We start from the raw sequence: 52,442 nt of genomic DNA on the forward strand, positions 1-52,442 counted from the left end.
GCGCGCAGATGGGCGTGCTGGATATCAGCCATCCGGACGTGGAAGACTTCATCCACGCCAAGGACCAGGGCGACCTGCGCAACTTCAATATCTCGGTCGGCGTGTCCGACGACTTCATGCGCGCGGTGGAAGCGGACGGCGACTGGCAGCTGACCCACGCGGTGCCGCCGAACTCCGACGCCTTCCCGGGCAGCTTCCAGCGCGAAGACGGCCTGTGGGTGTACCGCACCGTGCGCGCCCGCGAGCTTTGGCGGCAGATCATGGCCTCCACTTACGACCATGCCGAGCCGGGCGTGCTGTTCATGACCCGCATCAACCAGGACAACAATCTGTCCTACTGCGAAGTCATCGAATCCACCAACCCCTGCGGCGAACAGCCGTTGCCGGACTACGGCTGCTGCGACCTCGGCTCGATCAACCTCACCCGCCACGTGCGTGCGCCGTTCGGCGAGCAGGCCAGCTTCGACTTCAAGTCGTTCGAGAAAGTGGTGCGGATGGCCATCCGCATGCTGGACAACGTGCTGGACCTGACGGTCTGGCCCTTGCCGGAACAGCAGCGCGAGGCGATGAACAAGCGCCGCGTCGGCCTGGGCTTCACCGGCCTGGGCGACGCGCTGATCATGCTGAAGATACGCTACGACAGCGAGGAGGGCCGCCGCTTCGCCGCCCGCATCGCCGAAACCATGCGCGACGCGGCCTATGACGCGTCGGTGGACCTGGCCATCGAGAAAGGCGCCTTCCCGCTGTTCGACGCCGAGAAGTACCTGGCCGCGCCACACTGCGCCAGCCGGCTGCCGGAGAAGATCCAGGCGCGCATCCGCAAGCACGGCATCCGCAACTCACACCTGTTGTCCATCGCGCCCACCGGCACCATCTCGCTGGCCTTCGCCGACAATGCCTCCAACGGCATCGAGCCGCCGTTCTCGTGGTTCTACACCCGCAAAAAGCGGATGGCGGACAACACGCAGCAGGAATACCTGGTGGAAGACCACGCCTACCGCGTGTGGCGCATGCAGGGCGGCGACACCGCCAAACTGCCGGATTACTTCGTCTCCGCGCTGGAGATGAGCGCGCTGGACCATATGCGCATGGTGGCCGCCGTGGCCCCGTATGTGGACACCGCCATCTCCAAGACCGTCAACGTGCCGGCCGACTATCCGTTCGAGGACTTCGAGAGCCTGTACCTGGAAGCCTGGCGCGCGGGCCTGAAGGGCATCACCACCTACCGGCCCAACAATGTGCTGGGTTCGGTGCTGTCGGTGGAGCCGGCGCAATCCGCCGCCGCGCCGCAGGACCTGTCCGGCGCCGCCAGCGACCCGGACCGCCGCGTCACGCTGAACACCGCGCCGACGCCGGCGCTGTCCAGCCTGAAATGGCCGAACCGCCCCAAGCTGAAGGAAGGCAACCCGTCCTGGACCTTCATGGTGGAAGGTGATGCCGGCGATTTCGCCGTGGTGGTGGGCCATATGGAAAACGGCCGCGCCACGCCATTTGAATGCTGGGTCAACGCCACGGACGAACAGCGCGGCCTGTCCGCCATCGCCAAGACCCTGTCGATGGACATGCGCTGCCGCGACCGCGCCTGGCTGGCCGCCAAGCTGGACGCGCTGTCGCGCACCAATGGCGACAAGCGCTACCGCTTCGCGCTGGGCGACAAGACCATACACGCCACCTCGGCCGCCGCCGCGCTGGGCCAGGTGGTGCGCCACCGCGTGGAGCAATTGGGCGCGCTGACGCTGGAAGCCGGCGAAGCCACGCCGGTGATGGACGCCCTGTTCGCGCGCAAGGAGCCGAAGTCCGGCAGCGACGGCACCATGAGCTGGTCGGTGGATGTGGTGAACCCGCAAACCGGCGACGACTTCGTGCTGTTCGTCAAAGAGCTGGTGCTGCCCAATGGCAAGCGCCGCCCGTACTCGGTATGGCTGGCGGGCGCGTATCCGCGCGAACTGGACGGCCTGTGCAAGATGCTGTCGCTCGACATGCGGGTGATCGACCCGGCCTGGATCGGCCTGAAGCTGCGCAAGCTATTGAACTACGCCGAGCCGCAAGGCGACTTCTTCGCCCGCATCCCGGGCATGGAAAAATCGCAAAGCTGGCCGTCCACCGTCGCCTACCTGGCGCGGCTGATCATCCACCGCTACGCCATGCTGGGCGTGCTGACCGAAGAAGGCGTGCCGGTGGAGGAAATGGGCGTGATGGTGCCGGAACAGAGCGACCTGTTCGCCCTGGAAGCGCCATCCATGCTCAAGCCGCTGGCCGGCAAGGCCTGCCCGGAATGCGGCAACCACGCCTTGATCAAGAAGGACGGCTGCGAGTTCTGCACCGCCTGCGGCCATGTGGGGGCCTGCGGCTAAGTCAGGCTCCATCTTTCAAGCAGGCCCCGCGTCGATATGGCCCGGGGCCTTTTTGCCGCCCGCTCGCGCCGGCTGCCGCGCCGCCTCGGCGACCAGGCCGCGCAGCCATTGCAGCGCCGGGTCCCTATCCTTGACCGCGTGCCAGAACATCGATAATTCAAACTCCGGCGACGGCAGCGGCAAGGGATGGGCATGCAGATTCTGGCAATCGGCCCAATGATGGGCCAATGCCGAAGGCACGCTGGCCAGCGCCTCCACTTCGCGCAGCAGGCTGGGCAAGGCGCTGAATTGCTGGGTGGTGTACTGTACCCGCCGCTGCAGTCCTTGTTCCGCCAGCAATTGATCGATGCCGCTCTGGAAGACGCCGCGGTAGGTGACCAATAGGTGGGGATGCGCGATGTAGTCTGACAGCGACAGCCCACCCTCAAACCGCAGCCGCGCGGCGTGGTGCACGCAACTGAAACCCATCTTTGCCAGCGGCTGGCTGCGCATCCATCCCGGCTCCGCCCGCAGCGTGGCGATGCCCAGCTCCATTTCATGCCGCTCCAGCATGGCCGCGGCCTGAAAGGGGTCGGTAGCCTTGACCGCAATCCGCATCCCCGGCGCCTGGCGGCGCAATTCGGCGAACACCCGCGGCATCAGCCAGACTTCCACCCAATCCGGCATCGCCAGCGTGAAAGTGCGCTCGGCGCGGGCCGGATCGAAACGTTCGGCCTGGAACAACGCCGCCTGCACCCCTTGCAGCGCCGGCAGCAGCTCGGCCTCCAGCCGCAAGGCGCGCGGTGTCGGCTCCATGCCGGCCGCGGTGCGCACCAGCAGCTCGTCGTCGAACAGGCTGCGCAGCCGCGCCAGCGCGCCGCTCATTGCCGGCTGCCCCAGGTAAAGCTGCTCGGCAGCGCGCGAGACGCTGCGCTCGCGCATCAACACCAGAAAAGCCACCAACAGATTGAGATCGACGCCCCTGAAATCTCTTTCGCTGATAGTCATTATCTTTCCAATCGATTTGAACGATATGACTGCGTATTGGAACATGCAGGCAAGCCCAACGGCAAATCGCCGCGGACATACCAAACAGGAGCCATCATGAAAGTCAGCCGAAAAATGCAAACCCTCGCCGCCAGCCTGGCGCTCGCTACCGCCGCCACCGCGCTGCTGCCCGTCTCCCCCAGCTACGCGGCGGCGCCGCAAGTTCGCGCCCAAGCGCCCGGCTATTACCGGATGATGCTGGGCCAGTTCGAGGTCACCGCCGTCTCGGACGGCACGGTGAAAGTCCCGCTGGACAAGCTGCTCAACGGAGAGGAACCGCAACAGATCCGCCGCCTGCTGGAAGACGGCTTCCAGAAGCCGGACCAGGCGGAAACCTCGATCAACACCTTCCTGATCAATACCGGCGGCAAACTGCTGCTGGTGGACAGCGGCGCCGGCAAGCTGTTCGGCGCCAATGTAGCCGGCCGTCTGCAGCAAAACCTGCGCGCCGCCGGCTACCGTCCCGAAGACATAGACGCGGTGCTGCTCACCCATGTCCACCTCGACCACTCCGGCGGCCTCTCCATGGCTGGCAAGCGCTTATTCCCCAACGCCGACATTTATCTGAGCCAGAAAGAAGCCGATTTTTGGCTGAATCCAGCCAACAAGGCCAAGGTGGAGGGGCCGCGCCCGTCCGGTTTCGACCAGCGCAAGGGGTTCGACCAAGCGCAGGCTTCGCTGGTGCCCTATCTGGCGGCCGGAAAAGTGAAAACCTTCGAACCCGGCGTCGAACTGTTCCCGGGCATCCGCGCCATCGCCACCCCCGGCCACACCCCGGGCCATGTCTTCTACGAAGCGAGCAGCGACGGCGCCCGCATGCAGTTCTGGGGTGACGCCGTGCACGCCCAGCAGGCGCAATTCGCGCACCCGGAGATCGCCATCGATTTCGACGTCGACTCGGCAAGCGCCATCGAACAGCGGCACAAGGCCTTTGCCGATGCCGCTGCCCACGGCTACTGGGTGGCCGCCGCGCACATCTCCTTCCCTGGCATTGGCCATGTGCGCAACGACACTCGCGCTTTTGCCTGGGAACCGGCCAATTACAGCCTGGAACGACTCAACTGAAGCCTGGCGGCGAAAAGGCCCTGGAAACTTTCCAGGGCCTTTCGTCGGGAGCAAGGCCGGGTTCAACGGCTAGAGCAAATGCAGTTGATGTAGGAGCCGCCCTGCAGCATATTGATCAGGCCCACGCTGTATTGCGGGTCGAGCGCCAGGCTGCCGTCTGAGCATCCGGGCATGCCATGTTCGCGGACATAGTCCTGCGCGACGTAATCCGCGCCGTGCATGGCCAGATTGCGCTCGCGCATATGGATGTTGCGGGTTCCCATGCCATCCAGCCGCAGCGACAGGCCGTGGCTCCCGAAAAAGGTATCGGAGGCGCGGCATACGCCCAGGCACGTCGCATTGGAGCCGGGCTCGTCGGAAAACTCGCTGACAAGCAGCCGATTGGCGTCGGGATTGCTGCCGCCTCCATGCGCCACCAGAAAACGCTGGACGGACCCCTCCAGCGTATCGAAGACAAAAAAACGAGGCTCAGTCGACGGCAGACCATAGTCCACCACCGCCCAATACAAGAGGCTGGCGCGCGGATAGCGTTCCCGCTGCACCGCCAGCATATCCAGCACCGCGGCATCGGGCAGCGCCTCCTGGCGGCATAGCCGCAACAATGTTGCCTCCAGTTCGTCCACCCTCGTCCCCCGCGGTTTCGTCGTTGCGGCCTGTCTGATGATTCGCCTGTCCATTCGTTTTTCATTCTAGCCCCAGGCCTACACCTGGCAAGCGCAGGGACGATAGTAAAAACCGCAAACTCCGCCAGCCGCGAACAGTCCAAGCTCGACGCCGCCGGCATGCTTGTCTACAGTAGGCGGCAGGCTCAGGATGGGCCGCCATTGAACGATGAGGATTGCGATGAAAGCTTTTGGCAAGAAACCGGACGGCGCGCGGCTGGAGCGGATGCGCGCCTCGCCCATGTGGGCTGGCGACGGCTTCCGCAACATCTATCCCATAGCGCCCGGCCTGCGCGATCCGAATGTGAAAATGCCGTCGCTGAAGGACTTTCTGTGCGGCGGCGAGCGGCGCGTGCCGACCGGGCCGCTGCCCACGCTGGACCCGAGGCATGCCTGGCGCAAACCGCCTGAATCCGGCCTGCGCGCCACCTGGCTGGGCCACTCCAGCGTGCTGATCGAAATCGACGGGCTGCGCCTGCTGACCGACCCGGTATGGGGACCGCGCGCCTCGCCCACCCGCCTGGCCGGACCCAAGCGCTTCCAGCCGGCGCCGGTGAAATTGAAGGAACTGCCGCCGCTGGATTTGGTCCTGGTCTCGCACGACCATTACGATCATCTGGACTATCCCACGATACGCGAGCTGGCCAAAACGCCGGCGCCTTTCGTCACCTCGCTGGGCGTCGGCGCCCATCTGGAAGCCTTCGGCGTGCCGCGCGAGCGCATCACCGAACTGGACTGGTGGGAGAGCTACCAGCACCCCGGCTCGGAGCTCGTCGTCACCGCCACGCCGTCGCAGCACTTCTCCGGCCGCGGCCTGAAAGACCGCAACGCCACGCTGTGGTCCTCGCTGTCGATGCGCACCTCGCGCCATTCCGTCTTCTTCAGCGGCGATACCGGCTTGACCGGCCAGTTCGAGGAGATTCGGGACAGGCTGGGCGCCTTCGATCTGGTGATGCTGGAAGTAGGCGCCCATCATCCCGCCTGGGGCGACATCCACCTGGGCCCCGACAACGCGCTCAAAGCGCTGGAGCTGCTGGGCGGCGGTGCCTTCCTGCCGGTGCACTGGGGCACTTTCAACCTGGCGATGCATGCCTGGGATGACCCGGCCGAAACGCTGCTGGCCAGCGCCGAGCGGCACAATGTCCGGCTATTGATGCCGCGCCAAGGCGAGGCTGTGGAGCCGGCCCATGCCGAACGCGCCGCGCCATGGTGGCGCGGGGTGGATAGCGTCGCCCTGCCCCAGGAGTCCAGCGCGGCAGAGGCCGATGCCGCGGTGCCCAAGTCCATGCCCTGGCCGCTGGACTGATCTACGCCACAGCCCTAGGGGCTGTTGACGTTTGGTGAGCGGTCGCGCCGGCATGCGTTTTGCGGCGAATCGAGGCGTTTCGCGCGCCGCATAGTCATTCTCTGCCAGCGCGGAACAACGAAGAGTCGGCGCGAAAGGCGCCCGGCCCTGCGGGTTTGGCCGCTTTGGTCCGGAAGCCGCGTTGCCCAGTCCTTGCATAGAATGACTATGCGTCGGACTGTGCGCCTTGCTTCCGGTCCAAATCGGCGCAAACGCGATCCACTCACCAAATGTCAACAGCCCCTAGACCAAAATGTAAAAATCAAAAGTCCGTGCACTTTTCCCATTGAGCATTGACTCCAAGCGCGTATATTGCATATTGCTGATAAGTGATGGCTTCTTTTTAAACCATTTACTTTCCAGCAAGCTGCCGCACCCAATTCGACGCGCATTAAGGAGAAAATGCATGAAGAAGACGCTTACCGCAGTTTCCGCGCTGGCCGTAACGGCGGCCTGCCTGAGCAGCCCTGCCGTTCAGGCCCGCGCCTTTGCGCCGTATGTGGACATGACGCTATGGCCAACACCGCAAATCGACAAGATCGGCGTCAACCAAGGCATTCAGCAGTTCACGCTCGCCTTCGTCGTCGCTCAGAATGGCTGCAACCCGTCTTGGGGCGGCGTGCTGCCGATTCCCGGCTCCAGCAGCGATCAGCAATCCAGCGCCATCAGCGCCGGCATCACCAATTTCCGCGCCAAGGGCGGCGAGGTGATGGTGTCCTTCGGCGGCGCCAACGGCACGCCGCTGCAGCAGGCCTGCACCAACAATGCCAGCTTGCAGGCGGCCTACCAGAAGGTGCTGGACACTTACAATCTGAACCGCATCGATTTCGACATCGAAGGCGCGGCGCAAACCGACGCGGCCGCCAATAGCCGCAATTTCGCCGTGGTGGCGGCGCTGCAGAAAAGTTATAAAGCCAAGGGCAAAACGCTGCATGTGTCGCTGACGCTGCCGGTGATGCCCTTCGGTCTGACCCAGGACGGGCAGAACGTGCTCAACTCGGCCTTGAGCAATGGCGTGGCGCTGGACACCGTCAACATCATGGCCATGGACTACGGCCAGCACACCGCCGACATGGGCACAGCCGCCAAGCAGGCGGCGCAGGCGCTGTACGGCCAACTGGACACCGCCTACAAGGCGCATGGCCAGACGCTGACCGACGCCCAACTGTGGCAAAAGGTGGGCGTGACGCCGATGATAGGCCTGAACGATACCCAGCCGGAAACCTTCACCGTAGCCAACGCCACCAGTCTGTACGGCATGGCCAACAGCAATAACTTCGGCGTGCTGTCCATGTGGTCGGTCAGCCGCGACAAATCCTGCCCGGGCAACGGCAGCTATGTGGACTCGCAATGCTCCGGCATCGTGCAGGCGCCTTACGCCTTCAGCAATGTGTTCAAAGGCTTCAAAGACCACTGGGGCAGCGGCGTCACCCAGGACCCTAACTATGGCGGCGGCAGCGACGGCGGGCCGGTGAACGGCCAGCCGTGGTCGGCCGGGCAAACGTACAACACCGGCAATACCGTGACCTATGCCGGCGCCACCTGGACGGCGCAATACTGGACCCAGGGCAATACGCCGGGCCAATCCGCGCCCTGGCGGCAAACCGCCGGACCGCTGCAGCCATGGAACGTCAATGTGGCGTATCAGGGCGGCGACTGCGCCAGCTATCAGGGCGCCAAATACTGCGCCAAATGGTACGCGCAAGGCATCGTGCCAACCGCAGGCGATCCGTGGTACCGCGCCAACTGATCCCCAACGGCTTGATCAGCAAGGCCGGGCCTATGCCCGGCCTTTTTGCATGATGGCTGCGCCTGGGTCCCTACAAAAACGGCTTACAGGCTTGGAAACGCGAACTGCGAGGCCTCGTGGCTGGCGCGTTGCGGCCAGCGCTGGGTCACCGCCTTGCGCCGGGTATAGAAGCGCACGCCGTCGGGGCCGTAGGCGTGCAGATCGCCGAACAGCGACCGCTTCCAGCCGCCGAAGCTGTGGTAGGCCACCGGCACCGGCAGCGGCACGTTGATGCCGACCATGCCCACCTCCACCGTGTCGGCGAACAGGCGCGCTGCTTCGCCGTCGCGGGTGAAGATGCAGGTGCCGTTGCCGTATTCGTGGGCATTGATCAGCGCGATCGCCTCTTCCAGGCTGTTTACGCGGACCACGCACAGCACCGGACCGAAGATTTCTTCCTGATAAATGCGCATCTGCGGCGTCACGCGGTCAAACAGGCAGCCTCCGAGGAAGAAACCGCCCTCGTGGCCCGGCACCGCGATGCCGCGCCCATCCACCACCAGTTCCGCGCCGGCCGCCACGCCGTCGGCGATGTAGCCGCTGACCTTGTCCAGATGCGCGCGCGTGACCAGCGGCCCCATGTCCAGGCCCGGCGACGTGCCCGGCCCCACTTTCAAAGCTTTGATCTGCGGCGTGAGTTTCGCGATCAGCGCGTCGGCGGCTTGATCGCCGACGCAGACGGCGACCGAGATGGCCATGCAGCGCTCGCCGCAGGAACCGTAGGCCGCGCCCATCAAGGCGTTGACGGTGTTGTCGAGGTCGGCGTCCGGCAGCACCACCGCGTGGTTCTTGGCCCCGCCCAGCGCCTGCACCCGCTTGCCGCGGCGGCTGCCCTCGGCGTAGATGTATTCGGCGATGGGCGTGGAGCCGACGAAGCTGACGGCCTTGACCTCAGGCGCGGCCAGCAGCGCGTCCACCGCCTCCTTGTCGCCATGCACCACGTTAAGCACGCCACGGGGCAAACCGGCCTCGTGCAGCAGGCGGGCGATCAGCAGGGTGGAGCTGGGGTCGCGCTCGGACGGCTTGAGGATGAAGGCATTGCCGCAAGCGATGGCCAGCGGATACATCCACAGCGGCACCATGGCCGGGAAGTTGAACGGCGTGATGCCGGCCACCACGCCCAGCGGCTGGAAATCGCTCCAGGCGTCGATGGCGGGGCCCACGTTGCGGCTGTACTCGCCCTTCAGCAACTCCGGCGCGGCGCAGGCGTATTCCACGTTCTCGATGCCGCGCTTCAGTTCGCCGGCGGCGTCTTCCAGGGTCTTGCCATGCTCTCGGCTGATCTGCGCCACGATCTCGGCTTCGTGCTGCTCCAGCAGCTGCTTGAAGCGGAACAGTATCTGCGCGCGCTTGCCCGGCGGCGTATCGCGCCAGGCAGGAAACGCCGCCTGGGCGGCGGCCACCGCCTGCGCCACGGTAGCCGCATCGGCCAGCGGCACTTCATGAATGGCCTCGCCGGTGGACGGGTTGAAAACCGGGGCGCGGCGGCTGCCGCCGTCGCAGGCCTCGCCGTGGATTAGATGCTGCAAAGTGCTCATGTTCGGAATCTCTTGCTGAATGAAAATCGTCGGGTCAGGGCAGCTGGGACAGGGTCTCGCCGACTGCGTCGAACAAGCTGTCCAGCTCTGGCGGCGTGGCGGTGAACGGCGGGCCGAACTGCAGCGCGTCCCCGCCGTAACGGACGTAAAAGCCCTTGCGCCATAGCTTCATCGCCGCTTCAAATGGCCGGACAATCATGTCGCCATCGCGCGGAGCCAGTTGCACCGCGCCGGCCAGGCCGCAATTGCGGACGTCCGCCACATGCGGCAGGCCCTTCAGGCCATGGATGCCGCGCTCAAAGTGCGGAGCCAGTTCCGCCGCGCGCGCTACCAGCTGTTCGTTTTCCAGCACATCCAGCGCGGCCATGGCGGCGGCGCAGGCCACCGGATGGGCCGAATAGGTGTAGCCGTGCGGAAACTCGACCGCGTATTCCGGCGTGGTCTGCGCCATGAAGGCTTCGTAGATGTCCGTAGCTGCGATCACCGCGCCCATCGGCACTGCGCCATTGGTCAGCTGCTTGGCCACATTCATGATGTCGGGCGTCACACCGAAATATTCCGCGCCGAACATCGCTCCCATGCGCCCAAAGCCGGTGATCACCTCATCGAAAATCAGCAGAATGTTGTGCTGGGTGCAAATGTCTCGCAGCCGTTGCAGATAGCCCTGCGGCGGCACGATGACGCCGGCGGAGCCGGCCATGGGCTCGACAATCACTGCGGCGATATTCGATGCGTCGTGCAGCTCGATCAGTCGCAGCAAATCGTCTGCCAGCTCCACGCCGTGGACCGGCATGCCGCGGCTGAAAGCGTTGGCCGGCAGCAAGGTGTGCGGCAAATGGTCCACATCCAACAGCGGGCCGTACAACTTGCGGTTGCCGTTCATGCCGCCCAGGCTGGTGCCGGCGATGTTGACGCCATGGTAGCCGCGGGCGCGGCCGATCAGCTTGGTCTTGGACGCCTGGCCTTTCAAGCGCCAGTAAGCGCGCGCCATTTTCACCGCGGTATCGGCGCACTCGGAACCGGAGTTGGTGAAGAACACATGGTTCAGCGCGCCTGGCGCCATCGCCGCCAAGCGCTCGGCCAGCTTGAACGACAGCCGGTGGCCAAACTGGAAGCCAGGCGAATAGTCCAGCGTGGACAGCTGGCGGTAGGCCGCCTCGGCGATTTCCTTGCGGCTATGGCCGGCGCCGCAGCACCACAGGCCGGACAGACTATCAAAAATGCGGCGGCCGTCGGCGTCGGTCAGATAATTGCCCTCGCCGGCGACGATCAATCGCGGATCGCGCTGGAAATTGCGATTGGCGCTGAACGGCATCCAGTGCGCGCGCAAGTCGAGGTGGTCGAGTTCGGAACGGGTGGTGAGCGGATGCATCGCAGGCCTCGCTGGCAGGAGTATGGCCACAGCATGCACCGGACATTGGGTGAGTTAAATGCTATCTTTCTTATGTTCAGATTAGATAAAACTCAACCAATGAACCGCAAGCCCGCGCTGGGACAAGTCAGCGATTTCGATATCCGCCTGCTGCGGCTGTTCCGTACCGTGGCGGAATGCGGCGGCTTCTCCGCCGCCGAAGGCGTATTGGGCATCAGCCGCTCCGCCATCAGCCTGCAAATGGGCGATCTGGAAAAACGGCTGGGCATCCGGCTATGCCAGCGCGGCCGCGCCGGCTTCGCCCTCACCGACGAGGGCCGTGAAGTGCTGCGCGCCAGCCAGACCGTGCTGGCGGCGCTGGAAGACTTCCGCAGCGAGGTCAACTTGCTGCACCGCCAGCTGCGCGGCGAGCTGAACATCGGCATCGTCAACAATCTGGTGACCTTGCCGAAGATGCGCATCACCCGCGCGCTGCAGGCGCTGAGCGAACAAGGCCCTGAAGTGCGGATCAATATCGGCATGATGACGCCCAGCGATATCGAAACCGGGCTGCTGGACGGCCAGCTGCACGCCGGCGTGGTGCCGCTGATCCAGCCGCTGTCCGGGCTGGACTACCTGCCGCTGTACGAAGAGCGCTCCCAGCTGTATTGCAGCCGCGAGCATCCGCTGTTTCCGCAGCCAGACGGCGCCATCGGCGAGGCGGACCTCGCCCGCGCCGACGCCATCGTCCCCGGCTACCGGCTGCCGCCGCAAGCGCAGGCCCTGCAGCAGCGGCTGAAGCCGGCCGCCACCGCATCGGACCGCGAAGGCATCGCCTTCCTGATCCTCACCGGCCGCTACATCGGCTATCTGCCGGACCATTTCGCCGCCGGTTGGGTGACGCAAGGCCTGATGCGGCCGCTGCTGCCGAACGTCTGCTTCTACGACGCGCCGCTGGCGCTGGCGGTGCGCAAGGGCCGCCGCGCCAATCTGGTGCTGGAGCGTTTCCTGCAGGAACTGGAGCGAACCAGCTGATCCTGAGAAATCAGGGGATGAACTGACAGATTCGCGCAACCAAGCGCTCAAGGTCGTCATTCTTGAATTCCAGGCCGGATTGGGCATGGCATGCGCCGCCGCGAGACTCCACCACCAGCCATCGGCCGAGGGGAAACAAGCCGAACAGACGTCGCCCCCGCATCAAACGAACGGAGGCGATCTCCTCCAGCGGCACGCGCCACCGCACGACATCGCCACGTAGCACGGACACGCCATGCTCATCGAACACGATGCGCGCCGGCTTGAGCCTTCTGCCTGAAAACCGCTCCAGAATGCTCATTTCAGGAACCATCCGTACTCCCCGCGACACACCCGCCGCTCAAGCCAGCCCCAACAACGCGATGCCCAGCGCCGCCGGCAGACCCTGCACGAACAGAATGCGCCGGTTGACGGTGGCGGCGCCGAACAACCCCGCTACCAGGACGCAGCCGAGGAAAAACAGCTTGATCTCGAAACCGGCCGGCCCAAGCCACAGCCCCCACAGTAGACCAGCGGCGAGGAAACCGTTGTACAGGCCCTGGTTGGCGGCTAGCACCTTGGTTTCCCTTGCTTTCTCGGGCGTCAGCCGGAAGGTCTTCATCCCCAGCGGCTTGTCCCACAGAAACATTTCCAGCGCCAGGAAATACAGATGCAACAAGGCCACCACGGTGATCGCCAGATTTGCAGCCATGCTCATAGGTCTGCCTCCATATCGTTCCTCTCCGGCGGCGCCATGCACGCCCGCCTCCATTCATTTAGAATGAACAATACACTCCTTACCTCATCTTGACGATGCCACCACACCCCTGCACTTGCCACGGTCTGATCGATACCCGCTTCGGCCTGGTCGCCGCCTGGCTGAACCGCGACGGCGCGCTGATCCGGCTGATTTTCCATCCCAGGCCGGAGCAAGTGGCCGCACACGCCTGCCGGCGCGACGACGCGGCGCTGGCCGAGGTGGCCCGCCAACTGGCGGAGTACCAATCCGGCGCGCGGCGCGACTTCGACCTGCCGCTAGACCCGCAAGGCACGCCGTTCCAGCAACAGGTGTGGGCGGCGCTGCGCGGCATCCCGTATGGCCACACCGTCAGCTATGGCGAGCTGGCCAAGGCGCTGGGCCATCCGGACGGCGCTCGCGCCATCGGCCGCGCCAACGCCACCAACCCCATCGCGCTGATCGTGCCCTGCCACCGGGTGCTGGGCACCGACGGCAGCCTCACCGGCTACGCCGGCGGCCTGCCGCTGAAAGCCGCGCTGCTGCGCTTTGAGCTGGAGCGCACCGCGCCGCCCGGACTGTTCAGCGCTTGAAGCCGCCGCCATCGGCGGCCGTCTCCGCTCCTGCGATTTCGCTCCGCACCTTGCATTTCATACGCGCCAAACACGGTTCATCCCTCTGATTGCGCAGTCCGTCGCATGTCGATGTCGCCCCACGATCCGCTCTCCTACAGTCACATCACACACCAACCAGGAGAGCATCATGACTTACCTCGACATCGCCTCAGCCTTGGACGCCCTCAACCAGTTCTGCCATCATATGCCTCTGTACTTCGCACAGGCGCTAAACGGATTAGCCGCCATCGAATGGGGACATGCCGTCTCGTCCTTGCTGCTGACCATTCTGGCCTGCAACGCCCTGATCGTGCCCCTGGTATTGATCTGGCTGGCGGTGGACCTGTCCCTGCCCAAGCTGAAGCGGTACCGCCAACGTCTGACCCTGCCGGCACCGCGCAAAGAGGTGAAAATTGGATAATCAAAACCACACGACGCCTTGGCGTGAGGATTTCAGCATGATCCTGAAAACCGTAGAAAAGGGCTGGTGGGGCTTCGTCGACATGGTGGCGCGGCTGGGCTGGGGACGGCTGATGTTGACGCTGCTGCTGATCATGATGCTGGGCGGCATTCTGAATATCGAACACATGACGCTGCTGCTGTCCCTGGTCGCCATCCTGGTGAAGGTGCTGGCCATCGGCAAGCACCGGGCAGAGCAAGAGGCGGACCGCGCCATCGCCCGCAGCGAAAAAGCGGAGCAGCAGGCCGAGCTGGAAGCGCTGCAGCGCCAGCTGGCGGAAACGCGGATGAGCGCGCTGCAGGCGCAGATCGAACCGCACTTTCTGTTCAACACCCTGTCCTCGGTGTGCCAGTTGATGGAAACCGCGCCGGACAAGGCGGTGGTCATGCAAAAGGCGCTGATCCGCTATCTGCGCTCTTCGCTGCCGGAATGGCGCGATTCGCCGGGCGAAACCCGCCTGGGACAGCAAGTGGAATTGTCGCGCGCCTATCTGGAAATCATGCAGTTGCGGATGGAGGACAGGCTAAAGGTTTGCATCAAGGTGCCGCCGTCGCTGCAAAGCGCCCGTTTCCCGGTGATGATGCTGCAAACCCTGGTGGAGAACGCCATCAAGCACGGCCTGGAACCCAAGGCAGAAGGCGGAGCCATCGAGGTGGACGCCAAGGTGCTGGACGGCAAGCTAAGGCTGACGGTGCGCGACGACGGCGTCGGTTTCCCGGACCAGCCCGGCCAGGGCATGGGCCTGGCCAATATCCGCGAGCGGCTGTCCCTGCTGTACGGAACCGAGGCCGAGCTGGTGTTGGAAGCGCCGGAGGACGGCGGCACGCTCGCCACCATCGCCATGCCGTTTGCCCTGGTTTAACGAGGAAAAACCATGAACACGCTTAGCGCCTTGATCGCCGACGACGAAAGATTGATGCGGGAACAGCTGCGAATGGCGCTAGGCCGGGTCTGGCCGGAGCTCGATATCGTCGCCGAAGCCCAGGACGGGAAACAAGCGGAGGAGCTGGCCCGCCAGCACCAACCGGACCTGATTTTCCTGGACATCACCATGCCGGCGCAAAGCGGCATCGAGGCGGCGATCGCGCTAAACGGGCAGTATCCCATCGTGTTCGTTACCGCCTACGATCAGTACGCGGTCCAGGCGTTTGAGGAAGGCGCCATCGACTACTTGCTCAAGCCGGTGGAAGACGCCCGGCTGCTGCGCACGCGCCAGCGCTGGGAGCAGAAGCAGCCGCCGCTGCCGCAGGATTGGCAAAGCACCTTGTTGAAGCTCAGCCGCCAATTGGACAAGCCGGAATACCTGCGCTGGATACGCGCCTCGGTGGGCAACAGCCTGCGCCTGATCAGCATCGATGAGGTGCTGCTGTTCCAGTCGGACGAGAAATACACCCTGGTGCAAACCGCCAATTGCGAAGCGCTGATCCGCACCCCGCTGAAGGAATTGCTGCCGCAACTCGATCCCGAGCAGTTCTGGCAAGTGCACCGCGCCACCCTGGTGCGGGTGGCTGCGATAGAAGAAGTGCGCCGCGGCGAACGCGGCCTGCTGCTGAAACTGCGCGCTTACGGCCCGCTGGTGGAAGTGAGCCGCAGCTACGCGCATCTGTTTCAGCGGATGTAAGGCTTGGGACTGTTGACGTCCCAAACGTCAACAGCCCCTACTCCAGCCTGAACGCCAGCGTGGTCTGCTGCAGCCGCTCCGCCACCACAGCCAGCTCGCGCGTGGCTTGCGAGAACACATCCACGGCCAAGCCGTTTTCCTTGGACATCTCGGCGATGGACTCCACCCGGCCGGCCAGCTCGGTGCTGGCCTGGCGCTGCTCGCCCACCGCCATGGCGATCTCGCCGATGGCGGCCACCACTTCCGCCGCCCGCTCCTCCACCGTGCTGATGGTGGCGGACGCGCTTTCCGCCGCCACCACCACGTCGGACACGATCTGCCGGCTGCCGCGCATGCCGTCCACCGCCACCCGCGCGCCGTCCTGGATCTTGCCTATCATATTGGTGATTTCCTGGGCCGAGGTGGTGGTGCGCTCGGCCAGCTTGCGCACCTCGTCCGCCACCACCGCGAAGCCGCGCCCCTGCTCTCCGGCGCGCGCCGCCTCGATCGCTGCGTTCAAGGCCAGCAGATTGGTCTGATCGGCCACGTCCTTGATCACGGTGGCGATGCTGCCGATCTGCTGCGCCTGATCGGACAGCGACTCCAGGCTCTCCGCGGAATGCGTCACGCTGTCGTTGACCTTGCGCACCCGCACCGTGGATTCCTGCACTTCCTTGTTGCCGGCCTTGGCTTGCTGGCCGGCGTCCGCCGCCTGTTGGTTGGCCTGGGCGGCATTGCTGGCGCACAGGTCTATGCTGACCGTCAATTGCTCGATAGACGCCGCCGCGCTGGAAGTGGCGTTGACCTGCTGGCCTATGCTGGCGCTGACCTGTTCGGTCGACGCCGCCAGTTGCTCCGAGGTGGCCGCCACGCTGCCGGCGGAGCGGATGATCTCGCCCACGGTCTTGCGCAGCCGCTCCTGGGTATCGGCCAGCGATTGCATCATCTTGGCGATTTCATCCTTGCCTTTGGGAACAATCCTGCCGGTCAGATCGCCCTCGCCCATCTTTTCCATCGCCCTGGAGGCTTCCTCCAGGCTGCCCACGATGCCTCTCTGCACCAGCAGCCCCAATGCAACCAGAATGATCAAGCCCACCAGCAGCACGCTGATGGCCAGCGTCCGCACCGACTGGTAGTTGCTTTGCGCATCCTCCAGCCCCTTGTCGGCCAGCTTGATATTGATGTCGGACAGCTCGCGCAGGATGTCGGCTGCAGCGGTAAACAAGGGCCGGCACTGCTTGGCCATGATCTGCAGAGCCTTCTTGTTGTTCTCGCCATTGCCGGTATCGTTGTAACTCAGCTCCCGCACCTGCTTGCACGGCCCCTCCATCGCCTCCCAGGCCGCGTCGAAACGCTTGAGTCCGTCTACTTCTGGCGGCGTCAATTGAGTCTTGCGGTACTGGTCGAGAAAACCCTTCATCGCCGCTTCGTACTTGTCGCGATTGGCTTGTATCTGATCCATCACCGGCTTCTCGCTTTCCGCGATATAACGGTAATCGCCGCGATTCACATAAAGCGCCTGAATCGAAGCCTGCCCCAGCAGGTAAACCGGCTTCAACATATTGTCGTGCATGTCGGTGGTGAGATCGAACATCTTCGAGGCGCCGTTCATGCCGTTGACGCCGATGATCAGCGCGGACAGGATGCCAAGCAGGATCAAACCGAAAATCTTCAGCCGAATGCTGAATTGGGCAAGTAAATGGTTCACGCTACGCTCCCAACCAGTTAGGTGGATACACATAGCGTTTTAGTTGCAATCAGAACCAATCACCAGTCATGATTTGCGCCGCAAAACCATGCGGCGCGACAGCCCGGGCCGGTTGACGCTTGCCGAGGGGTCGCGAAAGGCGCCCGGCCCTAGGGGCTGTTGACGTTTGCTGAGCGGTCGCGCCGGAGCGCATTTCGCGACGAATCGAGGCGTTTCGCACGCCGCATAGCATTCTCTGCCAGTGCGGAACAACGAAGATTCGGCGCGAAAGGCGCCCGGCCCTGCGGGTTTGGCCGCTTTTGGCCGGATCCTGCGTTGCGCAGTCCTGGCATAGAATGACTATGCGGCGGACTACGCGCCTTGCCTCCGGCCAAAATCGGCGCAAACGCGATCCACGCAGCAAACGTCAACAGCCCCTAGCGGTTTGGCGAAGCGCGAACGCGATCCGCGCGGCAGACGTCAACGGCCCCGAGGCTCAACCCTCCCGCAAACGCTTGCGGTAGAAGATGCGGCTATGTCCTGGCGGGTAGTCTTCCAGCTCGCCGAAGCGTTGATAACCCAGGCTTTCGTAGAACTTGGGCGCCTGGAAGCTGTGGGTATCCACCCACGCGCCAATGCAGCCGCGGGCGCGGGCCTCGGCTTCGGCCTGTTCCATCATTCGCCGTCCCAAACCCAGGCCGCGCGCGCCGGTCGGCGCGGACAGCAGTTCGGTATACAGCCAGCCGTAACGAGTATAGCCCCACAACCCGCCCACAACCTGGCCGGCTTCATCCTCAATCCGGATCACCAGCGGCCTATGGTCGCCAGGACCGATTTGCCCTTCGTTGTAGGCGATCAAGGGCGCCACAATGGCGGCCCGGGTTTCGGCTTCTGCCACATCGCTCAACACGGTTTGGTACTGCATGCTTCACTCGCTTTATTGTCATTGTTGAAAAACTGGGATCGTCGCCGCGCGCAAGGTGGCAGGTCCGGCATCCGCCGCCTCAATCGCCGACGACGATGCCCATGCCGCGGCCGCGCGGGTCGGAGGCGGTTTCCGTCACCGCGCCGTCCACCCGCACCGCCTGGATGTCGCCCATGCGCCAGCCCTGATCCTGCAGCGTGTAGCCCAGCGACCGCAACTGGTCCGCCACCGGGCCGGTCAAGGGCGCGTACTCGTCGTAATAAATGGTGTCCTTGGGCAGCAACTGGTGATGCACGCGCTGCGCCGCCACCGCCAGCTGCAGCGGCATGTCGAAGTCATATAGATTGTTCAGCACCTGGAAGATGGAAGTGAAGATGCGCGAACCGCCCGGCGTGCCGATCACCAGCGTCACCTTGCCGTCGCGGGTGACGATGGTGGGCGTCATCGACGACAGCATTCGCTTGCCCGGCGCGATGGCGTTGGCGTCCTTGCCCACCACGCCAAAGGCGTTGGCCACGCCGGGCTTGGCGCTGAAATCGTCCATCTCGTCGTTGAGCAGGAAGCCGGCGCCCTTCACCACCACGCCGCTGCCGAAATCGAAATTCAGCGTATAGGTATTGGCCACCGCATTGCCCCAGCGGTCCACGACGGAGAAGTGCGTGGTCTGGTGCGGCTCCAGCCCCGGCTGGATGTCCGGCGTGGCGGAGATCGCTCGCGGATTGATCTCCGCCGCGCGGCGCTTCAAGTAGCCCGGGTCGACCAGCGCGGCCGCCGGCGCGTCCACGAAGTCCGGATCGCCCAAGTAGTCGGCGCGGTCGGCGAACACGCGCTTTTCGATCTCCGCCAGCAAATGGATGTAGCGAGGGGAATTCAGCGTGACGCCGGCGAAGTCCGCCGCGCGGTTCTCCTTGATGCCCAAGAGCTGCGCCAAGGCCACGCCGCCGGAGCTGGGCGGCGGCGCGGTATAAATGACGTTGCCGCGCCAATCGATGCGGATGGGATCGCGCCAGCGCGCGCGGTAGTCTTTCAGATCCTCGGCCGAGATCAGGCCATGATCGCGCTTCATCTGCGCCACCAGCAACTGGGCGGTCTGGCCCTGATAGAAATCAGCCGCGCCGTAGCGGGCGATGCGCTTCAAGGTAGCGGCCAGCTCCGGCTGGCGGAAGGTCTCGCCCGCCTTCATCTTGCCAAAGTACTGCGCGAAATTGGTCTTGCCGGCAAACAGTTGCACCGCTTCGCCGCGGTACTGGAACTGGCGGTCGGCCACGGTGAAGCCGCGCTCGGCGTAGCGGATGGCCGGCTCCACCAGCTGGCGCCACTTGAGCTTGCCGAAACGCTGATGCGCCTGCCACAGCCCCATCACTGTGCCCGCCACGCCGGCGGCGCGGGCGCCGACCAGGCTCATATGCGGCACCACCTTGCCGTCCGCGTCCAGATACATGTCGCGGCTGGCCGCCTTGGGCGCTGTTTCGCGGTAGTCGAGGAAATAAGGCTTGCCATCCTGGTAGATGGTCATGAAGCCGCCGCCGCCGATATTGCCGGCTTCCGGATAGGTGACGGCCAAGGCGAAGGCCGTGGCGACCGCCGCATCCACCGCGTTGCCGCCAGCCTTCAGCACATGCGCCGCCACTTCGGCGCCGTAGCGGTCCGGCGACGCCACCGCGCCCTGGCCAGCATGAGCCGGCAGGCCGCACAGCAGCAGACAGCCAACAGTGAGCAGACGAGTCAAGACTTCCGGGCGCATGCGATTCCTCCACAATGGTTTGCCGATAACATGCTTATGCCATCAATCGCCGCCATCCGACAAATGTTTTTCATACTGCGGCCACGCGCCGGCAAGCGTGGCAAACGGATGCGGCAAGGCTCGCCGGCGTGCCCTCAGCAAGCGTCAACCACCTCGCAACGGTTTATAAAGACTGGAGGAGAGCCCTTTTCTTTGCCCACGGCCGCAAATGGAAACGCCATCATGATCAAGCCGATTGCCAGCGGCTGCCTGCTGCTATTGCTGTATGGATTGAGTCCACATGCTTGCGGGCAGTTGCCCGAAACCGTGCGCATCTGCGTGGACGCGGAGGAGTGGCCGCCGTTCTTCTATTTCGAGCGCGAGGGCACACGCGTCACTCAGCGCAATATCGGTTACACCGTTGACTATTTGCAGGCCATCTTTGAGCAAGCGCGGCAAAAGTACACGGTGACGCGGATGAGCTGGATTCGCTGCCAAGCGGAAGTGAAGAGCGGCAATCTGGACATGACGGTGGATGCGGTCAGTTCGCCGGAACGGGAGCAAGCCTACTTGCTCAGCAAGACCTATTACTACACCACCGGCATCTACTTCTTTTCGCGCGCCCGGCCTATGCCCAAGATACATAGCCAAGCCGACCTGAAAACCCTGCATGTCTGCGGCCAGCACGGCTACGCCTACCAGCCGTTCGGCTTGGGACCGCAGGACGTGGACACCACACCGTACACGCTGTCCGCCGCGATGATGCAACTCAAAGCCGGCCATTGCGACGCGGTGCTGGAAGAAAAGGAAGTGGCGATTGGCATGGCGGCAATCGGCCTGACCAATTATCTGAAGCACCCGGACTTCGGCTACCGCGAGGTGCCGGGCATGGCCGGCTCCGACTACCACATGCTGATCAGCCGCCAGGTGCCCTACGCCAGCCAGCTGCTACGGCTGGTTGATGCCGGCATCAACGATGAACTGTCCGCCCGGCTGCGCCGGAAAGATGTGGACCCCATATTGGATCTGCGCCAATAGCACCCGCTCGCCTTGCGTAAGGAGGGTCAGGCCGCCGCGCCGTCCAGCGCCGCGCGCAATGCCCTCACCTCGTCCACCGCCGTTTCCTTGCGCAGGTATTCATCGGCGCCCGGCGCGCCCATGCTCAAGCCCGGCTGGCGATAGCGCATGCCGCTGGCCACCGCGGCGCGCGCCGAGGCGTGGAATTCATGGCAGCCGGTGCGGCGCGCCAGCTCGGCGATATTGGCCGCGCGTACCCCTGCGCCCGGCATCACGATCAACCGTTGGCCAGCCTGCTGGCGCAACAGGGCCAGCAAGTCTGCGCCGTCCAGCGCCGTAGTGGCCTGGCCGGAGCTGAGCAGCCGGGCGCAGCCGGTGGCGATCACCTCTTCCAATGCGCGGATCGGATCGCGCGCCATGTCGAAGGCGCGGTGGAAGGTCACGCTCATCGTCCCGGCCAGGCCGACCAGCTCGCGCGTGCCCGGCCCGTCGATGTCGCCATCGGCCGTCAACATGCCCAGCACCACGCCGTTTACGCCCAGCTTGCGGCAGAGTTCGATGTCGCGGGCCATGGTTTCGAATTCCAGCGCGGTGTACAGAAAATCGCCGCCGCGCGGGCGGATCAAGACATTGAGGTCTATGCCCAGGCTATCCCGCGCCAGCGCCACCGTGCCGTAGGACGGCGTGGTGCCGCCTTCCAGCAGGTTGTCGCACAGTTCGACGCGCTGCGCGCCGCCCTGCTGCGCCGCCAGACAGGACGCCAGCGAACCGGCGCAGATTTCCAGAATCGATTGCATGGCTTTCTCCTTTGCTTACCCTATCTGACTGACTCTCCATGCGCGGCAAAGGTGCCGCCCAAAGGCAAAAAAAACGCCGACACGCAGTGCCGGCGGCGGTCAGGGAGAATGACGCGATGAAAAAAATCAGGTGACTTTCAGCCCGCGGCTGGCGAACAGCGCGCGCGCATGGGCGGCCTGGGCCGCCGTGGGAATCGGCGTATCGTTCAGCTGGTATTCCATGCCCAGCTGCGCCCATTTGTCCTTGCCCAATTGATGGAAAGGCAGCACTTCCACCCGCTCCACCAGATCGCCCAGTTCGGCCACGTAGTCGGCCAGGCGCTCGATATCGGCGTCGCCGTCGGTCAGGCCCGGCACCAGCACGTAGCGTATCCACATTTTCTTGCCAAGCCGCTTCAGGCGCTGGGCGAAGTCCAGCGTCGGCTGCAAGGGCTGGCCGGTGAGCGCCAGGTATTTGTCGGGGTCGGAATGCTTGATGTCCAGCATCACCAGGTCGACATCGTCGAACCATTCGTCCGACACCCGCTCGTGCAGAAAACCCTGGGTGTCCAGCGCGGTGTGCAGGCCATAGCGTTGCTTGATCTGATGGAACAGCTCGCCTACAAACTCGTGCTGCATCAGCGGCTCGCCGCCGGAAATGGTGACGCCGCCGGCAAACTTCAAAAAGCGCGCGTAGGTGGCCACTTCGGACAGCGCCTGCTCCACGGTCACCTGGCGGCCGTTGTGCAGCTTCCAGGTATCCGGGTTGTGGCAGTACAGGCAGCGGAACTGACAGCCCGAAACGAAAAACACGAAGCGCATGCCGGGGCCGTCCACGCCGGCGCCGCTCTCGGTGGAATGCAGATAGCCTATGGTTTCGGCCTTGACGGATGCTTCGGTGTGGTCAGCGGCAATAGGTGGGGTCATGCCGTATCTCCGGTGAATCTTGTGAAAAAGCGGGGCTTTCCTTCCGGACCGCCCCGCCATTGATGCAATGGTGTTTCCGCGCGGGCAAGCCCTGCGGCCTGCCCGCCCTACGGCGTCTTACATCTTGCCGTGGAAGGTGCGGTTGATCACGTCCAGCTGCTGCTCGCGCGTCAGCTTGACGAAATTCACCGCGTAACCGGACACACGGATGGTCAGCTGCGGGTACAGCTCCGGGTGCTCCATGGCGTCGAGCAGGGTTTCGCGCTTGAACACGTTGACGTTCACGTGGAAACCGCCGCCGGCGATGTTGCGCTCGCCGTCGCACTCGAACGGGGTGCAGTTGGCGCTGCTGAACTCAGTCGGGTGAGCCGAGCAGAAGCCGTCCAGGCAGTTGGCCAGGTTGACGATACGCTCTTCAGCAGTATGGCCCAACGCGTCCGGCGTCGCCGAAGCGGTCCAGCTGATGCCGTCCAGCGCGGAGTCGTACGGCAGCTTGGCCACGGAGGCGCCTGCCGCCACAAAGCCCTTCACGTCGCGGCCGTTCATCGGGTTGGCGCCCGGGGAGAACGGTTCGCCGGCGCGGCGGCCGTCCGGGGTGTTGCCGGTCTTCTTGCCGTACACCACGTTGGAGGTGATGGTCAGCACCGACTGGGTCGGCTTGGAGTCGCGGTAGAAGTACGGCTGGGCCTTGATCTTGTCCATGAAGGACTGGGTCAGCCACACAGCGATCTCGTCAACGCGGTCGTCGTTGTTGCCGAATGCCGGGTATTCGCCTTCGATCTTGTAGTCAACCGCCAGGCCATCTTCATTGCGGATGATGTGAACCTTGGCGAACTTGACGGCGGACAGCGAGTCGGCGGCCACGGACAGGCCGGCGATGCCGCAAGCCATGGTGCGGACGATGTCGCGGTCGTGCAGCGCCATTTCGATGCGTTCGTAGGCGTACTTGTCGTGCATGTAGTGGATGCAGTTCAGCGCCTTGACGTAGGTGGCGGCCAGCCAGTCCATCATCTTCTCGAACTTCGGCATCAGTTCTTCGTAAGTCAGCACGTCGCCGGTGATCGGCTCAAAGCCGTGGGCCACCAGCGCGCCGGACTTCTCGTCGCGGCCGCCGTTGATCGCGTACAGCATGGCCTTGGCCAGGTTGGCGCGGGCGCCAAAGAACTGCATCTGCTTGCCGATCTTCATCGCCGACACGCAGCAGGCGATGCCGTAGTCGTCGCCCCAGTACGGCAGCATCAGATCGTCGTTTTCGTACTGGATGGCGCTGGTGTCGATGGACACCTTGGCGCAGAAGTTCTTGAAGCCTTGCGGGAAGCGGGTAGACCACAGCACGGTCAGGTTCGGTTCCGGCGCCGGGCCCAGATTGTACAGGGTGTTCAGGAAGCGGAAGCTGTTCTTGGTCACCAGGGTGCGGCCGTCTTCGCCCATGCCGCCGATGGATTCGGTCACCCAGGTCGGGTCGCCGGAGAACAGTTGATCGTATTCCGGCGTGCGCAGGAAGCGGACGATGCGCAGCTTGATCACCAGATCGTCGATCATTTCCTGAGCTTGCTCTTCGGTCAGCACGCCGGCGGCGATGTCGCGCTCGATGTACACGTCCAAGAAGGTGGAGACGCGGCCGAAGGACATGGCGGCGCCGTTCTGCTCCTTAACCGCGGCCAGGTAGGCGAAGTAAACCCACTGGATGGCTTCGCGGGCGGTGGCGGCCGGACGGCTGATGTCATAGCCGTACTTGGCGGCCATCTGGCGCAGTTCGTCCAGGGCGCGGAACTGTTCGGACAGTTCTTCGCGTTGACGCATCACTTCGTCGGTGAAGGCCACGTCATTCAGTTCGGCGAACAGCTGCTGGCGTTCCTTGCGCAGGAAGTCGGTGCCGTACAGGGCCACGCGGCGATAGTCGCCGATGATGCGGCCGCGGCCGTAAGCATCCGGCAGGCCGGTGATCACGCCGGACTTGCGGCAAGCCATGATTTCCGGGGTGTAGACATCGAACACGCCCTGGTTGTGGCTCTTGCGATACTTTTCCCAGATTTCCTTGATCACCGGATCCAGCTTGAAGCCGAAGGCTTCCAGGCCGTTCTCCACCATGCGCAGGCCGCCGTTCGGCATGATGGCGCGCTTCAGCGGAGCGTCGGTTTGCAGGCCGACGATCACTTCATTCGCTTGATCGATGTAGCCCGCGTCGTGAGCGGTAATGGAAGAGGCGCGGTCGGCCGAGACATCCAGCACGCCCTTGGCGCGTTCTTCTTTCAGCAACACACCCAGGGTGTCCCACAGCTTCTTGGTACGCTCGGTGGCGCCAGCCAGGAAGCTGTCGTCGCCTTCGTACGGTTTGTAGTTCAGCTGGATGAAGTTGCGTACATCGACCTTGCTCTGCCACTCGCCAGCGACGAAATCGCGCCACGGGTTGGCTTGAGCTGCATTTTGAGTGATGGCGTCCATCTGGGGCCTCCTTACTTGGCTTGGTCCGGTAACGTGTTAGATATTGAACACATGGTACATTCGGAATCGAAAATTTCGTTTGATCTTGATCAAGTAGCGCCCCGCTTGCGGCGCGATTTCGATCCTGCAGCGCAACATGCCAACTGCCTTCAATACCATTGATTTATCAGTGATTTATAGCAAAATCGGCGCAGCACTAGCTGTACTGCGCCGACTACATTCGAAAACGAACATTCACATGCCGTTTACAGGCCAAATGCCTGCCTTAATGTTCAGACCGCTTTCAGCGTGTGGCGTTCCAGCAAATACACCACCAGGCCGACGCCAAACGCGCCGCCAACGATATTGCCCAGCGTAGCCGGCACCAGATTATGCGCGATATCCGCCCACTCCAGCCCCGCCATGCCCTGCAGCTTGGCCAGCGCGAAGAAAGCCATGTTGGCGATGCTGTGCTCAAAACCGGAGAAGAAGAACACGAACACCAGCAGCATGATGATCAGCAGCCGCGCCGCTTCGTTGCTCAGACGCATCGGCACCCATACCGCCAAGCAGATCACCCAGTTGCACAGCACGCCCTTCCAGAAGATCTCCATGCTCGAGGCGTGCACCTTATGCTCCACCACGTTGAACAGCAGGTGATCGGCAGGCAGTACGCCCATGCCGCCGGCGCCGGCCAGCACGGCGACGAACAGCAGCACGCCCAACAGATTGCCCAGATACACCATCGTCCAACTGCGCAACATATTGCAGGTGCGGCAGCGGCCGCTCAGCCGGCCGACGGTGAAGTACATCACATTGCTGGTGAACAATTCCACCTTGCACACGATGATGCTGACCAGCGCGACGCCAAAGAAGCCGGAAGTGGCGATGTAATAACCGGGAGCGCCGCTGGCGAAGAATACCTGGCCGAGCTTCAGGCTGACGGCCAGCACTACGGCGATCAGCGCGCCGGCCATGGCCGCGCTGAGCAGATAGCGCCCTGGTTCGGACAGCAGCACCTGCTGTTTGCTGGCGGCCTCGTCGACCACGTAGGCGAGAGTTGAAGAGTGGCTCATGATGTAACGTCTCTATAAGGATATGGGTAAGGCGGCGTCGCGCGATGCGGCCGGAGGCGATTCGCATCCGATGCGACTTTGCGAAAATTTTATGTTCGTTTTAGTAAATTCGTGTTTGATACCGATCAAGCCATAGCGCACCACCGCTCAAGCCACTCCCACACGGCCAGACTGCAGCACAATCCTTCCACATTTGCACGAATGCCGGCACAAAACACCAAGGAAATGTTGCCGCATCCCGCCAACGCAATGCAGGCAAACCACCCCGGCCGGCCCGCTTCGCATCAGCCATGCCTGTTGTAGCGCTGGCATTTCGCTATCTCCGAGCCAAGAAACGCGCCCTTGTCATTTCACAGAATGCGAAAGAAAAGATGTTCATTTTTGTAACTTTATTTTCACATTCGAAAATATTTTAGCAATTTCACGCTCGCATATCATGTGCACCGTCACCCAAATCATCACAAGTGAACAATACAAATTAGAACAATTCAGATACAAGATCATGCTATTCCACCCGGCAGCCCATGCCAATAAATCCATTTCCATCAAAGGCTTGCGCAAACCAAGCACGGAAACGAACGCCATCGCCAGGCTCCCGGCATCTTTGCGTCAACAGGCAATGTCAGACCCAAGAAAGGCAAAACCACGCAATAAATTGCGCAGAGCAATCACTCAAATTTCAAACTTGTGGCAAGGATAAAAAATGACCATGGCAAAATTACCCATGCGCAATCATTTTATAAAATAGAAAATTTATTGAAATTTAATTGCACCAAAAATGACTTTAAAGGATATAAAACCAATAAAAAAATATTGTCATTTAGAATTTAGGAGGGGAATCATTCCTCAGCCATGTTCATTTGTTCATTTGGTGACAAATTTATCTTGATTAGAATCAACTGATGTTCTTAAATGTGTACCTTGCAAACTACAAATGCCCTTACGATGGGCAGCAATTAAGCAAGACGCGGTTCACAAACAACGACATACAGAGAACCCGTCGGCAACAGTTCGATCCGCCCCCCGCCACAAGCCGTCAACGCCGGCGGCGGAGGATGGAAACCCGGAATTTGCGAAATATCGTTTGAAAAGGCACCTCATCATGTCACAAGCAATCGCCTCAACCGCCTCCCGCTCCGGTTCGTCCGGCTGGACCAAGCACGACACCACCTGGATGCTCGGCCTCTATGGCACCGCCATCGGCGCCGGCGTCCTGTTCCTTCCCATCAACGCCGGCATCGGCGGCCTGTGGCCCCTGATGCTGATGGCCATCCTGGCCCTGCCGCTGACCTTCTTCGCCCACCGCGGCCTGACCCGCTTCGTGCTGTCCGGCAGCAAGGAAGGCGCCGACATCACGGAAGTGGTGGAAGAACACTTCGGCGTAGGCGCCGGCAAGATCATCACCTTGCTGTACTTCTTCGCCATCTACCCGATTCTGTTGATGTACAGCGTGGCCATCACCAACACGGTGCTGTCCTTCCTCAATAACCAGCTGCACATCGACGTGGGCACCGGCATCGCCACCCGCGCCGTGTTCTCGCTGGCGCTGATCCTGGGCCTGATGTCCATCGTCCGCCTGGGCGGCCAGATGATCGTCAAGGCGATGAGCATCCTGGTCTACCCGTTTGTGGTGGTGCTGATGCTGCTGGCCCTGTACCTGATCCCGCAATGGAGCGACGCCGCCATCCGCCACGCCGGCAGCCTGGGCGACGCCGTATCCAGCGGCGCCTTCTACAAGACGCTGTGGCTGGCCATTCCGGTGATGGTGTTCTCGTTCAACCACTCGCCCATCATCTCTTCCTTCTCCGTTGACCAGCGCAAGCTGCACGGCGACGAAGCTGAGCCGGCCTCCAGCCGCGTGCTGATCCGCGCCCACACCATGATGGTGCTGACCGTGATGTTCTTCGTGTTCAGCTGCGTATTCAGCCTGAGCCCGGCCGACCTGGCCGCCGCCAAGGCCCAGAACATCTCCATCCTGTCCTACCTGGCCAACCACTTCCAGAACCCGGTGATGGAATGGGTTGCCCCGATCATCGCCATGGTTGCCATCAGCAAGTCCTTCCTGGGCCACTACCTGGGCGCCAAGGAAGGCTTCAACGGCCTGGTGGTCAAGCAACTGCGCCAAAGCGGCAAGACCATCGAAACCTCGAAGCTGGACCGCTACACCGCCATCTTCATGATCGTGACCTGCTGGATCATCGCCACCATCAACCCGTCCATCCTGGGCATGATTGAAACCCTGGGCGGCCCGGTCATCGCGATGCTGCTGTTCCTGATGCCGATGTACGCCATCCACAAGGTACCGGCGATGAAGAAGTACTCCGGCGCCGCCAGCAACATCTTCGTGGTACTGATCGGCCTGATCGCCATCTCCGCCATCTTCTACGATCTGTTCGTCTGATCGTAATCAGGCAGGCCGCCCAGCGGCCTGCTCTCCCCTCCGTACTAGCTTCAAAGAGGTAGCATCATGTTCAGCATGAGTGATATCTACAAAATCGGCGTTGGTCCCTCCAGTTCCCACACCGTCGGCCCGATGAAGGCCGGTCACCAGTTCCTGGGCGCGCTCAAGGAAACCGGCAGATTCAACCAAGTCACCCGCATCCACGTGGACTGCTACGGCTCGCTGGCCCTCACCGGCAAGGGCCACTGCACCGATCAAGCCATCATCCTGGGCCTGGCCGGCAACCTGCCGGACACCGTGGACCCGGACAACTCCGCCAGCCTGATCGCCGACGTGGAGCAAACCGGCCAGCTGACGCTGGGCCGCACCCACCAGCGCGTGATCTTCGGCATGGACTTCCATACCGCCAACCTGCCGCTGCACGAAAACGGCATGCAGATCCATGCCTTCGTCGGCGACGAAAAAGTCCTGACCAAGACCTATTACTCGATCGGCGGCGGCTTCATCGTCGACGAAGAGCACTTCAACCAGTCCAGCTGCAGCGACACCCCGGTGCCGTACCACTTCGTCACCGCCCAGCAGCTGATCGACATGTGTGAAGAAACCGGCCTGTCCATCGCCGCCCTGGTGCTGGAAAACGAAAAAGCTTTCCACGACGTCAAGGACACCGAGGCGCACTTCCGCCGCGTGTGGGAAGTCATGAAGGGCAGCATCGAGCGCGGGATGCGCACCGAAGGCAACCTGCCCGGCCCGATGCGCATCCCGCGCCGCGCCCCGGCGCTGCATCGCATGCTGACCAGTTCCCTCACCGTGGCCAAAGACCCGATGAGCGTGATGGACTGGGTCAATATGTACGCCATGGCCATGTCCGAGGAAAACGCCGCCGGCGGCCGCGTAGTCACCGCCCCGACCAACGGCGCCTGCGGCATCGTCCCAGCCGTGCTGGCCTACTACAACCACTTCATCCAGCCGCTGGATGACGACAGCTGCCTGCGCTTCTTCCTGTCCTCCGGCGCCATCGGCTGCCTGTTCAAGCTGAACGCGTCCATCTCCGGCGCCGAAGTCGGCTGCCAGGGCGAAGTGGGCGTGGCCTGTTCCATGGCCGCGGCCGGCCTGACCGAACTGATGGGCGGCAGCCCGTCCCAGGTGTGCATGGCGGCGGAAATCGCCATGGAGCACAACCTGGGCCTGACCTGCGACCCGGTGGGCGGCCAGGTGCAGATTCCGTGCATCGAGCGCAACGCCATCGCCGCGGTCAAGGCGATCAACGCCGCCCGCATGGCCATGCACCGCGTCAGCAGCCCCAAGGTGTCGCTGGACAAGGTCATCGCCGCCATGTACGAAACCGGCAAGGACATGGACGCCAAGTACCGCGAAACCTCCTGCGGCGGCCTTGCCCTGCAGATCAAGGTGGAAAGCAAGGTCGTGCCTAGCCAAGCCATCCGCTGGGTGGACGACGCGGCCTGAGCCCGTCGCCCGCGCTAAGACAAACGCCACCGCCACGGTGGCGTTTTTGTTGACGGCGCGGCTTGCCGCGTGGCCGCCCACTGCCTAACATAACGGCCTTTCGCTCAGAAAATATCCAAGAGGGACAATGGCTGCCCCTGGCCAGCGAAACCACATCGGCATTATCGCGGCAGCTTATTTGCCGGCGCAATCGGCCGCCCGCAACAGTCGCGGCGCTTGGCCGGCGAGCTCGGCCAACAGGCTTTGCGGCGGCAGGGTTTGTCCTCCATTCGATACCGGCGTCGATCCGAAATTGGCGGTGAGGCGGCTGCCGTCGGCAAAACGGGTCTGCTGCAGCGTGTGTTCCGCGTTGAGCCAGGCGAAGCCGGTCAGCGCCTGGGTGGCCAGTTGCTGATGCAACGGACGGAAGGCGCGGTCGGCGCATTGCAGCTGCGGCAGCCGGGCCCTGAGGCTGGCCGCGGACAGGTGGAACAGCGGCGGGACGTTGTACAGCCATTGCGCCAACAGGTTGTCGGCGTAGGCGTTGCGGAATTTCAGATTGTCATACAGCCAATGGTTGGTGGTGATCACCGAGCCATGGAACACCGCCTGGTACAGAGGCAGCCGATACTCCGGGCCGTAGTAGAGGTCGCGGTACGGTTGCTTCAGCGGCACCGGCTTGAAAAAGGTTTCCGGCTGATCGGCCGGGAACCAGCGGCCCAGGTAGTACGGCGACTTCGGGTTCCTCTGCAGATCCGGATCGCCCCACCCCAGCACCGGCACCTGCATGCCATGGGCGAAGGCGATGCCGCGGCTGGTGGTGGCGTTGCCCATTTCGGAACCCACCGGCAGCTGGTAGCGGTCCGCCACCCATTGCATGGACTGTTCATAGCCTTGCGCCATCGCGGCCTCGCCTGTGCGGCGGCCCGGCGTGTAGTCGTCAAACACCATGCCGGTGGCGTAGGCGTCCAGGAACCAGCTATTGAAGCCGGTCGCCGACAGCAGCGCGCTCGTGCGCTGCTGCAAGGTATCGCGCACGCAAGCCGGGTTGGTGTAGTAGCCGGATTGCTGGAAACCGGCTTTTTTCTTGCCGTTTGCCAGCGTGATGCCGCACTGGCGGTACACCGCCTCGCCCTGCTGGGCGGTAATCCAGTCCTCATGCTTGCCCGGCTGCAGCGCCGTTTCGTAGGAGTCGTAGCTAGACATCAGATAGCCGGCCGCCACGCCGGCTTTCACCGCCTGCGGCTGCCACAAGCCCCCTTCCCAGTTATCCACGCCCAGCCATAGCCGTTTCAGTCCGGCCGATTGCAGCGCGTCCACCGTTTTGCGCGACAAGCCGCCGCCCCAGCGCGAGGCGTCCGCTTGCAGCGCGGGGCCGAAGGTCTGCGCCGTTTGCGCGCGCAGGGCGCGGTACGGTTCCGCCATTTTGGCCCAGTCCGGCTTGGGGCCGAGCCAGCTGGCGCGCGCCTCCGCGGTCAGCGCCTGATTGACGGCTTCGATCAACACCTTTTGCTGGTAGCGGTCCGGTTTGGCCCCGGCTTGGCGCAGCGCCTGACGCGCTGCCGTGTCGAAGCGGGCGCGCAGCTGGACGGCCAGGGCCGCATCGCCGCGCAGCAGCTTGAGGAAGGCAGGCCAGTCGCGCACATCGCTGGCGTCCAGCAAATTATTGCCCCATAGATAGACATGGCTGGCACCGACCAGCTTAGCGGTTTCGGGCTGGCGCTGGATCTTGTCCGCCAAGGTCTGGTAGCGGCCTGCCGACACCAGCCATTGGCGATAGCGCTGCGCGCCGCCTAGCAAGTTGCCATCGGACAGATGCAGCAGCAGCGTCACCGGCTGGTCTTGGTTCAGCGCGTTGAACTCGTGGCTCAGCGTCAACGCCAGGCCCTGCCCTTGCGCCGCAAAGGCCAGCTGATTGTTGAACGGATTCAGCAGCAGCCAGTGCAGGCTGCGGCTGCCGTAATCCATGCCCCATAGCGGCAGGCTGAGGTTTTCCGAGGTATCCAGGCCGTCTCCGGCAAAGCCGGGCAGGAAGTCCTGCCACAGCTTGCTGCCGGCGGGGATATAGCTGCCCTCGGCCAACGGCAGCAGCAGGCCGCGCCCCATCGCTGCAGCGGGCTGGCGCAATAGCTCCAGCCGTCCCGGCGCGCGGGCCTGCAGCGTCAGCCGCAAGTCCGGTCCATCGAGGACGGCTTGCCAGCGGTAGCGGCCATCGTCCCACTGCCAGCCCGCGGTCTCGCCGGTTTGTTGCAGGGCGGACACCGCCTGCGGTGCCACGCCGTCGGACACGGTGCGTTTGACGTCGCCGGCCGGCTCCACGCTGACGGCCAAAGTGGCCGGCTCCAGCTCCACCCGCCATTGGGCGTTTTGCAGCAGCACGCCGGCCCAGGCGGACAAGGGCAGCGCCGCCAGCAAACTCCATCCATACTTCAAACCCACGGCAATTCCTTTCAGATGTTTCACAGCCTCTCTCAGAGACCGGCCAAACCCAGGAAAATTCGGAATTGGTGATATTGCCGGCCTTCGCGTGGTAAGCTCGCGCGGTCTTCAATTGTTAACAAATTATGAATCGTCAACACTGGGATATTTTCTGCACCGTCATCGACAACTACGGCGACATCGGCGTCACCTGGCGCCTGGCGCGCCGGCTGGCGGGCGATTGCGGCCTGACCGTGCGGCTGTGGGTGGATGATTTGGCCAGTTTCGCCCGCATCGCGCCGGGGCTGGACCCAGCCCTGCCGCAGCAGACGCTGGCCGGCATAGACGTGCGTCTGTGGCCGCAAGCGGGGTGGCCCGCCGACATCGTCCCGGCCGACGTGGTGATAGAGGCCTTCGGCTGCCGGCTGCCGGACAGCTTCGAGCAGGCGATGGCGGCACGGGCGGCTCCGCCGGTGTGGATCAACCTGGAATACCTGTCGGCGGAAGACTGGACGCGCGGCTGCCACAAGCTGCCGTCGCCGCATCCGCGGCTGCCGCTGACCAAGCATTTCTTCTTCCCCGGCTTTGACGCGGCCAGCGGCGGCCTGATCTGCGAGGACGGGCTGATCGCCGCGCGCGAAGCCTGGCAAGCCGATCCCGAGGCGCAGCGCGATTACTGGCGGCGCAGAAACGTGCCCGCCCTGTCGGAAAACGAGTGGAAAGTCAGCCTGTTTGCCTACGACAACCCGGCCGCCGCCAAACTGCTGCAGGCCTGGGCCGACGGCCCGCAGCCGGTGCGCTGCCTGGTGCCGGAAGGCAAGGCGCTGCCCGTGGTGTCCAGCCTGTTCGACCATCCTCTGCAGGTGGGGGAGCATGCCCAGCTCGGCCGCCTGACCATCGACGTGCTGCCCCTGAGCGATCAGGACGACTACGACCGCCTGCTATGGAGCTGCGATTTCAACTGCGTGCGCGGCGAAGACAGCCTGGTGCGCTCGCAATGGGCGGCGCGCCCCATGCTGTGGCATATCTATCCGCAGGACGACGAGGCCCACATCGCCAAGCTGCAGGCCTTTCTCGACCAATACTGCGCCGGCTTGCCGGACGAGGCCGCCGCGGCGATCCGCGAGCTGCATCTGGCGTGGAACCGCGACGGCGATATCGCCACCGCCTGGCGCAATGCCGCAAGATGGCTGCCGGCGTGGCGGCGACATGCGACAAACTGGCAACAACAACTGCTGCAAGGTGGCGATCTGGCGGCGAGACTGCTGCACTTTATCGCCGAAATCGGATAGAATGCGTCGTTTTTGTCGGAAAGCCGTTCCGGGTTTCCGGCGTTAATTCAAGAGTTTGGGACTCATACGCAATGAAAACCGCACAAGAACTGCGCGCTGGTAACGTATTCATGGTCGGCAACGACCCGATGGTTGTTCAGAAGGCTGAATTCAGCAAGTCCGGCCGCAACGCTTCCGTAGTGAAGATGAAGATGAAGAACTTGCTGACCGGCGCCGGCAGCGAAACCGTTTACCGCGCGGACGACAAGTTCGACGTAGTCGTGCTGGACCGCAAGGACTGCACCTACTCCTACTTCGCCGACCCGATGTACGTGTTCATGGATTCCGAGTTCAACCAGTACGAAGTGGAAGCCGACAACCTGGGCGACACCATCAACTACATCGTTGACGGCATGGAAGACGTTTGCCAGGTGACCTTCTACGACGGCAAGGCCATCTCCGTAGAACTGCCGACCACCGTAATCCGCGAAGTGGAATACACCGAGCCGGCCGTGCGCGGCGACACCTCGGGCAAAGTGCTGAAGCCGGCCCGCCTGGTTGGCACCACCTTCGAAGTTCAGGTTCCGGCCTTCGTCAACACCGGCGAAAAGATCGAAATCGACACCCGCACCAACGAATTCAAGAAGCGCGCCTAAGCTCTTCCTGACCGTTGTGCCCCAAAAAAGCGCCCTGCCGGGCGCTTTTTTCATATCTGCCATTAGACATGGCAAATTTCCGGCAAGCGCCGGAAAAAAACCGGCTACAAGCCATCGGCCCCGTTGCTTACAGTAGTCCTCGACTCAACTGACCATGCAACGGAAGCCACCATGTCCTCCTCCGTACTCTCCCCCGACCATACCCAACAACAGATCGAGGCGCTGAGCCAGCAGGTGCTGGCGCGCGTGCCGCCCCTGCTCGACGCGGCCGGCAAATGCCTGAACGACAGCCAGCAGCTGAAACTGGAGTCGCATGTGCGCGCCATGGCCCGCCGCTCGCTGACCGGGGAAGGCCTGCCGGATTTCGACCGCTCGCTGTTCGATGAGATTTCGCCCGCCGCGATGCAGCTGTCCCAAGCCGTTGTCGCGCTGTTCGGCAATCTGCCGACCGACGAGGCGCTGCTGCTGTCCATCCACTTTGAAATGGCCCAGAACAAGGCCTGACCCACCGCAAGGAGAATGCAATGAGCCAAATTACCGTAGTGATCGGCGACCGCCTGGGCAAGGGCCAGAAAGTCGGCCTCGGCGTGGAACTGGCTAGCGCCCGCGCCGTGGTGATTCCCGGCATGGCCGCCGACATGAAGCTGGGCGATGTGATGAAGGCGGAAAACGCGCAGCTGGGCATCTCCTTCTGCGGCAGCGGCGGCGCCGGCGCCATCACCGCCCAAACCAAGCACGGCTACAAGGCCAAGTACGGCATGCGCTCCATCGAAGAAGGCGTCACCGCCATCGAGGAAGGCTACAACGTGCTGGGCTTCGGCTTCATGGACAAGGAAGAACTGGGCCAGCGGCTGGTGGCGGCCTACCTCAAGAAGCACGGTGACTGACATGAAAGAATCCTTCCTCACCACCGTGCAGGTGTCCGGACTGGGCGAGAGCAAGGCGCAGGCCTTTGCCGACGCCTTGTCCAAGGTGCAGCGCGCCGTGCTGGGACAGAGCGGCAAAGTGCTGCTGCGGATCGAACCGCATGATGTGCGCGTGGTTTCCGCCGAACAGGCGACGATCACCGAGCGCTTTCTGTTCCTGTTCCTGCGGCGCGAACGCACCCGCTACTCGGTGGTGCTGGAAGTCACGGCGAACGTCGCGGCGATCGATGCCGACCGCGTGGCGTTCGACCCCGTCCCACTTCGCACCTTCGCGAGGACACGCCCATGTTCGTGACCATTCTGCTCAAATCGCTGCTGATCGGCGGCCTGGTCGGCACTGCCGTCGGCGCCGGCGCCGCGCGCATGTTCCACGCCCCCACCACCCAGGGCATGGGCGCCTTCCGCACCCTGGGCGAACTCAACTCCTGCGAAGGCGATCCCGCCTCGCACTTCTCATTCGGCCTGGGATTTTTCTTCAATGCCTGGGCGTCGTCGGTCGCCGCCGGCGCGTTCACCCAGGACATCGACCACCGCATCATCCCGCACTGGGGCGCGGCCGCGCTGCTGTCGCGCAACCGCAATCTGGCGGAAACCCTGCACAACCCCAAGAAGATGGCGCTGGTATGCGGCCTGATCGGCATGCTGGTGGTGGCCTTTCTGAACTCCACCGCCTCCGCCGTGCCGCCCTCGCTGCAGATCACCGCGGTCAAGGTGCTGGTGCCGGCGGCCAACCTGCTGGTCAACATCATCATGCCGGTGATCTTCTGGCTGGCCGCCATCGAGGCCGGCAAGCGCTCCGGCTTCTGGGGCACCATTTTCGGCGGCCTGGCCCAACTGATCATGGGCAACGCGGTGCCGGGACTGGTGCTGGGCATCCTGATCGGCAAGGGCGTGGACGACGGCGGCTGGAACCGCATCACCAAGGTGATGATGGCCGCCATCATCGCCCTGTTCCTGATGAGCGCCTTCTTCCGCGGCTTCGACCTGAAGATGCTGGAATCCTTCCGCCTGGCGGCGCCGGACTGGCTGCGCGCCTTCCATCAGGCCGTCCGCGGCTAACGACAGGAGACAGAGCATGGACGACGTGCAAATCGAAGAACTGAAGCGCAATTTCTGGTACGCGGACTGGACCTTCCCGCTGCTGGTGGCGCTGTTGTCGGCCGGCGTTTTCGGCGGCACCCATATGTACTACGTTTACGGCATCGGCGCTTTCAACGAAGTGGCCTTCGTCTCGATGCTGCGGGCCGGCATCGACACCGGCGTCTACGGCGCGGTGGCGGCCTTCGGCGCCAGCTTCCTGTTCGCCCGGGTGATCGAAGGCTCGCTGGTGGGCATTCTGGACATAGGCGGCGCCATCATGACCGGCGTCGGCCTGGGCATCCCGGCCATGTTCCTCGGCGCCGGCGTGCTGTGGCCGGTGGAAAACTTCTTCGGCGCGCTGCTCACCGGCTTCGCCGTCGGCCTGGCGATAGGCGCCGCCATCATCCTGGCGCGCAAGTTCACCATCAATCAGGGCAACTCCACTTTCGGCGCCGACGTGATGATGGGGGCGGGCAACTCGTCCGGCCGCTTCCTCGGTCCCCTGATCATCCTGTCCGCCATCACCGCGTCCATCCCCATCGGGGTCGGTTCGCTGCTAGGCGCGCTGGGCTTCTATCTGTGGGGCAAGCCGATCACCGGCGGCGCCATCCTGGGCGCGATGCTGTTCGGCGCGCTGTTCCCGGTTGCCCTGGCCTGATGGAGACGCCATGTACGATCTGATCATCCACCAGGCCCGCCTGCCAGATGGCAGCCTGCACGACCTTGCCGCAGCCGATGGCCGCATCGCCGCCATCGGCCGGGTGGACGGCCCCGCCCTGCGCACGCTGGACCTGGCCGGCCACCATTATCTCAGCGCCGGCTGGATAGACGGCCACGTCCACTGTTTCCCTGAATCTCCGATCTACCACGACGAGCCGGATGCGGTGGGCATCGCCTGCGGCGTCACCACCGTGGTGGATGCCGGCAGCGCCGGCGCCGACGATATCGCCCGCTTCCGCCAGCTGGCGGACAGCGCCCGCACCGAAGTCCGCGCCCTGCTCAACATCTCGCGCATCGGCCTGGCCACCCAGCACGAGCTGGCCAATCTGGCCGATGTCGATCTGCCGCTGGCGTTGGCCGCCATCCGCCAGCACCGCGATTTCATCGTCGGCCTGAAGGCGCGGTTGAGCGGCAGCGTGGTGGGCAGCAACGGCCTGGCGCCGCTGGCCCTGGCCAAAACCTTGCAACAGCAGGCCGGCGGCTTGCCGCTGATGGTGCACGTCGGCAATACGCCGCCGGACCTGGATGACATCGCCGCCATGCTGGACAAGGGCGACATCCTCACCCACTGCTTCAACGGCAAGCCCAACCGCATCCTGGACGGCCAGGCGCGGCTGCGCCAAAGCATCCTCGGCGCCATCGAACGCGGCGTGCTGCTGGACGTGGGCCACGGCAGTGCCAGCTTCAGCTTTGAAGTGGCGCGGGCGGCCCTGGCGCAGGGCATCTATCCGCGCACCATCAGCTCCGACATTTACTGCCGCAACCGCGTGTCCGGCCCGGTGTTCGGCCTGGCCCACGTCATGTCCAAATTCCTGGCGCTGGGCATGCCGCTGCCGCGCCTGATCGATTGCGTGACCACCCACGCCGCGGATGCTCTGGGCCTGGCTGGCAAAGGCCGGCTGGAAGCGGGCGCGGCAGCCGATTTCACCGTGTTCGATGTCGCCGCCGACGACGCCCTCCTGGCCGATGCCGAAGGCGGCAGCCTGCAAGCCACGCAAACGCTGCGGCCACTGGCCGCCATCATCGCCGGCCAAATCTGGCCGACTCGCGAAGGAAAGCTATCCCATGTCTTCGATCTATGAGAAATACCAGCTCAAGCCGGTAATCAACGCTTCCGGCCGCATGACCCTGCTTGGCGTCTCCACGCCCGCGCCAGAAGTAGTCGATGCCGCCTGCCACGGCATGGCGCATTACTTTGAAATGGCGGACCTGGTGGACAAGACCGGCGCCTACATCGCCGGCCTGCTGGAAGCCGAAGCCGCCACCATCGTGTCCTGCGCCTCGGCCGGCATCGCGCTGTCGGTGGCCGCCGTCATCGTCCGCGACAATCCGGCGCTGCTGGTCCAGCTGCATGCCGCGCCCATCGACGGCCCGGACGAGATTGTGCTGGCCAAGGGCCACAACGTGAATTATGGCGCGCCGGTGGCCACCATGGTGGCGCTGGGCGGCGGCAAAGTCGTGGAAGCCGGCTGGGCCAACGAATGCACGCCGGCCCAGCTGTCGGCCGCCGTCACGCCGCGCACCGCCGCCATTCTGTACATCAAGTCCCACCACGCCGTGCAGAAAAGCATGCCGACGGTAGAGGAAGCCGCGGCCGTGGCGCGCGCCTATGGCGTGCCGCTGATCGTGGACGCCGCCGCGGAAGAAGACCTCAACCGCTATTACCGCCAGGGCGCCGACCTGGTGATCTACAGCGGCGCCAAGGCGATGGAAGGCCCGTCCAGCGGGCTGGTGCTGGGCCGCCGCCAATACGTCGAGTGGGTCAAGCTGCAAGGCAAGGGCATAGGCCGCGCGATGAAGATAGGCAAGGAAGGCATTCTGGGCCTGACCGCCGCCGTCGAGCGCTATCTGTCCGCCCCCAAGAGCAGCGGCGCGGAAATGGCGCGCAGGCTGGAGCCGCTGCTGGCCCGCCTCAACCATCTGCCCGGCGTCCGCGCCCGGCTGGCCTGGGACAGCGCCGGCCGCGACATCGCCCGCGCCGAAGTCGCCTTTGACCCGGCGCAGGCCGGCCTAGACGCCGCCGCCGCCGCCCAGCGGCTCAAGGCGGGCACCCCCGCCGTTTATTGCCGCGAATACCACGCCAACGAAGGCCGGCTGGAATTCGACATCCGCAGCGTGGACGACCAACAGCTCGACACGCTGGGCCACTGCATCGAAACCCTGTTGAAGGAACGCTGAACATGCGACTGACCCCCAACTTCCATCAAGACCGCGTCTGCCTGAACGTGCTGGCCGGCAGCAAACAGAATGCGCTGGAAATCTACGATGCCGCCGAAGGCCATGTACTGGTCGGGCTGCTGTCCAAAAACTACCCGGATGTCGCCAGCGCCGTCGCCGACATGCGCGATTACGCCGCCGCCATCGACAATGCGATCTCGGTTGGCCTGGGCGCCGGCGATCCGCGCCAGTCCGCCATGGTCAGCGCCATCGCCGGCCAGTTGCAGCCGCAGCACGTCAATCAGGTGTTCACCGGCGTCGGTGCCAGCCGCGCGCTGCTGGGCCAGAACGAGACCGTCGTCAACGGCCTGGTGTCGCCGTGCGGCCTGATCGGCATGGTGAAGATCTCCACCGGCCCGCTCAGCGCAAGCGCGCCGTCCGGCGTGGTGCCGGTGGAAACCGCCATCGCCATGCTGAAGGACATGGGCGCCGACTCCATCAAATACTTCTCCATGGATGGCCTGAAATTTCGCGAGGAATACCGCGCGGTGGCCGAGGCTTGCGCCCGCCACGACTTCTGGCTGGAACCAACCGGCGGAATCGACCTCCAAAATTACAGGGAAATTCTGCAAATTGCGCTGGACGCCGGCGTACCGCGCATTATTCCGCACATTTACAGCTCCATCATCGACCCAGCCAGCGGCCACACCCGCCCCGCCGACGTGCGCGCCCTGCTCGCGATGACCCAGGCTGCGCTGGCCTGATCCCGTAATCCGCCGGCCTGCGAGGCCAGCTTGCCGAGGTAGCCCATGGTCCGATTCCCGCACCCCCGACTCGCCCAGCTGTTCGCCACCCTGCAAGCGGAAACCCTGCCGCAGGAAGAACTGGCGCGCCGGCTGGCGGTATCCACCCGGACGGTGCGCAGCGACATCGGCGCCCTGAATGCCCTGCTTCAGGATCATGGCGCGCAATTCGTGCTGGAGCGCGGCGAGGGCTACCGGCTGGAAATCGGCGATGCGGAACGCTTCGACAAGCTGCGCCAGGCCGCGCCGTCATCGCGGCGGTTGCCGCGCACCGGCAGCGAGCGGGTGCACTGCCTGCTGTGGCGCTTCCTCACCGCCGCCTATTCGCTGAAGCTGCAGGACATCGCCGACGAGTGGTTCGTCAACCGCGCCGTCCTGCAAGGCGACATGACCGAAGTGCGCGACTGGCTGGCGCGCTACCAGCTCACCATCGAAACCCGCCCGCACTACGGCATGAAACTGCTGGGCCGCGAATCCTCCATCCGCACCTGCCTGGCCGAACTGCTGTGCCAGCTGGCGCGCGACCAGCCGGAACATCCGCTGCTGGCGGGCGACGCCCAGCCAGACGATGACCTCGTCACGCTCAGAAGCGCGTTGGCCGACTACCTGGCCGCCAGCCAGATCCGGCTGACCGACGAGGGCATGCACTTCCTCTGCCAATACTGCGCCCTTGCCTGCCAGCGCTTGCGCGAGGGTTTTCCGCTGGAGGACTTCCTCTGCGACGACATCGCTCACGACATCCGCCACCTGGCGGCGCATATCGCCCAGCTGCTATGCAAGCTGTCCGGCGTGGCGCTGTCGGCGGCAGAGGAGGCCTTTCTCGCCGTCCATATCTCGGCGCGCAGCGTGGCCAGCCTCAAGCCGGTCACCATCAACGCGGACGATGCCGAAGCGCTGGTGCATTACCTGCTGGACTACATCAATACCCACTACAACTACGATCTGCGCCACGACGAAAGGCTGGCGCAGGACCTGGCCACCCACGTCAGGACTATGATCACGCGGGTGCGCTACCAGATCAATCTGCCCAATCCGGTGCTGGCCGACATCAAGGAGCACTACGCGATGGCCTACGACATCACGCTGGCGGCGGTGTCCAGCTGGGCGCGCCACTCGCCGTACCGGATCAGCGAAGACGAGATAGGCTATCTGGTGCTGCACATCGGCGTCGGCCTGGAGCGGCACTACCAAATCGGCTTCATCTATCGGCCGCAGGCGCTGCTGGTCTGCGACAGCGGCACCTCCTCGCTGCGCATGCTGGAGGCCATGCTGCACCGCCGCTTTCCGCAGATCAGCATCGCCGGCGCGCTGTCGCAGCAGGAGTACGAAGCGCTGCCCGCCATCGCCGCGGACTTCGTGATCTCCACCGCGCGGCTGGAGGAAAAGAACCGCCCGGTGGTGGTGGCATCGCCGTTTCCATCCGATTACCAGCTGGAACAACTGGCGAAGATGGTGCAGCCGGACCGCAGCCGCTGCGCCATGCTGGCGCGTTACTTCAATGCGCGGCATTTTCTGGTGGCCGCGCCGGACATGAGCCAGGCGCAGCTGTTCCGCGCCTTATGCGAACAGCTGCAAGACGAGGGCTATGTCGACGGCGACTACTACCCCTCGGTCGTGGAGCGCGAGGCCATACTCGGCACCATGCTGGGCGACGGCATCGCCCTGCCCCACTCGCTGGGCCTGCTGGCACGCCGGACCACCGTCTACACCGTGCTGGCGCCGCATGGCATCGCCTGGGGCGACGGCAACATCGCCCACGTGATCTTCCTGCTGGCCATCAGCAAGGACGACTACGAAGAAGCGATGGTGATCTACGACTTGTTCGTATCGCTGATGCGCGAGCGTTCCACCGCCCGGCTGCGAGAATGCCGCAGCTTCGACAGCTTCAAGCAAGTGGCCACCGACTGCCTGTCCCGGCGTCAGGGCGCGGCGGGCTGACGACTGCTGATATACTGTCAGCCCGAGTCACCGCCGTTCCCGCCCGCCATGTCCGATCTTTTTTCCGTCGAACCGCAAAAACCGCTGGCCGAGGCCCTGCGCCCGGCCGCGCTGGATCAGGTGATCGGCCAGCAGCACCTGATCGGCCCCGGCAAACCGCTGAGCCTGGCGGTGGAAGCCGGCAAGCCGCACTCGATGATACTGTGGGGGCCGCCCGGCGTCGGCAAGACCACGCTGGCGCGCATCCTCGCCGCCAGCTTCGACGCCGAGTTCATCCCGATCTCGGCGGTGTTCGCCGGCGTCAAGGACATCCGCGAGGCGGTGGAAAAAGCCCATGCGGCGCTGCAGCGTTCCGGACGGCGCACCATTCTGTTCGTCGATGAGGTGCACCGCTTCAACAAAAGCCAGCAGGATGCCTTCCTGCCGTTTGTGGAATCCGGCCTGATCACCTTCATCGGTGCCACCACGGAAAACCCTTCTTTCGAGGTCAATTCCGCCCTGCTGTCGCGCGCCCAGGTGTATGTGCTGAACAGCCTGAGCGAGGACGAATTGCAGCAGCTGTTCCAGCGCGCCCAGTCCGAAGGCGCGCTGGACGGGCTGAGCTTCAGCGAGGCCGCCGTCTCCACCCTGACCGGCTATGCCGACGGCGACGCGCGGCGTTTTCTGAATCTGCTGGAACAGACCCGCACCGCGGCGCAGGCGTGCGGCAAGACGGACATTGACCCAGACTTTCTGGAAGAAGTGCTGACGCTGAACGCGCGGCGCTTCGACAAGGGCGGCGACGCCTTCTACGACCAAATCTCCGCGCTGCACAAATCGGTGCGCGGCTCCAATCCGGACGCGGCGCTGTACTGGCTCTGCCGCATGCTGGATGGCGGGGCCGACCCGCGCTACCTGGCGCGGCGCATCGTGCGCATGGCGTGGGAAGACATCGGCCTGGCCGATCCGCGCGCCATGCAGATCGCCAACGACGCCGCGGCGACGTATGAACGCCTGGGCAGCCCGGAAGGCGAGCTTGCGCTGGGACAAGCGGTGATTTATTTGGCCGTCGCCGCCAAGAGCAATGCCGGGTACAAGGCGTATAATGAGGCCCGCGCCTTCGTGAAACAGGACAAATCCCGTCCGGTGCCGGTACACTTGAGAAACGCGCCGACCCGCCTGATAAAGGAACTGGGCTACGGTCACGCCTACCGCTACGCGCACGATGAGCCCCACGCCTACGCCGCCGGGGAAACTTATCTCCCGGAAGGGCTGGAAGACATCGAATGGTATCGCCCTGTACCGCGCGGACTGGAAAGCAAGATTCAGGACAAACTGGCTTTTTTGCGTCAGCTGGATGCAGACGCCCAGCAAAATCCCGATAGTGAAAAACAGGAATAATCATGCTCGACATCAACTTACTTCGCAACGACATCGAAGCCGTCGCCGCCCGTCTGGCTGGCCGCGGCTACACCCTGGACACCGCCGCATTCAATCAGCTGGAATCCGAGCGCAAGTCTCTGCAATCCCGCATGCAGGAACTGCAAGCCAAGCGCAACGCTTCCTCCAAGCAGATCGGCATCGCCAAGAGCAAGGGTGAGGATGTCTCCGCCATCATGGCCGAAGTAGCGACGCTGGGTGACGAGCTGAAGGCAGCCGAACTGGCATTCGAAGGCGTGCAGAGCAAGCTGGACGCCTGGCTGATGTCCATCCCCAACCTGCCGCACGAATCGGTGCCGGTGGGCAAGGACGAAACCGACAACGTGGAAGTGCGCCGCGTGGGCGTGCCGCGCCAGTTCGACTTTGAAGTCAAAGATCACGTCGACGTCGGCATCCCGCTGGGCCTGGACGCCGAAACCGGCGCCAAGCTGTCCGGCGCGCGCTTCACCGTGCTGAAGGGAGACATCGCCCGCCTGCACCGCGCCATCGCCCAGTTCATGCTGAACACCCACACCGGCAACCACGGCTACGTCGAGCACTACACCCCGTACATCGTCAACGACACCGCGCTGTTCGGCACCGGCCAGCTGCCGAAGTTTGCCGAAGACATGTTCAAGGTGATGCGCGGCGGCGACGAATCCGCCACCCCGCAATACCTGATCTCCACCTCGGAAATCACGCTGACCAACACCGTGGCCGACACCATTCTGCAGGCCGACGAGCTGCCGAAGAAGTTCACCGCGCATTCGCCGTGTTTCCGCTCCGAAGCCGGCAGCTACGGCCGCGACACCCGCGGCATGATCCGCCAGCACCAGTTCGACAAGGTGGAGATGGTGCGCATCGAGAAGCCGGAAGACTCCTACGCCGCGCTGGAAGAGATGGTGGGCCACGCCGAGAACATCCTGAAGGCGCTGGAACTGCCTTACCGCGTGATCACGCTGTGCACCGGCGACATGGGTTTCGGTTCGTCCAAGACCTACGACCTGGAAGTGTGGCTGCCGGCGCAGAACACCTACCGCGAAATCTCCAGCTGCTCCAACTGCGAGGCCTTCCAGGCCCGCCGCATGAAGGCGCGCTATAAGGATGAAAACGGCAAGAACCAGCTGGTGCACACGCTGAACGGCTCCGGCCTGGCCGTGGGCCGCACCCTGGTGGCGATCCTGGAAAACTACCAGAACGCCGACGGCAGCGTGACCATCCCGACCGTGCTGCGCCCGTACATGGGCAAGGACCGGATCGGCGGCTAAGCTACCCGCTGACAAAAGACCGGCTTCGCGAAGCCGGTCTTTTTTGCGCGCCGCTTCCGGCGCGGGCCGGCTCAGTGAGCCAGCGCCGGCTGACTGGCCTGGATCGCCAGCAACACCTCGAACTGGCTGCGCGCCAGCGGCTTGCTGAACAAAAAGCCCTGGGCGCAGTTGCACCCCAGCTCCCGCAAGAAGCGGCGCTGCTCCTCGTCCTCCACCCCCTCCGCCACCACGTCCAGCCCCAGGCTGCGGGCGATGGAGACGATGGCGCGGGTGATGGCGGCGTCGTCATTGTCGCGCACTGAATCCGCGATGAAAGAGCGGTCTATCTTCAGCCCTCGCACCGGCAGGCGCTTCAGGTAAGACAGCGAGGAATAGCCGGTGCCGAAGTCGTCGATGGACAGATACACGCCCAATTGCTGCAGCCGGCGCAGCATGTCCACCATGCCGCCGGCCTCATCCATCGCCACGCTCTCGGTGATTTCCAGCTCCAGGTCGGCGCTGTCCAGATCGTGCCGGCGCAGCATGTCCTCCAGTTGCCGGGTGAAATCGCCGTGCTTGAGCTGGCGGCCGGAAACATTGACCGCCACCCGCCCCGGCAAATGGCCGGCATCGCGCCAGCGGCGGATATCGGCGCAGGCGGTGTCCAGCACCCAATTGCCGATCTGCACGATCAGCGCGCTCTCCTCCGCGATCGGAATGAAGCGGTCCGGCGGCACCAGGCCCAGTTCCGGATGGCGCCAGCGCAGCAGCGCCTCGGCGCCGACGATGCGGCCGCTGTCGAGCGCGACTTTAGGCTGGTACCACAGCTCAAGTTCCTGCTGCGCCAAGGCGCGATGCAGGCTGTACTCCAGCTTCAGCCGCTCCAGCGCCCGCGCGTTCATATCGGCGGTATAGAACTGAAAACCGTTCTTGCCGCGCTGCTTGGCGCGGTACATCGCCGTGTCCGCGTGCACCAGCAAGGTGTCGGCGTCGCGGCCGTCGTCCGGGAACATGCTGATGCCTATGCTGGCGGAGATGAACATCTGCTGGCCATCCGCGCCGGACAGCGCGGTGATGGCGTCCAGGATGGCCTGGGCGCGCGCCGCCACCTGCGCTTCGCCGGCCGCGCCCTCCAGCAGTACGGTGAATTCGTCGCCCGACAGCCGCGCCGCCGTCTCGCCAGGCAGCAACAGCGACTGCAATTGGCGCGCGATGTGGATCAGCAACTGGTCGCCGGCATAGTGGCCCAGCGTATCGTTGACCAGCTTGAAACGATCCAGATCGATGAACAACAGCGCCACCCCATAGCCGCCGGCATCCGCGCCGTCCACAGCCAGCTGCAAGCGCTCCAGAAACAAGGTGCGGTTCGGCAGGCTGGTCAGCGCGTCGTGGTTGGCCAGGAAGTGCAGCCGCTCCTCCGCCTGCTTGCGCTGGGTGATATCGGAAAACACCGCCACATAATGCAGGCATTCGCCTTGGCCATCGCGGATGGCGGTGATGCTCAGGTGTTCGGTGTACAGCAGGCCGCCCTTGCGCCGGTTCACCACCTCGCCCTGCCAGCAGCCGTCGCGCAGCAGGGTCTGCCACATGTGGTAATAAAACTCCGGCGGCTGCCGGCCGGACTTCAGCATGGCCGGCGTCTGTCCCATCGCCTCCTCGCGGCTGTAGCCGGTGATGCGGCTGAAGGCCGGATTCACCGACTGGATCACGCCGTTGCGGTCGGTGATGACGATGCCTTCCATGGTCGATTCGAATACCTTGTCGGCCAGCAGCAAGCTGTGCCGCGACTGCTGCAAGGCGTGGTCGCGCTGGCGCAGCGCCTCGTTCAGCTCATGCAGGTATTCGTGCTCGATGCCCTGCACGATGTCGTCGAAACCAAGCAGCTTCAGCAACTGGCCGTGCTCGCCGAATACCGCCAGATGGCGGATATTGTGTTGCTGCACCAGTTGCCTCGCCTGCAGCAGGCTGGCCGTGTCCGCCACGCCGATCAAGGGCTTGCGGCAGCCCTCGCCCAGCGTCGGCGGCAGGGCGTCGGCGGCCAGCCAGCGCAGCACGTCGCGCTGGGTGACGATGCCGTAAGCGCCGTCGTCCAACGCCACCGCCAGCGCGGATAGCGCGTGTTCGCGCATGGCCCGCATCGCCTCCTGCGCAGACGCGGCGGCAGGCAGAATGCGCGCAGGCTGGCCGGGCAGATCGCGCACCCGCTTGACGATCAGGAACGACTCCAGCCCCTGGTTGCGCACGATATCGGTGAGAGTGACCATGCCCAGCGGCGCGCCGTTTTTCATGACCAAAGCGTGGCGCAGCTGGCGCGCGCGGAATTCCCGCACCACGGCCAACAGCGGCATATCGTGCGGCAACAGCACCACCCCGGCGCTGACCGCCTGTCCCACGGGCAGCAGCGGATCGACCCGCCCCAGCGAGGCATCCAGCGCATCGGCCTCGGTCCAGATGCCCAGCACCTCGCCGCTGTCCTCGTGACGCACCACGATGGAGCTGCAGCCGGCCGCCATCATGCGGCTGGCCGCCTCCCGTATGGACAAAGACTGCGGACAGCTGAGCAGGTCGCACGAGGCGATCTCGGCTATGGTTTGGTCGGGATGAGGCAGGGGCATGGGAATGGATGCGTCATATTCGGTGACGGCCATTATAACGTTAACCCTGCTGCAACAAGGCTGCCTGGCGCAAAATAATGCCAAACAAGAAAAAGGCGCCGCGATTGCCGTGGCGCCTTATCAGTAATCCAAATGCCAGCCTAGCGGCGCATGCCCCACAGATCGTGTTCGCTGCAGTCGACGATTTCCACCTGGTAGAACTCGCCCACCTGCATGCCGGCGGCGTCCTCGACAAACACCAGCCCGTCGATCTCCGGCGCGTCGGCGTAGCTGCGGCACACGGCCGTGCCTTCGTCGTCGATCTCGTCTACCAGCACCTGCAGGGTCTGGCCGACGCGGCGCTCCAGACGGCGCGCGCTGATCTCGGCCTGCACGGCCATGAAGCGTTCCTTGCGCGCCTCCTTCACCTCTTCCGGCACCGGATTCGGCAGTTCGTTGGCGGTGGCGCCTTCCACCGGCGAATAGGTGAAGCAACCGACGCGGTCCAGCTCGGCCTCGCGGATGAATTGCAGCAGCTCTTCGAAGTCTTCTTCGGTTTCGCCGGGGAAGCCGACGATGAAGGTGGAGCGGATCACCAGCTCGGGGCAGATCTCGCGCCACTTCTTGATGCGGGCCAGCACGTTGTCGCTGTTGGCCGGACGCTTCATCAGTTTGAGGATTTTCTGGCTGGCATGCTGGAACGGGATGTCCAGATACGGCAGGATCTTGCCGTCGCGCATCAGCGGAATCACCTCGTCCACGTGCGGATACGGGTAGACATAATGCAGGCGCACCCAGATGCCGTGGCGGCCCAGCTCCTCGCACAGCTCGGTCATGCGGGTCTTGACCGGGCGGCCGTTGTGGAAGCCCAGCTTGTACTTGGTGTCCACGCCGTAGGCGGAGGTGTCCTGCGAGATCACCAGGATTTCCTTGACGCCGGCCTTGGCCAGGCTCTCGGCCTCGCGCAGCACGTCGTGAATCGGACGGCTTTCCAGATCGCCGCGCATCGACGGGATGATGCAGAAGGTGCAGCGATGGTTGCAGCCTTCGGAAATCTTCAGGTAGGCGTAGTGCTTGGGCGTCAAGCGCACGCCGATGTCCGGCACCAGATCGACGAAGGGGTCATGCGGCTTAGGTAGGTGGGTATGCACCGCGCTCATCACTTCCTCGGTGGCATGCGGACCGGTGACGGCCAAGACCGAAGGGTGCGTTTCGCGCACGACATCGCCCTTGGCCCCCAGACAGCCGGTGACAATCACTTTGCCATTCTCGTTCAGCGCCTCGCCGATGGCGTCCAGCGATTCCGCCACGGCGGAGTCGATAAAACCACAGGTATTCACCACCACTAGGTCCGCCCCGTCGTAGGAAGCGGCGATGTCGTAGCCTTCGGCGCGAAGGCGGGTCAGGATCTGTTCGGAGTCGCTCGCGGCCTTGGGGCAGCCCAGCGATACGAAACCAACACGAGGAGTTTTATTCATAGCGAGTGCGCGAAAAACGAAAAACGCGAAAGTATACAGCGATTTACACTTCCGTGATCAAAACTATCATCGCGGACACGCACGCCATCCGCGGCAACTGGATACGCCTTCAGCAATAGCCGCCAGCGCTTAACTGATGACAGGCCCATTCGCCGTCTCGCCGGCGCAACATGAACTTCGACTGGCGAGGCCGGTCCGACTGTCGTTATCCCGGCACATCCACCCTATCGCATCCTTCCGCTTACCTATCCAGCGGCCGCTTTTGCCGCCAACAAAACATGCGACCGCTAGCCAGGATCGCTACCCGGTTTTGTTCGCAACGCTTCATCATTCATCGCACAGGACTACCCACATGCTGTTTCAACATGCCGACCTCAAGTTGCGCCCGCTGGAGCGGGACGACCTCGCCTTCGTCCACGAAATGGACAACAACGCCAACATCATGCGCTACTGGTTCGAAGAGCCTTACGAAGCTTTTGTCGAACTGCTGGATCTGTACGACAAGCACATCCATGACCAAACCGAGCGTCGCTTCGTCATCGTAGGCGGAGAGCAGAGAGTGGGCTTGGTCGAGCTGGTGGAAATCGACTACATCCACCGCCGCGCGGAATTCCAGATCATCATCCACCCGGCGCATCAGGGCCGGGGCTATGCCAGCACGGCCACCCAGCTGGCGCTGCGCTACGCGTTCAACGTGCTCAATCTGTATAAGGTATATCTGGTCGTCGACAAGGAAAACGCCAAGGCGGTCCACGTCTACGAGAAGCTGGGCTTTCGCAAGGAGGGCGAGCTGATAGACGAATTCTTCGCCAATGGCCGCTACCGCAGCGCCTTGCGGATGTGCATATTCCAGCCTGAATTTCTGAAACAGGCGTCCTGACGCTCCAAACCGCCCGCCGATGACGCCCCGGGCGGGCGTCATCGCCACGGAACACGCATGAAGGGGGCATGGCCGCGGCTCCCCTATCCCTCCGCGGCGCCGCGCCGCGCGCAAACAAACTCACCCATCACCGGGCATCCCGCCTCATCCCGGACCGGCAGCCGCTCCCGCGTCAGCACGCGCCAGTTGCCCGCCAGCAAACGGTCCAGATAGCCGGGGTGATGGCGATAGCGTCCGCTATGGTGCAGCCGGTAGTCGCCTGGATCATCCTCCAGCATTTCCGTGCAGAACAGCAGCAGGCCTCCGGGGCTCAACGAAGAGGCGCACAAATCGAACAGCCCATCCAGCGTCCCCAGATACGGCAGGGTGTCCAGGCAGGAGATCAGGTCGTAGCCGCGCAGTCCCAATCGCAGATGGTCCAGCATATCCGCCTGATGCAAGTTATCGAACAGCTGCTTGGCGCGAGCCTGTTCCAGCATGCCTTCGCTCAGGTCCACGCCGTCCAGGCGGCGGGCATACGGCCTCAGGACCGCGCCGATGAGGCCGGTGCCGCAGCCCAGGTCCAGCACGGTACGCGAAGCCGGCGCGATGGCGAGGCGGGCCAGGCAATCGGCCACCCATTGCGGGCCGTGATAACGCAAGCGGGTCAATGCCTGATCAAAGCCAGCGGCCGCCGCGTTAAATGCCTGGCCGACATAAGCATCGGAACAGCCTGGGGGCATATCGCCCTTCCCAAACGCCGCCAGCATGTGCAAGGCCACCGGATGGTCCGGCTGCTGAGCCAGCCAGCTCTCCGCCATGGCCCGTGCCTGATCCCCGCGGCCCAGTTCGCACCAGGCCTGGGCCACGGCGATCGGCGTCATCTTGCCCGGCGGCTCCGCCAATACGCCCTGCGCGTTGCTGCGTCTGGCTTCCGCATACCGCTGCTGCGGCAGCAGCGCGTCGCGCAATAGGTAATAGGCGTCGGGGCATTGCGGATCGAGCGAGACGGCCTGCCGCAAAGCGTGCTCCGCCTCCCCATCGTGCCCCGCCTGCGTCAGCAAGGCCCCCAGATGTGTCCAGTAACAATAACGCGAAGGGTCAAGCTCAATAGCCGTCCGCATGGCGGCGATGGCCTCATCCCCCCTGTGCAGGCGCGCGCTGGCCAGGCCCAGGTTGAAATGCCACTCCGCGTGCGAGCCGTCGCTTGCCACGGCGCGCGACAACAAGGCATAAGCGTCTGCCAGCCGTTCTTGCTGGAGCAACAGAAAACCCAGCCAATGGCCGGCCGCCACGCCCACCGCTTCGTCGCCAAGCAGCGCGCGGTAGGCCGCCTCTGCAGCGGCCGCCTCGCCCGCCAAGTGCAGCCGCTGCGCCTGCCGCAATGCTTGTTCGCTCGTCATCTACACCTTGCCATGTGCGAAAAAATAAAGCCGAAGGCGAAACCGCCTCCGGCTTGTTGCTTAGGTCTGCCAGGCAATGGAGCGCCCGTCCCGTTCGCTCAGGACTTGTCCTTGTCCTTTTCTTCGGCGCCCGGATAAGCCGGGAAGCCGAAACCGCCGAACAGCTGCTTGGTCTGCTCCTGCATGCGGTTCTGCATTTCCAGGAACATGCCGGTGCTTTGCTCCATGTAGTTGGCCATCATGTTCTGGATGGCCGGACCCTGCAGCTTCATGAACTCGCCCCACAGCGGAGTGTTGAGCATGGCGTTGTCGCCGTAAATGGCGCGGGTCTGCTCCTGCATCTTTTGTTGCAGCTGCGAGAACAATTGCAGATTCTTTTCCAGGAACGGGCCCATCATGCCCTGCATGGCCTGGCCATAATAACGGATGAACTGAGTCAGCACTTCGTAGCTGAACATCGGCATCCCGCCGTTTTCCTCTTCCAGAATGATCTGCAGCAATACGCTGCGGGTAATGTCTTCCTGCGTCTTGGCATCCACTACCTGGATATCCACATTGTCCAGAACCAGCTGCTTGACATCGCCCAGCGTGATGTAGGAACTGGTGGCGGTATCGTACAGTCTACGGTTCGGGTACTTCTTGATGACCCGTTTCTCAACACTCATTTAACGCTCCTGGTTATTGTCGTGGCGTTGTCCGCTGGCAATCTAACATAAATACAACAGAGTAGAGCAAATCTACTACCAATCCACCAACTCGTGTGCTACATTTCGTCGTCATTGTGCAATGCACAATCCATCCAAGCACAGCAATCGTTCGACCCCATTTTCCACGTAATGGAGGTTTTACACCATGTCCTTAAACAATGAACAGCTGAACAAACTGTCGCTGACCGGCATCGAGTCCTCTCTGCGCTTCGCCCAGATCGCGCTGGATAGCGCCGAACGCCTGGTCAAGCTGCAACTGGACGTTTCCAAGCAATCCCTGGAAGACCACACCAAAGCTGCCAAACAGCTGGGCGAATTCAAGGATCCGCAGGAAGCCGTCAACCACTTCAACAAGCTGGCCACCCAGAACATCGACAAGGCCGTCAGCCACTCCCGCAACGTGTATGAAGTGGTCTCCGCGGCGCAAAGCGAGCTGAGCAAGCTGGTGGAAGAGAGCGTTGGCCTGTACAACAAGTCGCTGATCAACTCGATCGAGTCGTTCGCCAAGAACGCCCCGGCCGGTTCCGACGCCACCCTGAACGCCGTCAAGACTTCGGTTGCCGCCGCGGCCGCCGCCGTCAACACCTTCAGCAAGGCTGCCCAGCAAGTGGCCGAATTCACCGACAGCAGCGTCAAGGCCGCGACCAGCGCCACTGCCGACGCGGTGAAGAACTCCGCCAAGCGCGGCGCTACCGTCTGAAAGATGGCGTGAAGCCATAGCCAACCCCGCCCTTGCCGGCGGGGTTAATGTGATGGTCAGCCCGACTCAACCGCCCTGCTGGCGTAGCTAGCAGGGCGGTTTCCCTTTCTGCGCAGGAGGTTCTCATGGCT

The 52,442-nt window shown here is 63.7% G+C and carries 47 protein-coding genes (1 of these 47 only partly in view); 29 read left to right on the top strand and 18 right to left on the bottom strand.

What is annotated here, in order from left to right:
- Positions 1-2,354 carry the 3' portion of an adenosylcobalamin-dependent ribonucleoside-diphosphate reductase gene (locus tag C2134_RS01830; protein WP_103317079.1) on the top strand. It extends 499 nt beyond the left edge of the window, so the window shows 2,354 of its 2,853 coding nt (coding positions 500-2,853); the start codon falls outside the window, past its left edge; the stop codon is at positions 2,352-2,354.
- Positions 2,355-2,369: 15 nt separating this feature from the next.
- Here C2134_RS01830 and C2134_RS01835 read toward each other — a convergent pair whose 3' ends face one another.
- Positions 2,370-3,341, bottom strand: a complete 972-nt coding sequence (locus tag C2134_RS01835) for a LysR family transcriptional regulator (RefSeq protein WP_103317081.1) — start codon at positions 3,339-3,341, stop codon at positions 2,370-2,372.
- Between the two features lie 96 nt (positions 3,342-3,437).
- Here C2134_RS01835 and C2134_RS01840 point away from each other — a divergent pair, with 96 nt between their 5' ends.
- Positions 3,438-4,445: an MBL fold metallo-hydrolase gene (locus C2134_RS01840; protein WP_199179849.1), complete on the top strand. Its 1,008-nt coding sequence runs from the start codon at positions 3,438-3,440 to the stop codon at positions 4,443-4,445.
- 62 nt (positions 4,446-4,507) lie between these two features.
- Here C2134_RS01840 and C2134_RS01845 read toward each other — a convergent pair whose 3' ends face one another.
- Positions 4,508-5,068 carry a murein L,D-transpeptidase catalytic domain-containing protein gene (locus C2134_RS01845; RefSeq protein ID WP_158248667.1) on the bottom strand — a complete coding sequence of 187 codons (561 nt, stop codon included), beginning with the start codon at positions 5,066-5,068 and terminating at the stop codon, positions 4,508-4,510.
- A gap of 220 nt (positions 5,069-5,288) precedes the next feature.
- Between C2134_RS01845 and C2134_RS01850 the strand changes: the two genes are divergently transcribed.
- Both C2134_RS01850 and C2134_RS01855 read left to right on the top strand, forming a co-directional pair.
- On the top strand, positions 5,289-6,413 hold the full coding sequence (locus tag C2134_RS01850) for an MBL fold metallo-hydrolase (protein ID WP_103317088.1): 1,125 nt from the start codon (positions 5,289-5,291) through the stop codon (positions 6,411-6,413).
- A gap of 445 nt (positions 6,414-6,858) precedes the next feature.
- Complete coding sequence (locus C2134_RS01855; RefSeq protein WP_103317090.1) at positions 6,859-8,202, top strand: chitinase; 1,344 nt, start codon at positions 6,859-6,861, stop codon at positions 8,200-8,202.
- Between the two features lie 83 nt (positions 8,203-8,285).
- Here C2134_RS01855 and C2134_RS01860 read toward each other — a convergent pair whose 3' ends face one another.
- Complete coding sequence (locus C2134_RS01860; protein ID WP_103317092.1) at positions 8,286-9,779, bottom strand: CoA-acylating methylmalonate-semialdehyde dehydrogenase; 1,494 nt, start codon at positions 9,777-9,779, stop codon at positions 8,286-8,288.
- A gap of 34 nt (positions 9,780-9,813) precedes the next feature.
- Entirely contained in the window at positions 9,814-11,151 is a 1,338-nt protein-coding gene (aptA, locus tag C2134_RS01865) for an omega-aminotransferase AptA (RefSeq protein ID WP_103317093.1), read from the bottom strand.
- Positions 11,152-11,250: 99 nt separating this feature from the next.
- On the opposite strand from aptA, the gene C2134_RS01870 reads away from it, so the two are divergent.
- Complete coding sequence (locus C2134_RS01870; RefSeq protein WP_103317095.1) at positions 11,251-12,165, top strand: LysR family transcriptional regulator; 915 nt, start codon at positions 11,251-11,253, stop codon at positions 12,163-12,165.
- A 10-nt stretch (positions 12,166-12,175) separates the two neighbouring features.
- Here the strand turns inward: C2134_RS01870 and C2134_RS01875 are convergent, their stop codons facing one another.
- The gene (locus C2134_RS01875) at positions 12,176-12,466 is read right to left on the bottom strand and encodes a hypothetical protein (RefSeq protein ID WP_146042061.1); all 291 of its coding nucleotides are present in this window, start codon (positions 12,464-12,466) and stop codon (positions 12,176-12,178) included.
- Positions 12,467-12,505: 39 nt separating this feature from the next.
- A complete protein-coding gene (locus C2134_RS01880) occupies positions 12,506-12,862 on the bottom strand; it encodes a DUF1304 domain-containing protein (RefSeq protein ID WP_103317099.1) in 357 nt (118 codons plus the stop codon).
- Between the two features lie 95 nt (positions 12,863-12,957).
- On the opposite strand from C2134_RS01880, the gene C2134_RS22090 reads away from it, so the two are divergent.
- The 4 genes from C2134_RS22090 to C2134_RS01900 all read left to right on the top strand — a co-directional run bounded on the left by C2134_RS22090 (position 12,958) and on the right by C2134_RS01900 (position 15,575).
- Positions 12,958-13,473, top strand: a complete 516-nt coding sequence (locus C2134_RS22090) for a methylated-DNA--[protein]-cysteine S-methyltransferase (protein ID WP_103317101.1) — start codon at positions 12,958-12,960, stop codon at positions 13,471-13,473.
- A 169-nt stretch (positions 13,474-13,642) separates the two neighbouring features.
- The gene (locus C2134_RS01890) at positions 13,643-13,915 is read left to right on the top strand and encodes a hypothetical protein (protein ID WP_103317102.1); all 273 of its coding nucleotides are present in this window, start codon (positions 13,643-13,645) and stop codon (positions 13,913-13,915) included.
- 37 nt (positions 13,916-13,952) lie between these two features.
- Complete coding sequence (locus C2134_RS01895) at positions 13,953-14,816, top strand: sensor histidine kinase (RefSeq protein WP_103317104.1); 864 nt, start codon at positions 13,953-13,955, stop codon at positions 14,814-14,816.
- A 12-nt stretch (positions 14,817-14,828) separates the two neighbouring features.
- Positions 14,829-15,575, top strand: a complete 747-nt coding sequence (locus C2134_RS01900; RefSeq protein ID WP_103317106.1) for a LytR/AlgR family response regulator transcription factor — start codon at positions 14,829-14,831, stop codon at positions 15,573-15,575.
- A gap of 37 nt (positions 15,576-15,612) precedes the next feature.
- Here the strand turns inward: C2134_RS01900 and C2134_RS01905 are convergent, their stop codons facing one another.
- From C2134_RS01905 to ggt, 3 genes are all read right to left on the bottom strand, one after another.
- On the bottom strand, positions 15,613-17,262 hold the full coding sequence (locus C2134_RS01905; protein WP_158248668.1) for a methyl-accepting chemotaxis protein: 1,650 nt from the start codon (positions 17,260-17,262) through the stop codon (positions 15,613-15,615).
- A 475-nt stretch (positions 17,263-17,737) separates the two neighbouring features.
- The gene (locus C2134_RS01910; RefSeq protein ID WP_103317110.1) at positions 17,738-18,166 is read right to left on the bottom strand and encodes a GNAT family N-acetyltransferase; all 429 of its coding nucleotides are present in this window, start codon (positions 18,164-18,166) and stop codon (positions 17,738-17,740) included.
- A gap of 79 nt (positions 18,167-18,245) precedes the next feature.
- Positions 18,246-19,910, bottom strand: a complete 1,665-nt coding sequence (gene ggt / locus C2134_RS01915; protein ID WP_103317111.1) for a gamma-glutamyltransferase — start codon at positions 19,908-19,910, stop codon at positions 18,246-18,248.
- Between the two features lie 222 nt (positions 19,911-20,132).
- Here ggt and C2134_RS01920 point away from each other — a divergent pair, with 222 nt between their 5' ends.
- A complete protein-coding gene (locus C2134_RS01920; RefSeq protein ID WP_158248669.1) occupies positions 20,133-20,927 on the top strand; it encodes a substrate-binding periplasmic protein in 795 nt (264 codons plus the stop codon).
- 26 nt (positions 20,928-20,953) lie between these two features.
- Here the strand turns inward: C2134_RS01920 and C2134_RS01925 are convergent, their stop codons facing one another.
- The 4 genes from C2134_RS01925 to C2134_RS01940 all read right to left on the bottom strand — a co-directional run bounded on the left by C2134_RS01925 (position 20,954) and on the right by C2134_RS01940 (position 26,109).
- Complete coding sequence (locus C2134_RS01925) at positions 20,954-21,703, bottom strand: copper homeostasis protein CutC (RefSeq protein ID WP_103317113.1); 750 nt, start codon at positions 21,701-21,703, stop codon at positions 20,954-20,956.
- Between the two features lie 126 nt (positions 21,704-21,829).
- On the bottom strand, positions 21,830-22,609 hold the full coding sequence (gene pflA / locus C2134_RS01930; RefSeq protein WP_103317114.1) for a pyruvate formate-lyase-activating protein: 780 nt from the start codon (positions 22,607-22,609) through the stop codon (positions 21,830-21,832).
- Positions 22,610-22,726: 117 nt separating this feature from the next.
- A complete protein-coding gene (gene pflB / locus C2134_RS01935) occupies positions 22,727-25,054 on the bottom strand; it encodes a formate C-acetyltransferase (protein ID WP_103317116.1) in 2,328 nt (775 codons plus the stop codon).
- Between the two features lie 272 nt (positions 25,055-25,326).
- Positions 25,327-26,109: a formate transporter FocA gene (locus C2134_RS01940; protein ID WP_084201626.1), complete on the bottom strand. Its 783-nt coding sequence runs from the start codon at positions 26,107-26,109 to the stop codon at positions 25,327-25,329.
- A 436-nt stretch (positions 26,110-26,545) separates the two neighbouring features.
- Between C2134_RS01940 and C2134_RS21080 the strand changes: the two genes are divergently transcribed.
- The 3 genes from C2134_RS21080 to C2134_RS01950 all read left to right on the top strand — a co-directional run bounded on the left by C2134_RS21080 (position 26,546) and on the right by C2134_RS01950 (position 29,977).
- Positions 26,546-26,809: a hypothetical protein gene (locus tag C2134_RS21080; protein WP_146042062.1), complete on the top strand. Its 264-nt coding sequence runs from the start codon at positions 26,546-26,548 to the stop codon at positions 26,807-26,809.
- A gap of 402 nt (positions 26,810-27,211) precedes the next feature.
- A complete protein-coding gene (locus C2134_RS01945) occupies positions 27,212-28,510 on the top strand; it encodes an HAAAP family serine/threonine permease (RefSeq protein ID WP_103317117.1) in 1,299 nt (432 codons plus the stop codon).
- Positions 28,511-28,576: 66 nt separating this feature from the next.
- A complete protein-coding gene (locus C2134_RS01950) occupies positions 28,577-29,977 on the top strand; it encodes an L-serine ammonia-lyase (protein WP_043623360.1) in 1,401 nt (466 codons plus the stop codon).
- 174 nt (positions 29,978-30,151) lie between these two features.
- Here C2134_RS01950 and C2134_RS01955 read toward each other — a convergent pair whose 3' ends face one another.
- Positions 30,152-32,395 (bottom strand): glycoside hydrolase, encoded by a 2,244-nt coding sequence (locus C2134_RS01955; protein WP_233196331.1) that lies wholly within the window; start codon positions 32,393-32,395, stop codon positions 30,152-30,154.
- Positions 32,396-32,520: 125 nt separating this feature from the next.
- On the opposite strand from C2134_RS01955, the gene earP reads away from it, so the two are divergent.
- The 13 genes from earP (at position 32,521) to serS (ending at position 44,591) form a co-directional block, all read left to right on the top strand.
- Entirely contained in the window at positions 32,521-33,666 is a 1,146-nt protein-coding gene (gene earP / locus C2134_RS01960) for an elongation factor P maturation arginine rhamnosyltransferase EarP (RefSeq protein WP_103317119.1), read from the top strand.
- Between the two features lie 71 nt (positions 33,667-33,737).
- Complete coding sequence (gene efp, locus C2134_RS01965) at positions 33,738-34,301, top strand: elongation factor P (protein ID WP_043623327.1); 564 nt, start codon at positions 33,738-33,740, stop codon at positions 34,299-34,301.
- Between the two features lie 171 nt (positions 34,302-34,472).
- Entirely contained in the window at positions 34,473-34,805 is a 333-nt protein-coding gene (locus tag C2134_RS01970; protein WP_103317120.1) for a glycine dehydrogenase, read from the top strand.
- 20 nt (positions 34,806-34,825) lie between these two features.
- Positions 34,826-35,188, top strand: coding sequence for an SFCGS family glycine-rich protein (locus tag C2134_RS01975; protein WP_103317122.1), 363 nt, complete (start codon positions 34,826-34,828; stop codon positions 35,186-35,188).
- A gap of 1 nt (position 35,189) precedes the next feature.
- Entirely contained in the window at positions 35,190-35,522 is a 333-nt protein-coding gene (locus C2134_RS01980; protein ID WP_103317124.1) for a DUF4312 family protein, read from the top strand.
- On the top strand, positions 35,513-36,286 hold the full coding sequence (locus tag C2134_RS01985; protein ID WP_103317126.1) for a DUF4311 domain-containing protein: 774 nt from the start codon (positions 35,513-35,515) through the stop codon (positions 36,284-36,286). The genes C2134_RS01980 and C2134_RS01985 overlap by 10 nt, the downstream gene beginning before the upstream one ends.
- Positions 36,287-36,302: 16 nt before the next feature.
- Entirely contained in the window at positions 36,303-36,965 is a 663-nt protein-coding gene (locus tag C2134_RS01990; protein WP_103317127.1) for a DUF4310 family protein, read from the top strand.
- Between the two features lie 10 nt (positions 36,966-36,975).
- Positions 36,976-38,109, top strand: coding sequence for an amidohydrolase/deacetylase family metallohydrolase (locus C2134_RS01995; RefSeq protein WP_103317129.1), 1,134 nt, complete (start codon positions 36,976-36,978; stop codon positions 38,107-38,109).
- Positions 38,093-39,205 carry a DgaE family pyridoxal phosphate-dependent ammonia lyase gene (locus C2134_RS02000; RefSeq protein WP_103317130.1) on the top strand — a complete coding sequence of 371 codons (1,113 nt, stop codon included), beginning with the start codon at positions 38,093-38,095 and terminating at the stop codon, positions 39,203-39,205. The genes C2134_RS01995 and C2134_RS02000 overlap by 17 nt, the downstream gene beginning before the upstream one ends.
- Positions 39,206-39,207: 2 nt before the next feature.
- Positions 39,208-39,948, top strand: a complete 741-nt coding sequence (dagF, locus tag C2134_RS02005; protein ID WP_103317132.1) for a 2-dehydro-3-deoxy-phosphogluconate aldolase — start codon at positions 39,208-39,210, stop codon at positions 39,946-39,948.
- A gap of 45 nt (positions 39,949-39,993) precedes the next feature.
- Complete coding sequence (locus C2134_RS02010; protein WP_103317133.1) at positions 39,994-41,925, top strand: BglG family transcription antiterminator; 1,932 nt, start codon at positions 39,994-39,996, stop codon at positions 41,923-41,925.
- 48 nt (positions 41,926-41,973) lie between these two features.
- On the top strand, positions 41,974-43,305 hold the full coding sequence (locus C2134_RS02015) for a replication-associated recombination protein A (protein ID WP_103317135.1): 1,332 nt from the start codon (positions 41,974-41,976) through the stop codon (positions 43,303-43,305).
- 2 nt (positions 43,306-43,307) lie between these two features.
- Positions 43,308-44,591: a serine--tRNA ligase gene (gene serS / locus C2134_RS02020; RefSeq protein ID WP_103317136.1), complete on the top strand. Its 1,284-nt coding sequence runs from the start codon at positions 43,308-43,310 to the stop codon at positions 44,589-44,591.
- Positions 44,592-44,662: 71 nt separating this feature from the next.
- Here the strand turns inward: serS and C2134_RS02025 are convergent, their stop codons facing one another.
- Entirely contained in the window at positions 44,663-47,185 is a 2,523-nt protein-coding gene (locus C2134_RS02025) for an EAL domain-containing protein (RefSeq protein ID WP_103317150.1), read from the bottom strand.
- On the opposite strand from C2134_RS02025, the gene C2134_RS22030 reads away from it, so the two are divergent.
- On the top strand, positions 47,184-47,312 hold the full coding sequence (locus tag C2134_RS22030) for a hypothetical protein (protein WP_255408065.1): 129 nt from the start codon (positions 47,184-47,186) through the stop codon (positions 47,310-47,312). The genes C2134_RS02025 and C2134_RS22030 overlap by 2 nt on opposite strands.
- Positions 47,313-47,325: 13 nt before the next feature.
- Here C2134_RS22030 and rimO read toward each other — a convergent pair whose 3' ends face one another.
- Positions 47,326-48,642 carry a 30S ribosomal protein S12 methylthiotransferase RimO gene (rimO, locus tag C2134_RS02030; RefSeq protein WP_103317138.1) on the bottom strand — a complete coding sequence of 439 codons (1,317 nt, stop codon included), beginning with the start codon at positions 48,640-48,642 and terminating at the stop codon, positions 47,326-47,328.
- Positions 48,643-48,994: 352 nt separating this feature from the next.
- On the opposite strand from rimO, the gene speG reads away from it, so the two are divergent.
- Positions 48,995-49,522, top strand: coding sequence for a spermidine N1-acetyltransferase (gene speG, locus C2134_RS02035; protein WP_103317140.1), 528 nt, complete (start codon positions 48,995-48,997; stop codon positions 49,520-49,522).
- 83 nt (positions 49,523-49,605) lie between these two features.
- Here speG and C2134_RS02040 read toward each other — a convergent pair whose 3' ends face one another.
- On the bottom strand, positions 49,606-50,904 hold the full coding sequence (locus tag C2134_RS02040; protein ID WP_103317141.1) for a methyltransferase: 1,299 nt from the start codon (positions 50,902-50,904) through the stop codon (positions 49,606-49,608).
- 98 nt (positions 50,905-51,002) lie between these two features.
- A complete protein-coding gene (phaR, locus tag C2134_RS02045; RefSeq protein WP_043626620.1) occupies positions 51,003-51,569 on the bottom strand; it encodes a polyhydroxyalkanoate synthesis repressor PhaR in 567 nt (188 codons plus the stop codon).
- A 187-nt stretch (positions 51,570-51,756) separates the two neighbouring features.
- Between phaR and C2134_RS02050 the strand changes: the two genes are divergently transcribed.
- Positions 51,757-52,311 carry a phasin family protein gene (locus tag C2134_RS02050; protein WP_043626618.1) on the top strand — a complete coding sequence of 185 codons (555 nt, stop codon included), beginning with the start codon at positions 51,757-51,759 and terminating at the stop codon, positions 52,309-52,311.
- Positions 52,312-52,442 lie beyond the last annotated feature (131 nt).

It is taken from the genome of Chromobacterium sinusclupearum (assembly GCF_002902845.1).
In the GTDB taxonomy this organism is placed as follows: domain Bacteria; phylum Pseudomonadota; class Gammaproteobacteria; order Burkholderiales; family Chromobacteriaceae; genus Chromobacterium; species Chromobacterium sinusclupearum.

Excerpts from the sequence above, each read along its gene's own strand:
- C2134_RS02015 (WP_103317135.1), top strand. The coding sequence starts at position 41,974 with ATGTCCGATCTTTTTTCCGTCGAACCGCAAAAACCGCTGGCCGAGGCC.
- C2134_RS02000 (WP_103317130.1), top strand. The coding sequence starts at position 38,093 with ATGTCTTCGATCTATGAGAAATACCAGCTCAAGCCGGTAATCAACGCT.
- C2134_RS01980 (WP_103317124.1), top strand. The coding sequence starts at position 35,190 with ATGAAAGAATCCTTCCTCACCACCGTGCAGGTGTCCGGACTGGGCGAG.
- C2134_RS01875 (WP_146042061.1), bottom strand. The coding sequence starts at position 12,466 with ATGAGCATTCTGGAGCGGTTTTCAGGCAGAAGGCTCAAGCCGGCGCGC.
- efp (WP_043623327.1), top strand. The coding sequence starts at position 33,738 with ATGAAAACCGCACAAGAACTGCGCGCTGGTAACGTATTCATGGTCGGC.
- dagF (WP_103317132.1), top strand. The coding sequence starts at position 39,208 with ATGCGACTGACCCCCAACTTCCATCAAGACCGCGTCTGCCTGAACGTG.
- C2134_RS01850 (WP_103317088.1), top strand. The coding sequence starts at position 5,289 with ATGAAAGCTTTTGGCAAGAAACCGGACGGCGCGCGGCTGGAGCGGATG.
- earP (WP_103317119.1), top strand. The coding sequence starts at position 32,521 with ATGAATCGTCAACACTGGGATATTTTCTGCACCGTCATCGACAACTAC.
- C2134_RS02025 (WP_103317150.1), bottom strand. The coding sequence starts at position 47,185 with ATGCCCCTGCCTCATCCCGACCAAACCATAGCCGAGATCGCCTCGTGC.
- C2134_RS01920 (WP_158248669.1), top strand. The coding sequence starts at position 20,133 with ATGATCAAGCCGATTGCCAGCGGCTGCCTGCTGCTATTGCTGTATGGA.
- C2134_RS01870 (WP_103317095.1), top strand. The coding sequence starts at position 11,251 with ATGAACCGCAAGCCCGCGCTGGGACAAGTCAGCGATTTCGATATCCGC.
- C2134_RS01975 (WP_103317122.1), top strand. The coding sequence starts at position 34,826 with ATGAGCCAAATTACCGTAGTGATCGGCGACCGCCTGGGCAAGGGCCAG.
- C2134_RS01860 (WP_103317092.1), bottom strand. The coding sequence starts at position 9,779 with ATGAGCACTTTGCAGCATCTAATCCACGGCGAGGCCTGCGACGGCGGC.
- speG (WP_103317140.1), top strand. The coding sequence starts at position 48,995 with ATGCTGTTTCAACATGCCGACCTCAAGTTGCGCCCGCTGGAGCGGGAC.
- ggt (WP_103317111.1), bottom strand. The coding sequence starts at position 19,910 with ATGCGCCCGGAAGTCTTGACTCGTCTGCTCACTGTTGGCTGTCTGCTG.
- C2134_RS21080 (WP_146042062.1), top strand. The coding sequence starts at position 26,546 with ATGTGCACCGTCACCCAAATCATCACAAGTGAACAATACAAATTAGAA.
- C2134_RS01990 (WP_103317127.1), top strand. The coding sequence starts at position 36,303 with ATGGACGACGTGCAAATCGAAGAACTGAAGCGCAATTTCTGGTACGCG.
- phaR (WP_043626620.1), bottom strand. The coding sequence starts at position 51,569 with ATGAGTGTTGAGAAACGGGTCATCAAGAAGTACCCGAACCGTAGACTG.
- C2134_RS01945 (WP_103317117.1), top strand. The coding sequence starts at position 27,212 with ATGTCACAAGCAATCGCCTCAACCGCCTCCCGCTCCGGTTCGTCCGGC.
- C2134_RS02010 (WP_103317133.1), top strand. The coding sequence starts at position 39,994 with ATGGTCCGATTCCCGCACCCCCGACTCGCCCAGCTGTTCGCCACCCTG.
- C2134_RS02040 (WP_103317141.1), bottom strand. The coding sequence starts at position 50,904 with ATGACGAGCGAACAAGCATTGCGGCAGGCGCAGCGGCTGCACTTGGCG.
- serS (WP_103317136.1), top strand. The coding sequence starts at position 43,308 with ATGCTCGACATCAACTTACTTCGCAACGACATCGAAGCCGTCGCCGCC.
- C2134_RS01940 (WP_084201626.1), bottom strand. The coding sequence starts at position 26,109 with ATGAGCCACTCTTCAACTCTCGCCTACGTGGTCGACGAGGCCGCCAGC.
- C2134_RS02050 (WP_043626618.1), top strand. The coding sequence starts at position 51,757 with ATGTCCTTAAACAATGAACAGCTGAACAAACTGTCGCTGACCGGCATC.
- C2134_RS01950 (WP_043623360.1), top strand. The coding sequence starts at position 28,577 with ATGTTCAGCATGAGTGATATCTACAAAATCGGCGTTGGTCCCTCCAGT.
- C2134_RS01880 (WP_103317099.1), bottom strand. The coding sequence starts at position 12,862 with ATGAGCATGGCTGCAAATCTGGCGATCACCGTGGTGGCCTTGTTGCAT.
- C2134_RS01900 (WP_103317106.1), top strand. The coding sequence starts at position 14,829 with ATGAACACGCTTAGCGCCTTGATCGCCGACGACGAAAGATTGATGCGG.
- pflA (WP_103317114.1), bottom strand. The coding sequence starts at position 22,609 with ATGACCCCACCTATTGCCGCTGACCACACCGAAGCATCCGTCAAGGCC.
- C2134_RS01970 (WP_103317120.1), top strand. The coding sequence starts at position 34,473 with ATGTCCTCCTCCGTACTCTCCCCCGACCATACCCAACAACAGATCGAG.
- C2134_RS22030 (WP_255408065.1), top strand. The coding sequence starts at position 47,184 with ATGGGAATGGATGCGTCATATTCGGTGACGGCCATTATAACGTTAACC.
- C2134_RS01985 (WP_103317126.1), top strand. The coding sequence starts at position 35,513 with ATGTTCGTGACCATTCTGCTCAAATCGCTGCTGATCGGCGGCCTGGTC.
- C2134_RS22090 (WP_103317101.1), top strand. The coding sequence starts at position 12,958 with ATGCCACCACACCCCTGCACTTGCCACGGTCTGATCGATACCCGCTTC.
- C2134_RS01890 (WP_103317102.1), top strand. The coding sequence starts at position 13,643 with ATGACTTACCTCGACATCGCCTCAGCCTTGGACGCCCTCAACCAGTTC.
- C2134_RS01835 (WP_103317081.1), bottom strand. The coding sequence starts at position 3,341 with ATGACTATCAGCGAAAGAGATTTCAGGGGCGTCGATCTCAATCTGTTG.
- aptA (WP_103317093.1), bottom strand. The coding sequence starts at position 11,151 with ATGCATCCGCTCACCACCCGTTCCGAACTCGACCACCTCGACTTGCGC.
- C2134_RS01895 (WP_103317104.1), top strand. The coding sequence starts at position 13,953 with ATGATCCTGAAAACCGTAGAAAAGGGCTGGTGGGGCTTCGTCGACATG.
- C2134_RS01910 (WP_103317110.1), bottom strand. The coding sequence starts at position 18,166 with ATGCAGTACCAAACCGTGTTGAGCGATGTGGCAGAAGCCGAAACCCGG.
- C2134_RS01995 (WP_103317129.1), top strand. The coding sequence starts at position 36,976 with ATGTACGATCTGATCATCCACCAGGCCCGCCTGCCAGATGGCAGCCTG.
- pflB (WP_103317116.1), bottom strand. The coding sequence starts at position 25,054 with ATGGACGCCATCACTCAAAATGCAGCTCAAGCCAACCCGTGGCGCGAT.
- rimO (WP_103317138.1), bottom strand. The coding sequence starts at position 48,642 with ATGAATAAAACTCCTCGTGTTGGTTTCGTATCGCTGGGCTGCCCCAAG.
- C2134_RS01840 (WP_199179849.1), top strand. The coding sequence starts at position 3,438 with ATGAAAGTCAGCCGAAAAATGCAAACCCTCGCCGCCAGCCTGGCGCTC.
- C2134_RS01925 (WP_103317113.1), bottom strand. The coding sequence starts at position 21,703 with ATGCAATCGATTCTGGAAATCTGCGCCGGTTCGCTGGCGTCCTGTCTG.
- C2134_RS01855 (WP_103317090.1), top strand. The coding sequence starts at position 6,859 with ATGAAGAAGACGCTTACCGCAGTTTCCGCGCTGGCCGTAACGGCGGCC.